We start from the raw sequence: 48,581 nt of genomic DNA on the forward strand, positions 1-48,581 counted from the left end.
GGACATTGCCGACGCGTGGCTGACCCGGGCGTTGGCCGAGTAAGAAAAACGAAATCAAGAATGAGAACGGGCGTGCCGGAAAGGGCGGCGCCCGTTTTTGCTTTTCGGAAAGACTGAACCCGCTACGGTCAAATTATATAGTTAATTAAGAAACTGTATTCATAAGCGCTTGAGTAAGATATGGAAATGGGAGATTTTGACCATAGCCTCAGCGGATGAGATGGAAATCTTATATTCTTTACTCTAAGACGTCTGGAATGATTGAGCTAAGAGAGGGTGCGTTCAACCACCTATCATCAAGGAAGTTTTTTTCATTGGTGGGACTTGATTTTCTCTGAAATATCAACACCAAGGTCAAGCTGCTGCTTTAAATCAGAAACGAAAGTATCCCGATACCCAGCATCTGCACAGAACTTTTGAATAGATGGATATTGCTCATACGCTCGTTTAGCGGTGGATATTCCGCCTTTTGTGTCATGAATATTGGCGGCATGAACCACAACAAACAGCAAACAACCCAACACATCAACTACGATGTGCCGTTTTCTGCCTTTCGCTTTTTCCCTCCGTCAATGCCCGTCTTACTCCATGTGCAGTTGCGCATCCTTGTATAGAGCGGGGCGATTTCTTCCCACTGCTCATCTGTCAAGTCGCTCGGGTACGACTCTCACACTTTTTCTTCCATATCTCCATTTTACCGCAGACTTTTCCTCTTGTGAATACAGGTTCTAAGTACCGGAATAGAGAGTTCTGGTGCCGAGGGTACTATGTAGACACAACGGGCAAGAATGCGAAAAAGATATAGGAGTACATCCGACACCAGTTGGACGAGGATAAAGCCGGAGAAGAGCTGACGATGGGGAACTTCTAAAGAGCCCGTTTACGGGCCGCAGATAAGAACCGCACGCAGATGCGTGCCAACGCGACGTGACGCGTGGCTTGAATCATAGGGCTTTGCCCGCATATGAAATACCCCCGACTTCGCCGGGGGATTTCTATTTTTGCCTTTCGGACGATCCTTTCCTTGTTTAACACAGAGTTTTAGGAGCATTCTATGCTGTGTCACCATGGAGCAGGGGCATCCGACCAGAAAGCCGGGTGGATAAACTACTTTGCCCCTTACAGAATAAATTCCATTGTCCTGCGGCCCCAATGCCACTATCTTTCGAACGGGCAACAGCTTACCGAAAGGCTGCTATATTATATAAGGAAAGCCCAATGGAGAGAAACTGCTGTGGGCCTTAAGCGACTGTGTTCACAGCCTGCAATCCCCGGGCTCTGTCAGAGTGGCTCCGCGTTAAATTTCTCTGCCATACCGTTAGAATCCGTGAAAATGGATCGTTCTTGATCCGCTCTGAGAATTCTCGCTCATCCGGCAAACTTCCCTTATGAATGCGGATTCTAGGCCATTTTATCCAGCAGATGGCTCTTCTTTAACGCCAGCCGTACCACCGCACACAGTGGCACTGAAACCACTACCGCGATCACCGCATTGATACTGGATGTCACCAGCTTGGTGGTTAGAGCGGTAAGCACCGTGCCCAGCTCGCTGCCCAACAGAATTCCCTGGATAAAGGCCTTGCCCAGATACAGAATCATATAGGCCACACTGCCCGCAGCGGCCGCCAGGATATTCTGGCCGTGGTTCTCGGCCTTGGCTCCGTGGGCGTAGGCGGCCCAGCCGCACACCGCCGCCAGCAGGAACTTGAAGGCGAAGGTGAAGGGGGCGCTGGCGATGTAGGCCGGGTTGGTCAGGTCGTAGAGGGCGGAGCCGATGCCCGCCGCCAGCCCCCCGCCCACGGGCCCCAGCACGAAGCCGGAGAGCAGGCAGAAGATGTTGCCGAAGTGGATCCGGCTCACGTCGCCAATAGCCACGGGCACGGGCACGCTCATGTAGTTGGACACGAACACCAGCGCCGCAAAAACCCCAATGGCCGCGATTCTGTAGATTTTCTTTTCCATCTGAAATCAGTCCTTTCTGTTCATGAAAATCTTTTTTGAGTGTTGACGGCCTCTGGCAGCTTAGGGGCGTTGAGTCTCAGCTGCCGCTTCGGTCGGCGACGGGAAATCGCCACTGGCGATTGTTGCCCCTAAGAACCCCACCACTTTTGAAAAAGTGGACAAAACTTTTACGGTTGTCAGGTTAGCTTGTCAAAACAATATGAAACGTTCACGACGAGCAAAGCGAGGAGTGGGTAAAAGTTTCGTCAACCTTTTCAAAGGTTGCAGGGTGTGGGACGGAGTCCCACGACCTTGCCGGAGGCTATACCCGTGCCACCCCGGTAGACCGTGCCGCCTGGGCCACCGCCGCCGCGATGGCCGGTGCGACCCGCTTATCGAAGGCGCTGGGGATGATATTGTCCTCCCGCAGCTCACTCTCGGGGATCAGCCCGGCCAGGGCCCTGGCCGCCGCCACCTTCATCTGGTCGTTGATCTCTCTGGCCCGCACGTCCAGGGCCCCTCGGAAAATGCCGGGGAAGGCCAGCACGTTGTTGATCTGGTTCATCCGGTCCGACCGGCCGGAACCCACCACACGGGCTCCCGCCTCCAGCGCCTCCTCGGGGAAGATCTCCGGGGTGGGGTTGGCGCAGGCGAACACTATGGCGTCTTTGGCCATGGAGGCCACCATCTCCTCCGTCACGCAGCCCGGGGCGGAGAAGCCCATGAACACGTCCGCCCCCCGGATCACTTCCCTGAGGGGGCCGGTTTTCCTCTGGGGGTTGGTAGCTTCCGCCAGCTCCGCCTGGGCGGGGGTCATCCAGCTTTCGCCGGGGCAGAGGGCGCCCTGCCTGTCGCAGACCACCACGTTCCGCAGGCCCAGGGCCATGAGCAGCCGGGTGCAGGCGCTGCCCGCCGCCCCCGCGCCGTTTACCACGGCGGAGACCTCCCCGATCTCCTTGCCCACCAGCTTCAGAGCGTTGATCATGGCAGCCACGGTGACCACGGCGGTGCCGTGCTGGTCGTCGTGGAACACGGGAATGTCCAGGCGCTCCTTGAGCTTTTGCTCAATTTCAAAACACCGGGGCGCGGCGATGTCCTCCAGGTTGATCCCCCCGAAGGATCCGGCGATGAGCTCCACCGTGCGCACAATCTCGTCCACATCCTTGGAGCGGACGCAGATGGGGAAGGCGTCCACCCCGGCGAAGGCCTGGAACAGGGCGCATTTGCCCTCCATCACAGGCATTCCCGCCTCAGGGCCGATATCTCCCAGGCCCAGAACCGCCGTGCCATCGGTGACAACCGCCACCAGGTTTCCCCGGCGGGTATAGGCGAAGGACAGCTCCGGATCCTTCTGGATCTCCAGGCAGGGAGCGGCCACGCCGGGGGTGTAGGCCACGGAGAGGTCGTCCCGGTTTTCCAGGGGGCAGGGGGTCTCCACCCGGATTTTCCCCCGCCACTTCTCGTGCATTTCCAGGGCTTTCTGCATATAGTCCATGATGATCCCTCATAATTCTCTCTATAAATATGCGGCAGACAATCCTTTGTAATTCCGATTATATCACTTTGCCCAGCTAAAATCAATCGGGCCAATCTGCCAAACATCTCTCCGCATCGCCTTTTTCTTTTGTTGTGATTCCGCGCACACGGCCCGGAGCATGGCGGCGGAATCGAGCTGGGAGCAAAGCTGGAACGACCCATTGATTTTTTCCGCCTGCGGATTTATAATATAATATGGATTTTGTGGCGCGCGCCGGGCGAAGCGTGTTCGGCGGGCTTTCGGCCCGCGGAGTACCGCTGGGTGCTGGACACATAGAGCTGGCTGGTTCCGGTTTCCAAGGGATTGTCCCGTCTGCTCCGCAGCCGGGATAGGGGATCTCGCCTGTCGGCTCGCGGCGTGTGTGCCACAGGCACACGCTCACCCCCCGACGAAGGGCAGCTGGTTCCGGGACTAGGGGTGCTTTTTATTCTTGCAAAAAGCACCCCTCTTGGCGGACTCCGTCCGCCAATTCACCCCGCAAAAATTGCGCTTCTCAGGAGTAAAGGTCAAAAGATAAGACCTTGGGGCGTTGCCCCAAACCCCACAAGGGGCCTAATGCCCCTTGACCGCGCAATGTGTTGTGGCTTTGCGAAAAACGCAAAACGTTCACGTGAGCAAAGCGAGGAGTGGGTAAAAGTTTCGTCAACCTTTTCAAAGGTTGCAGGGATTTGGGGACAGCGTCCCCAAGGTCTTAAAGAATCGAGGTAACTGACATGGAACACAAGTCCTACCGTGCCTGCATTTTTGATCTGGACGGCACCCTGGCCGACACTCTCCACTCCATTGCCCACTTTGGCAACCGCACCCTTGAGGCCTTCGGCCTGCCCTCCATTGACATCATGGAATACCGGCTGCTGGTGGGCAACGGCGCGGACCTACTCATGCGCCGTATGCTGAAACGGGTGGGGGCGGACCTCCCGGAAGAGGAGATCCGCCGCTTCCGTGCTGAATACGACCGCCGCTATGCTGCGGACCCGCTGGACTTAGTGGGCGCCTATCCTGGCGTTCCCGAAGGCCTGGTGCGCCAACATGACCGGGGAGTCCGGATGGCGGTGCTCTCAAACAAACCAGACGATATGACCCGGGCCATTGTGGCGGGGCTGTACCCAGGCATTTTTGACGCTGTCCATGGCCAGCGGAAAGGCATTCCCACCAAGCCGGACCCCACCGCCCTTCTCGCCCTGGCCGCTGAGCTGGGCGTTCCTCCCCGGGAGACTCTCTATGTGGGCGACAGTGGGGTGGATATGGATGCGGGCCGCAACGCTGGGATGGACACCTGTGGAGTGCTCTGGGGATTCCGTACCCAAGAAGAGCTGATTGCGCATGGAGCAAAATATTTGGCGGGGGATCCCGGACGACTAATGAAAATTATCGAAAAACAATAAAAATATATTGAAAAACGATATATCCTGCGGTATAGATAGAGACACAGAAATTTACCGGAGGTGTATCTGTTATGACAAACCCAGAGAAAAATGAAGCCCGCATGAACGCCCTGACCAAGGCCGCCACATTCCTCTCCAAATTCATTGAAATCGCCTACACCATCGGGGCGGTGTCCATGGCGGTCTGCCTGATCCTCTTCCTGGTGGACCGTGAGCTGGTCTCCGGGTCCGGGGACCCCGGCCAAGAGCTGGCCGTCCACGGTTTTTCCCTTGTGTGCGTCAACCCGGACGGGACCCTGAATTCTGCTGCCTGCGTGATCTTTTTTGTGACCGCCGGGCTGATTCTGGAGCTAATGGCCTGGGTGTTCCGCAATGTGAACCTGATCCTGCGCACCACCCAGGGGCTGACGAAATTCTCCAGGGGAAAAACCCCCTTCCAGAAGGACAATGTGCGGATGCTCCGGGAGATCGGGATTTTCTTCCTCTCTGTCACGGTGGTGGAGTTCGCGGCCAGTTCCCTGGTGTTTCTGCTGGTGGGACCGGAAAATGCGGAGGTCAGCGCGGGAGTGCAGAGCGCGGCCACAGGCATCCTCATGCTCTGCCTGTCCCAGGTGTTCGCTTTGGGGGTGTGGATGCAGGCGGATGTGGATGGATTGGTATAAGGAGGCTGCATGGGACGCATCATATTACGCCTGGACCGGATCATGCTGGAACAGAAAATATCGTTGAACCAGCTGGCGGAGCAGGTGGGAATTACAAACGCGAACCTTTCCAAGATCAAGAACAATCGGGTGAACGCCGTCCGGTTTTCCACCCTGGCGGCGTTGTGCGAGACGCTTCATTGCCAGCCAGGGGATATTCTGGAGTATGAGGAGTAACGATTCCGGCGGAAAAGGCCCGGGACCTTCTCCCGCAAGGCTGAAGAAGAACGGCGTTCATCACTCGGAATTCAATCTGGTTCCGGAACCGGCACGGTCTGTAGGCTATGCCGGTGTTCTGCTTAAATAAAGTATGCTTTCTAAGCGCATAATTTCCCGTTTTCCAGAGAAACTAATCGAAAAAGAAAACGGGAAGTGTGCGCGATGAAAAGAGATAGAAGGCCCTTCTGGCTGGGGTTTGGGCTGGGACTGTTCGTGTTTCTCACCGGGGCGGGATTTCTGGCCGTGGATTATCAAGGCCGGAAGCTCAGCTTTGGAGACAGCGATCCTCTGGCAAAGGTGGACAGGCTGGGCCCCCACACAGAACTGACGGTAAAGGCCTTTGGCAGGGAGAAGAGCTGGGATATTACCAGATTGGACAAGGCCTGGGAGTTCCTCTGTGATTTTGGCTGCATTCCCCATGAAAGAAGCAGGAGGTAGGCAGATGAAACGAGGGTTCTTCCACTGCATGCGGCTTCTGGGAATTCTGGCCGTGGCCATGGTCCTGGCTGCCGCCGGTCCCTGTCGGGAGGTAGAAGCGGGCGCGCCGGTTTCTAGAGGGGGCGCGCCGGATTTCCATCAGGTGGGAGTGGCTTGCTGGAGCCTGGTGGGAGCCGGAGCTATGGGGGTGGCGGCCGCTGCCTTGGCTGGAGGCAGGCCCAAAAGCGGAAAGCTACTGGTGCCGGCCTCTGTGGAGGGCCAGAATCCGGTAAAGCTGGACCATTCTACGCGATATGTTCCCCCGCCTCACCGGTGGAATTACCGCAGCAGCCAGCGGAGATGGTGAGAAGATCCAGCCTCATTCACGATTTGTTTACACGATATTTCCAAAAGGGAAAAAACCGGACAGGCTTTTCCGGTATAATAAAGCGAGAGCTTAGGACTTATTTAAGAATTGAGAAAATGATGGATTTTGTTCAAGGGCAGTTCATTTTCGGGTTAAAAAGGGGCTGCTTTTGATCTTCACTTCGGGAAATCGGGCAAAGGACAGCATTTTCGACCTTTTAAACAAGCCCTCATGTCTATTGAATTTTCCCTTTTTGGAAAGGAAGGATAAATATGAAGTCGCATTTCCGGTTCAGGCTACCCAAACGGATTGCCAGCGGGCTGATGGCCCTTCTCATGGTGGCGGCGGTTCCCGTTTCCGTCATGGCCCGCACAGCGGAAGAAGTGGAGGCCGAGCAGAAGCAGCTGGAGCAGGAACGCCTGGAATTGCAGGCCAAGCTGGAACAGCTGCGGGAAGATGAGGCCCAGAAACAGGAATATCAGGAGACGCTGGAGAAGAAAATTGAGGTGCTGGAAACACAGATTTCCACGGCCAACCGGGACATCGAAGAGCTGAACGGCAACATCAATGAGCTGACGCTAAAACTGGACAAGTCGAAAGATGAAATGTCTGATACCATTGAGCAGTTCCGTCAGCGGGTGGCGGCGATTTATCGGGCTGGTTCGGTAAGCACTCTGGAGGTTTTGCTGAACTCTAACAGCTTCAGCGACTTTTCCATGCGCTCTGAGCTGCTGAACAGCGTAAGCCATCACGACCAGGAGCTCATTGACAAGATTTCCCAATATATGGACGATACCCGGGACGAACGAGAGGAACGGGAGAAGCAGAAGGCCACGGTGGCGGACCTGAAAAAGGGCCTGGAGGCAAAGCAGAAGGAACTGGACGAGCTGTACGCAGAGAACGCCCAGGCCATTGCGGACCTGCAAGGCGCCCAAGGGGCCACGGCGGAAGAGCTTGATCGGAACGAGGCCGAGATGGATGCCAATGTGGCGGAAATGCAAGCCATTATAGAGGAGCAGAAGCGAAGGGAAGAGGAAGAGCGCAAGCGCCGGGAAGAGGAGGAGCGCCGCCGTCAGGAGGAGGCCGCTGCCAATGGCGGTTCCGGCGGAGGGGGAGCTACCACCGCGCCCTGGACGCCCAATACCAGCGGCGGCGTGGAGGGCTTCCGGCCCTGCTGGCCCATGCCCGGTGTCACCTATATTTCCGACGAGTATGGCGGAGCCCGAGGCCACGGCGGCATGGACATTGCCGGTCCTTATTATACCCCGATTGTGGCGGCGGAATCCGGCACGGTCATCGACACCAATACCAGCGGCTGGGGCGGCGGCTGGGGCCACTATGTGCTCATCTACCACAACGATACTTATAGCACCCGCTATGCCCATATGAGCGACCTGAACGTCTCCACCGGCCAGTATGTGAACCAGGGGGATGTGATCGGTTGGGAGGGCAACACCGGCGACTCCACCGGCCCCCACCTGCACTTTGAGGTATATCAGAATGGCGTGCGGGTAAACCCGAGGAATTTCCTGTTCTGATGATGAACGCCCCTGCCAGACCCAGGCTGATTTGTTGTCGGCCATAGGGGTTTGGCAGGGATGTTTTTTGCTTGAAACTTAGAGATGTCTAGGTTTCAAGCATTTTTGTTTATATACCCGGTGAGTTTGATAAGGCATTCTTCAAGTGGAAGATAAAGCCAAAAAGTTTGTAAATTTGATGCTCTGGGAGCTTTCTGATTATAGACAGCCAGTTGGCTTTTACAATTTGGATAGAAAGGGCCGGGAAAAAGCCGGGGGGGCTGTAAAGGAAGGATGGCTAACGGGTTTGACCCTACAGGGCGATTTGGAGGATTTGTTACAGAATGGGAAAACGGCATAGCCCGTAAGGCCACGCCGTTTTGATGCTGAATTTTGGCAGTTTTGAGCGTTGCCCGGAAAAAACCGTCTGGGAGCCTTTGTGGTTTGCCTAATATGGCTGAAAGCACAGGTCCAAGTCCACGGTCGTCTCAATGCCCGGCACCGTGCCGGACTCGCTATACTGCCACATGCGAAAGTGATAACATACTGCGGGCAGGGGGTTATAGTCCGCGTACCAGAAATCGAAATCCTTCAACATCTCCAGATCATAAAAATTGTAGGCTTGATTCTTATTAAAATAGACGCAGGGTATGTAACCGGCTTTTTTTATTCTCTGGCAAAAGGCTTGGGCGCATTTGCTCACCGTGTCTCCAGAGCAGTCCAAAGCCCGCAGGGTGTTGGCCGGAAGGTCCTCGCTGGGCACAGGATCTTCCCAGTCGAACACAATAGGGTACTCCAGTTTCGCCCCGTCCAGCTTTTCCAACACATATTCGGCCTCTTCTTCCGCCTCGTCCTCGGTCACCGCCTGGGAGAAGAAATAGACCCCCCGCTTGATTTCCGCCGCTTCCGCCTGCTGGAAATTCTCCTGGAATTTGCTGTCCTCGGTGAGCAGCCCCTGGGTCATGCCCCGATAGCCAACCCGGATAATGGCAAAGTCGATACCCGCCGCCTTTACCGCATACCAGTCAATATCCCGCTGGAACTCAGAAATATCAATGCCGATGCTGGCTTCTTTGTACCGTTTGAGGCCGTCCTCTCCAGTGGAAAATCCTTTTGGGTCATATTTGTTTTCGGGCACATCGAAATCCGGCACGATCATTTCGCCGTTATAGATATCTTCAATCAGCCGCATCCCCTCCGGGATGACGCGGGTGTTCTCGCCCTGGGGCTGATTGGGCTCTTCGTGGCTTTCCCGGGTAGCGAACACAATAATCAGTACAATCAGCACCACAGCCAGGGCCACTGCTGCGCAGATCAGAGCCAGTCGCCGGATTTGAGCTTTGCTTAAACCGTTCATCCATTCCTCCTAGGGTTTATAGGTTTTAAAGGAAATATTGACAGGCACTTTCTCGGAAATGCCCGGCACTTCCCCCTCTTTTGTGTACTGCCAGATTTTGAAATCATAGAAAAAGCTGGGGGCGGGCCTGTACTCCGCATACCAAAGATCATAGTTGGAGAGCCGGGAGAGGTCCAGCCGATTATAGGCCATGCTTTTGTCTGCGTAATAACAGGGAGTGTATCCCGCGCTTTTGATTTTTCCACAGAAAGCGTCGATAAACCCTGTTACCTGGTCGCCGTTGCACCGTACTGTGCGGGAATTCTCATCCTGACTGCCGTCGTCTTTGAGCTTGTACTCCCAATAAAAGGCCACGGGATACGTCATGGAATAGTCCCGGATATGTTCCAGAACAAAGCTGGCCTCCGCCTCTGCCTCTGCGTCGGACACAGCCTGAGAGTAGAAGTAAACCCCCACAGGCAGCCCGGCGTCTATGGCGCCCTGGATGTTCTGTTCAAATTTGGAGTCCGCGATAATCCTGCCCCGCATATACTCCCGATGGCCTACCCGGATCATGGCGTAGTCCACCGTGTCTTTCACCTGCTGCCAGTCGATATCGCCCTTCTTCTCGTTCACGTTGATGCCCACATAGGTCTTTTCCGGACCCACATACTCGATCACGCCCTTGTCCTCGGTAAAATCGTCGGGCATGTAGGTGTTCTGGGGGATCCCGTCATAAAACGGGATGGTGGTGTTGCCCTCGTACAGGTCGTTGACCTCCGCCGACGAGCCCGAGCGATGGATGAGCTCCACCGCGCTGTTCCGGGGCCCCTGGGCCAGGGTTACGGCGGAAATGGCGATGATAACCACCACCAGAAGGGCGGTTACAGCCACAAAAAGATTTCTTCCCATTTTCATGGCGGCCATCCTTTCCTTTGGAAAATTTCAGGAAAAATAAAGTTTTCCAGTATTATTATATACGATATTCCCGAAAAAGGCAAGCAGGGGAATAAAATCCCCCAAATTTCCACTTTTTTTAGTCCTTGCCCTTCGGGGAAAAGTCTGGTAAAATAGAGTTATATTTTATAGTAAAATCCACTTAAATCGGTAAATATCGTTTTTAGGCTGGACGGCTACGCCGCCTGTTCAAAATATCTTTTTGGACTTGATTAGTTATAATTATACGTATTGCAATTCGAAAGGACTTTTCTCTATGGACCTTCGCCCTCTTAGCCTTGACCAACTCCGCGCTATATACCGTTCCTCCCTCGCAAGAGATTTTCCCCCCGACGAGCTCATGCCCTGGAAGCGTATGGAAGCCTTGACCTGGGAGGGAGCCCAAACGGCCCTGGGCTTCTTTGACGGTCAGGACCTTGCCGCCTACGCCGTTTTCATCCGGAATTCTGCCGCCGCTCTTCTGAATTACTTTGCTGTGGAGCCCTCCCGGAGAAACCAGGGAACCGGCTCCCAGTTCCTCCAGATGCTGAAGGGATATGCTGTGAAAGAGGGACTGGGCTATGTGATTTTCGAGGTGGAAGCGCCGGAAGCCGCCGCCACACCCCAGGAGGCTGGCCTGCGCCGCAGAAGGATCGACTTCTATCTGCGGGCGGGGGCCCAGCCTACAGGGGTAAGCTCCTGGCTTTACGGCGTGGACTACCGGATCATGATTCTGCCTGCCCATGGCCAGGAGGGATCTTCTATACGGGACCAGGAAGTGGCCGCTTCTCTGGAAGCGCTCTATCATATTGTCGTGCCCAAGAATCTAGGCCGGGGCAGGGTGTTCGCGGATGTGTGCCGGGTCCGCTCCGCAGCGAAAGAGCACGGGCAGTTCTCCCGGGAGTTGGGCAGGGCGCTGACGTTTCTCTACCGGGGCCGGCGGAAATTTATGGGGGAGAGCCTGAAGGAGTATGATTTTGTCGGGGCCATGTACATGATCCTACTCCATGTGGACCGCCATCCCGGAGCCAGCCAGGACAGCATTGCCAGCCACATGTATCTGGAAAAATGCAACGTGACCCGGCGCACAAAAAAGCTGGAGGAATTGGGCTATCTCTACCGAGAAACGGACCAGAGCGATCGCCGGCAGAACAAGCTGTATCTTACGGAAAAGGGCAAGGCCTTGGCGCCGGTGATCCGTAGCCGTCTGGGCAGCTGGGGGGACCAGGTGAGCGCGGAGCTGACAGAGGAGGAGAAACGCACGCTGCTGGCTCTGCTTACCAAGATGACCGGACAGGACAAACGGTGAGAATCCCAGAAGGTATGCCTTTTGAGTGAAAGCGGGTTTACGCGCTTGTCTTTCGGAAACATAAAATGCAGAAAACAAGGAAAGGATTGAAATCCATGAAAGATGGTTTTTTCCGGGTGGCGGCGGCTACCCCAGAGATTGTAGTAGCCAGTCCGGAAGAGAACGCCCAGCGAATCGGGGAGCTCATCCGGGAGGCGGCGGAACAGGGGTGCGGGACGGTATGCCTGCCGGAACTGTGCCTGACCGCGTATACCTGCGGAGATCTATTCCATAACCAGGCGCTGCTGAAAGGGGCGGAGCGGGCCCTTGAGAAATTGATGGAAGAGACAAAAGACCTGGACATTCTGTGTGTGGTAGGGATTCCGGTGGCTTCCCAAGGCTCCCTCTATAACTGCGCGGCAGTGTTCCATAAGGGCAGGCTGCTGGGCCTGCCGGCTAAGAGCTTCATCCCCAATTACGGGGAGTTCTACGAGGCCCGCTACTTTTCTCCCGCCCGTCCGCCCAAGGAGATCGTCTTTTGTGGGCAAAAAACCTGGCTGGGCGAGGGCTTGCTCTTCCCCTGCGAAAATGTGGAGGGATTCACCGCCGGGGTGGAGATCTGCGAGGATCTGTGGGACGCGGAGCCTCCCAGCATTGGTCTGGCAAAGGCCGGGGCTACCGTGATATTCAACCCCTCGTGCAGCAATGAAGTGGCAGGGAAAGCCCAATACCGCCGGGATCTGGTGCGCATGTGGTCCGGGCATATCCTGGCCGCTTATGTGTATGCGGATGGGGGATCGGGCGAGTCCACCGGAGATATGGTATTCGCCGGGCACAATATCATCGCGGAAAACGCCGCTGTGCTGGGGGAGAGCCAATTGTTTTCCACCGGCCTGACCGTAGCCGAGGTAGATCTGGAAGAGCTCCTTTTCGAGCGCCGCCGGACCAATACCTGGACGGACGGGGAGATCATGGGACAGATACGAATCCCCTTCCGGTATGACAGGACGACGCTGGAGCGGTTCTCCCCCCGGCGGCGGTTCTCCCGGCAGCCCTTCGTGCCCCAGGACCCGGCCACACGGGAGGAGCGCTGCCAACTGATCCTCACCATGCAGGCCCAGGGCCTCGCCACCCGCCTGAAGCATATTAGCTGCAAAAACGCGGTGGTCGCCTTCTCCGGCGGGCTGGATTCCACCCTGGCGGCGCTGGTCACAGTGCGGGCCTTTGATATCCTGGGCCTGCCCCGCAAGGGCATCCTCACCATCTCCATGCCCTGTTTCGGCACCACGGAGCGGACCCGGCGCAACGCGGAGACCATGGCCCGGGAGCTGGGGGTGGAGTTCCGGGAGCAGTCCATCGCAAAGACAGTGCTCAGTCATTTTGAGGACATCGGCCAGGACCCCGCAAACTACGACGTGACCTTTGAGAACGCCCAGGCCCGAGAGAGAATGCAGGTAGCCATGGATCTGGCCAACCAGCGGGGCGGGATCGTGGTGGGCACCGGGGACCTGTCGGAGCTGGCTTTGGGCTGGGCCACCTACAACGGGGACCATATGTCCATGTACGCGGTGAATGCCGATGTGCCCAAGACCCTGGTGCGCCATCTGGTGAGCTTCGAGGCCCAGCGGCTGGGGGGGGCTCTGGACGAGGCTCTGCGAGACGTGCTGGACACCCCGGTGAGCCCGGAGCTACTGCCACCCAAGGACGGGGAGATCGCCCAGAAAACCGAGGAGCTGGTGGGACCCTATGAGCTCCATGACTTCTTCCTCTACCACATGTTGCGTCACGGTTTCGGGCCGGGGAAGATCTACCGTATGGCTTGCCGCACTTTCTCGGAAGACTATACTCCGGAGGTGATCAAGGGCTGGCTGCGAGTGTTTACCCGGCGGTTTTTCACCCAGCAGTTCAAGCGCTCTTGCCTGCCGGACGGGCCCAAGGTGGGTACCGTGGCGGTGTCTCCTAGAGGGGACCTGCGGATGCCCAGCGACGCCAGCGCGGCGCTGTGGCTCAAAGAGATCGACGAGTTGTAAGGCTGGGTGCTGTGTTTTAAGACCTTGGAGGCTCTGCCTCCAAACCACCGCCACTTTTGAAAAAGTGGACAAAACTTTTGCCCTGCCTCCTCACTTCGTTCGTCGCAGACAATTAGCGTTTTTAGCTCAGCTGACCAACGTAAAAGTTTTGCTCGAGCTTTTTCAAAAGCTCGCAGGGTGTGGGACGGAGTCCCACGACCTTTAGAAAGGAGCAATCAATCGTGAATATTCTAGTGACCATGCCGGTAAGCGAGAGACAGACAGAGGCCTTAAGGCAGGCGGGAGCCGGGGCAGAGCTGCGGTTCCGCCTGGGCGAGGACCTGCCCTCCGGTCGGGGCGGGGCCCTGCCCTTCGACCAGCTGGTTCCGGTCCCCAGGTTGGAGCCGGAGGACGTGGCCTGGGCGAACGCCGTTCTGGGCAACGTGGACCCACAGCTTTTGAAAACCGCCGGGGACCTTCAGTGGGTCCAGACCAGCAGCGCCGGGGTGGAGCCCTATATTCAGCCGGGGGTTCTGCGCCCGGGGACCCTCCTCACCAACGCCACCGGGGCTTATGGCCTGGCCATCTCCGAGCACATGCTGGGGATGCTGCTCTCGGTGATGAAGAAGTTGGAGCTCTACCGGGACGCCCAGCGCCGGGAGGACTGGGCCAGTCAGGGAAACGTGGCCTCGGTGTACGGGGCAAAGGTCCTGGTACTGGGCATGGGGGACATCGGCGGGGACTTCGGCCGGCTGTGCAAGGCCATGGGCGCGTACGTGGTGGGCGTGCGCCGCACGGAGGGCCCCAAGCTCGACTATGCCGACGAGGTCCGCCTTATTGGGGATCTGGACCGGCTTCTCTCAGAGGCGGACGTGGTGGCTGTGACCCTGCCCGGCACCCCGGCCACACGGGGCCTGCTGAACCGCCGGCGCATCGAGAGCATGAAGCCCGGCGCGGTGCTGCTGAACGTAGGCCGGGGGTACATCGTGGACACTGAGGCCCTGTGCGATGCCCTGGAGAGTGGCCGTCTGGGCGGGGCCGGTCTGGACGTCACCGAGCCGGAGCCCCTGCCCAAGGGTCATAGGCTGTGGCAGATTCCCACGGCGGTGGTGACTCCCCACGTATCCGGCGGTTATCATCTCTGGGAGACCCATGAGCGGATCGTGGGGATCTTCGAGGAGAATCTCCGGAAATTCCTGGCCGGAGAGCCTCTGCGCAATCAGGTGGACTTCTCCACCGGATATCGGAAGCGGTGAGGTCCATGGAAAAGGAGCACTATCTGGATAACTCCGCCACCACCCAGGTGCTGAAGGAGGCGGCGGAGGAGGCGGTCCGGCTGATGGTGGAGGACTACGGCAACCCCTCCTCCTTGCACAGCCGGGGATTTCTGGCGAAAAAAGAGCTGGAATCCGCCCGGGAGAGGGTTGCTGCCCGGCTGGGGGCCCGGCCCGAGGAGATCTTTTTCACGGGCGGGGGCACAGAGGCCAACAATCTGGCCCTGCTGGGAGCGGCGGAGGCCCGGAAGCGCCTGGGCCGGAAAATCGTCGTCACGGCGGTGGAGCACGACTCGGTGCTGAACGCCGCCCGGGAGCTGGAGCGCCAGGGCTTTCAGGTGGCGTATGTGGAGCCGGAGCCCGACGGGACCGTGGATCCCCAAAAGCTGGAGGAGGCCATCGATTGGGAGACCGTGCTGGTCAGCGTGATGCTCTGCAATAACGAGACGGGGGCCCTGCTGCCTGTGCGGGAGACGGCTCGGGCCATTAAGCGCAAGGGGGCCCCGGCGCTACTTCACACGGATTGCGTCCAGGCATTCTGTAAGGTGGACTTCTCTCTCCAGAAGTTGGGGGCGGATCTGTGCACCGTCAGTGGCCACAAGGTCCACGGGCCCAAGGGGGTAGGGGTGCTCTATGTGAAAAAGGGCGTGCGGATCCTCCCCCGAGCCTTCGGCGGAGGCCAGGAAAAGGGCCTGCGGTCCGGCACGGAGAGCCTGCCCCTCATCGGGGCCTTTGCCAGAGCCGTGGAGCTGGCCCCCAGGCCGGGAGAGCTCCAGGCCCGGATGGAGGGCCTTCAAAGCCTGCTCCGCCGGGAGCTGCTGTCCATCCCAGGGGTGGAGCTGAACTCCCCAGAGGGCGGCCTGCCCTATATCCTGAACTTCTCCCCGGTGGGCGTACGGGCGGAAACCATGCTCCATTTCCTGGCGGAGCGAGGGGTCTTTGTATCCGCCGGATCCGCCTGCGGAAAGGCCAAGCCCAGCCATGTGCTGGAGGCCATGGGTCTGCCCAGGGTGCGGGTATCCTCGGCCTTGCGGGCCAGCTTCTCTCGGTTCACCACAGAGGAGGACGTAAAGGCTCTGGGGTTGGGAATCCGGGCGGGACTGGAGAGTCTTGCGAAGGAATAGTGAAAAAATACCAGAAGGAGGAGCGGCGGAATGGGAAGATACAAAGCGGTGTTTTTTGACCGGGACGGCACGCTGGTCCGGGGGGATCCGGAGTGGACGCGCTTCCGGGATGAACACCTGGAGCAATGGAGCGGAAGGAAATTTGACAGCTCCTACGACTATTTCATGAAATTCTTTGAAAAGGTGGAGCGGGGGGGATTCCCCTTCGCGCCCTACAAAACCGTGGACCAGGAGATGGACTTCTTCCGCCAGTGGTATCTCTATGTGTTCGAGGACATGGGCATCACGGAGAAAACCGCAGAGCGGGCGGACATGCTGGTGGAAAAGCTCTGGTATCTGAAAAAGCACCCCTACCCGGAGACGGTGGAGGTGCTGGAATATTTTCGGGGAAAGGGCTACAAAATGGGAGTGATCAGCGACTCTACGCCCTCCCTGGAGATGACCCTGGAGGCCTGCGGGCTGCACCGGTATTTTACCAGCTTCACGGCCAGCTCTCTGGTGGGGGCCGAAAAGCCGGACCCGGCGATTTTCCGCGCGGCCCTGGAGGCCCAGGGCGTCACGGCGGAGGAGAGCATCTATGTGGACGACTATCCCCCCGAGGCGGAGGGCGCCCGGAAGCTGGGATTCGCCTCTTTTCTTTTGGACCGGCAGGGAATCCATCCGGAGGACCCCTTCACCATCAGCAACCTGCGGGGGCTGGTGAATTTTGTGGAGCGGCAGGGGGGGATCCTCAGACCCCTGACCAATCGGACCGGTCAAAACTATCCAGGGTAAAAATTTCGTCCACCTTTTTAAAGGTGGCGTGGTGTGGAGCGGAGCTCCACGGTCCTGCCGGAGAACGCGGGGAAGATTGCCAGTGGCAATCGTTCTGACCTGACCGAGTCGGCAGACGAGACCCTGTGCGTTCGGAGGTCACACCGTATCACTCTAGAAAAGTATGCTTTTTGAGAGATCGTGTGCGTAGCCACTTGTCTCTCAGAAAGTATAAGATCATGATAAGGCTGGGTGAACAATATGAGAGAGGTTATTTTGCTGAAGCTGGGAGAGATCGCCCTGAAGGGGTTGAATCGCCGGAGTTTTGAGGAAGTCATGATGAAGAACATCAAGCGGCGGCTGGGAGACGCGGGAGAGTTCTCCGTGACGTCCCGGCAGTCCACCATCTATGTGGAGCCCCTGGACGAGCTGGCCGATATGGATCTGGCGGAGGAGCGCTGCGCCAAGGTCTTTGGCGCGGTAGGCTACACCCGGGCTGGGGCCACAAAAAAGGACCTTCTCCACATCCAGGAAAAGGCGGTGGAGTATCTCAGAGAAGAGTTGGAGGACGCTCTAAGTTTTAAGGTGGAATGCAAGCGTAGCGATAAGAAATTTCCCTATAAATCCCCGGAGATTGCCATGGAGGTCGGAGCCTACGTGCTGGAGCGATTCCCTCATCTGCGGGTGGACGTGCATCATCCCGACGTCACTGTCTGGGTGGAGGTGCGGGAGGAAAATGCCTTTGTCCACGCGGACGCAAAGCCCGGAGCGGGAGGAATCCCCGTGGGTACTGGGGGCAAGGGGATGGTACTTATCAGTGGAGGACTGGACAGCCCTGTGGCCGCCTGGACCATGGCGAAGCGGGGCCTGGAGCTCACCGCCGTCCATTTTGCCAGCCCCCCCTATACCAGCGAGCTGGCCCACGACAAGGTGGTGCGGCTGCTGCGAAAGGTGAGCAAGTACGCCGGGCGGATCAAGCTGGTGACCGTGGAGCTCACCCATCTCCAGGAGGAGATCCGGGACCATTGCCCGGAAGAGCTGAGCACGGTAATTCTCCGCCGGTACATGCTGCGGGCGGCGGAGCGGGTCGCCCGAGAGGAGGGCTGTCAATGCCTGATTACCGGGGAAAGCCTTGGCCAGGTGGCCAGCCAGACCCTCCAGGCCATCGCCTGCACGGACGCCGTGGCGGAAATGCCGGTGTTCCGGCCCTTGATCGGCAGCGATAAGGCGGAGATCGTCCGGACCGCTCGGCACATCGACACCTACGACATCTCCATCGAGCCCTACGAGGACTGCTGCACCATCTTCACCCCAAAGCACCCCCGGACCAAGCCCACCCTGGAGATGGTGGAGCGGGGGGAGGCCGCCATCGACGGGGAGGCCCTGCTGGAGGAGGCCCTGGGGAGCCTGTGGACCACCCAGATCAGCGCCTATTGATTTTTGTAAGGAGGAAACGGGTATGGAAGGATTCATCACGCCGGAGGGGCACAGGAATTTTCTGGCAAAAAAGCTCTTTGACCATATGGGCGCCATCCAGTGGGGCGCTCTGGCCTATATTGAGAAGGACGGCGGCGGACCGGAGGGAAACCACACCCACCCGGAGGACCATATCTTTATTGTAGCCGAGGGACAGGTGGAGGTCCTGCTGGGGGAGCGGTCCCATACCGTGAAGAAGGACGAGATGTTTTATGTGGACGGAATGACACCCCACTCCATCTGGAACCGGGAGGAGGAGACGGCCAAAGTGGTCAAAATCTCGGTGAAGCAGGAGGAGCCGGGCCGGTAAGCCGGAATTCCGGCTGTCTACGCGGCGTAGAATCCGCAAAAATCCACCATATTCTACGCTCCGTGTGTGGAAAAACCTCCGGCCAGGGGGTACAATGCAGACAGCACAGGGGAAAAGAGCCCGGCCCTTTTCCCTGTGCCTGTGAGAATGGCGGAAAGGAGGGAGCCATGGATCAGATCAAGACCGGCCGGTTCATCGCGGAGGAGCGCAAGCGAAAGGGCTTTACCCAGCGGCGGCTGGCGGAGGCCCTGGGGATCAGTGACAAGACGGTGTCCAAGTGGGAGTGCGGCAACGGCTTCCCGGACGTCTCCCTGTTGCTGCCCCTGTGCGGCCAGCTGGACGTCTCCGTCAACGAGCTCCTGGCCGGAGAACGGGTTTCCACAGAAAACTATCGAAAGAAAGCGGAGGAAAATATGGTGGATTTAATCAGAGAGGCCCAAGAGAGCAAAAAGAAGATCATTCTGTCCGCGCTGGTGGCAGTGATGATGTTGCTGGCGGCCATTCCCCTGATTGTCATCTCAGGAATGTTGGAGATGGCGGTCTGGCTGCGGGTGGTGCTTGTTGGCGTTGGCGCGGTGGAGATTGTTCTGGGCATTGCCGTTGCCTGCGTGCTGGACCATGATGCCGGGGCCTTTGAGTGCCCGGTGTGCGGCGAGCGCTTTGTGCCTGGTATGTGGGACTATGTGATGGGCGCCCACACCATTACGAAGCGTCGGCTGCGCTGCCCCCAGTGCGGTGCGAAAAAGTACTGCAAAAAGGTGATGACCAAAACCAAGTAATCCGGAGAAAACGGAAGAAAACAGAGCGGCAGCCGCATGGGGGGACTCTCTGTGCGGCCTTGCCGTGCTTTGCAGGAGGTATTTATGAAAGAGATCACAACCAGACAGTTCAGCATTTTGCGGGACCACATGGCCGTCTACCGGTTCATGGTGGAGATCTACGAGAGGGACTGGCGCAACGGCGTGGCCGCGCCCTTCTGGGAATACGCCGTGGCGTCCGACTGGATGGACAAGTCCTATTTGCACCGGTGCCGCATGTGGCTGGACGGGGAGACAATCGTGGGGTTCTGCTTCTATGAGGCCCCGGCCACGGACGTGTATTTCAGCCTGCGCCCCGGCTACGAGGACCTTGCCCCCGAGATGGTGGAGTATGGGGGGACGCATATGCCCCAGGGGGACGGAGCCCGGCGGCTGGTCATTTTTGCGGGGCAGGCGGCGGTGCTGGAGGCGGCGAAAGCGGCCGGCTACACCCAGTGCGGCGGCTACGAGAGCTACGTCTGCGACTTGGGGAGCCCCCTTTGCTACCCCCTGCCGGAGGGCTTCCGGTTCACGGAGCCGGGCGGGGTGGACGTGGCCAAGGCGGTGGAGTGCTGCTGGAAAGGCTTCGACCACGAGGCCGAGGAGGGCCCCTGGAACGGGGAATTCGAGCACGGCCACGCTCTGATGAACGCCCCCCACGCCACCCCGGAGCACCATATCGCCGTGATGAACGAGGCCGGGGACTACGTGTGCTACGGAGGCATGTGGTGGACGCCGGAAAATCAGCTGGCCTATCTGGAGCCCCTGTGCACCGTACCGGAGTACCGGCATAGGGGGCTGGCTGCGGCGGCGCTTTCGGAGCTCTGCCGGCGGATGAAGCCCCTGGGGGCCACCCACATGACCGGCGGGGGGAACCCCTTCTACAAAAAAATCGGCTACGGGCCGGGGATCCCCTGGACCTACTGGAAGAAGTGACGCCCATGGACATCCGGCTATACTATCAAGAGAGGGGGGCGGGGGAGCCGATGGTCCTCCTCCACGGAAACGGCGAGGACGGCGGGTACTTCCGGCATCAGATAGAATACTTTTCCCGGCGGTACCGGGTGATCGCCGTGGACACCCGGGGGCACGGGAAGTCTCCCCGGGGGATCGCGCCCTTTACCATGGGCCAGTTTGCGGCGGACCTGAAGGGGCTTTTGGACGAACTGGGCATCGAGGCCCCCATCCTCCTGGGCTTTTCCGACGGGGCGAACATCGCCATGAAATTCGCCCTCCGGTATCCGGGGCGGCTGAAAGCCCTCATTCTCAACGGCGGCAACCTGAACCCCGGCGGGATCAAGAGGCATGTGCAGATCCCCATCGAGCTGGGCTACCGGATCGCCCGTCGCTTCGGGGGCAAATCCCCGGAAGCCCGGCGCAATGGGGAGATTCTGGGCCTGATGGTCCACGAGCCCAATATCAGCCCCCAGGCGCTGGGGGCCGTCCGGGTCCCCACAATAGTTATTGCCGGAACCCGGGACATGGTGAAGCGGGCTCACACCGAGGAGATCGCGGGGAGCATCCCTGGCGCGAAGCTGGCGATCCTTCCGGGGGACCATTTCATCGCCGGAAAGCGGCCGGAGGCCTTCAACCGCGCGGTGGAGGAGTTCCTGGAAAAAATCCAGAACATGACGGCGGACGAGTGAAAGGAGAAAAAAGGATGTTGAAAAAAGCAAAGAAACCTCTTCTGTTCGTGCTGGGGCTTCTCCCCTTCGCGGTCATAGGAGGCTTCTTTACAAGCATATATGCCTGGGAGGGGTATACCCCAGAGGCAAAAGCGGAGATTCTGGGGCAGATTGCAAGCCCCCAGACGCTGTATCTCATGGGAACCGTGCAGACGGTGTTATACGCAGCCGTTTTCGGCTTTTTCGGCTATCTTCTTTCAGATAAGATCGGTCTGATGAGGCCGATCCGGTTTGAAAAGAGAGCCGTAATTCTCACGGCGGCACTCACATTGGTTCTGGGCGTGCTGCTGAGCTCGGACAGCTGGATATTCGGGAAACTGATTCCGCAGATTGGGGAGCTCTATGGAAACAAGCCGTCCGTCAGCACCTGGATTGCCTCCATTACGTACGGCGGCGTGATCGAAGAGGTCATGATGCGGCTCTTTGTGATGTCCTTGACCGCCTTTGCCCTGTGGAAGCTGTTCTTCCGGAAAAAGGAGGAAGTTCCCACAGGCGTATTGATTTCTGCCAATGTGCTGTCGGCGCTTCTGTTCGCGGCGGGGCATCTCCCCTCCACCATCACAATGTTTGGGGCAATTACGCCGCTTTTGCTGTTCCGGTGCTTTTTATTGAACAGCGTTGGCGGGCTCTGCTTCGGGCATCTCTATCGGAAGTATGGAATTCAATACGCCATGCTGTCCCATATGGGGGCGCATATTGTCTGGAAGCTGATCTGGGCTCTGTTCATTTAGAGCTTGCTCCCAGGAGCGGGGCCGTGCTGGCTATGGCCGAAAATCCCGTAGACATTTTAGCGAAAGGGAGGGGGTTCTGTGACAAAGGCGCTTTTTCTGGACTTCTACGGCACGGTGGTCCACGAGGACGGCGCGGTAATCCGGGAGATCACGGAGATGATCGCGGACGCCGGCAATGCCGGGAGCGCGGCCGAGATCGGGCGGTTCTGGTGGAGCAGGTTCCAGGAGATGTGCGGGGCCGCCCATGGGGCGCGCTTCGAGACCCAGCGGGCGCTGGAGCTCAGGTCGCTGGAGGATACCATCCGGCGCTTCGGCTCCGCCGCGGACGCCGGGGAGCTGAGCGGACGCATGTTCGCGCATTGGAGGAGACCGGAAATTTTTGAGGATACGAAGCCGTTCTTTGAACGCTGCCCGGTCCCCATATACATCCTGTCAAATATAGATTCTCAGGATATCCAGGCGGCGCTGGACTGTCACGGGCTGACGCCCGCCGGGGTGTTCACCTCTGAGGACGTGCGGGCCTATAAACCCCGGCAGGAGCTATTCCGGCTGGCGCTGGAGAGCACTGGGCTAAAGCCGGAGGAGGCCGTCCACATCGGGGACTCCCTCTCCAGTGACGTGAAAGGGGCGGCGCAGGCGGGGATACCGGCGCTCTGGCTCAATCGAGCCGGGCGGGATGTGCCGGAAGATACGGTGAGCATTCGCACGTTATTGGATGGTATTAAATATCTACAGGAAAGGTGATTGCGATGAACGCAGAAATTATTTCCGTTGGCACCGAGCTGCTTTTGGGCGCGGTGGTCAACTCCGACACGGCCATTGTGGCCAAGGCCCTGTCCGGGCTGGGCATTGACCTGCTGCACACCTGTGTGGTGGGGGATAACCCCCAGCGTCTAAAAGAGGCGGTGGAGACGGCCATTGGCCGCAGCAACCTGTTGATTATGACAGGAGGCTTAGGCCCCACTGCCGACGACCTGACCAAGGAGACCACCGCCGCTGCCGCCGGGAAAAGGCTGTTTTTGCACCAGCCCAGCCTGGAACGGATTCAGAATTACTTTAACGAGAAGCATGTCAGCGAAAACCAGGCAAAGCAGGCCTGGCTTCCGGAGGGCTGCGCCGTACTCCAAAACGACAACGGTACCGCCCCGGGCTGTGCCTTCCAAGCGGAGAATGGCTGCACGATCATCATGCTTCCCGGCCCGCCCAGCGAGCTGGCGCCCATGCTCCACAACTATGCCGTGCCCTATCTGGCAAAGGCCCAGGAGTGCACCATTGTCTCCCATAACGTTCATATCTATGGCAGGGGAGAGGCTCCGGTTGCCCAGATGATGGATGACCTGATGGACGGCCGGAACCCTACCCTGGCCCCCTACGCCAACGAGGGCGAGTGCTACCTGCGGGTGACCGCCAAGGCCGAAACCACGGAGGAGGCGGACCGGCTGTGCCGGCCTCTCATTGATGAGATCAAAAGGCGGCTGGGAAATTTTGTATACAGCGTGGACGTGGAGAGTCTGGAAGAGCTGGTGGTGATGCTGCTCCGGGAACAGGGCAAGACCCTGGCCACGGCCGAGAGCTGCACCGGCGGCCTGCTCAGCAAGCGGATTACGGATGTCTCCGGTTCCTCCGCAGTGTTCCATATGGGTGTGGTCACTTATGCCAACGAGGCGAAGGAGCGGCTTTTGGGTGTGCCCCCTGAGGTCCTGGAGACCCATGGCGCGGTGAGTCCCGAAACTGCCCGAGCCATGGCAGAGGGGATTGTGCAGGCCAGCGGCAGCAGTCTGGGCGTAGGGATCACTGGAATTGCCGGGCCGGAGGGGGGCACCCCGGAAAAGCCGGTAGGCCTCATCTATATTGCCCTCAGCGACGGGGAGGAGACATGGGTCATGAAGCGGGCACCTATCGGCCGCACCAAGAGCCGGGCCTGGCACCGGCACTGCGCAGCTTCCCAGGCATTGGACATGGTCCGACGGTATCTCACAGGCCTGCCGGTGGTGGAGGAGCACGAATATGAGGGAGACAAGACCCGCCGGGGGTGAGGGCATGGGGAAAGTGGTAGGACGCTTCGCCCCCACTCCCAGCGGGCGGATGCATCTGGGAAATCTGTTCAGCTGCCTCTTGGCGTGGCTGTCGGCCAGGGCCCAGGGCGGGCGGATCATCCTGCGCATGGAGGATCTAGACACCCAGCGCACGAGCCGGGCCTATGGGGAACAGATTATGCGGGATCTGGAGCTTTTGGGCCTTGACTGGGACGAGGGCCCCTATTGGCAGTCAGAGCGGGGGGAGTACTACCAGGAACGCCTGAAAGAGCTGCAAAGCCTGGGCGTGGTATACAAATGCTTCTGCAGCAGGGCGGAGCTCCACGGGGCGGCCAACCCGGCCAACGCCCCCCACGTCGCTGACGGCGATTATATCTATTCCGGAAAGTGCCGGGGCCTGGACGAGGCCAGGATCGCGGAGCTGGAGCGCAGGCGTTCCCCGGCCCTGCGGCTGGCTGTCTATGGAATGGAGAGTTTTACGGACCGGCACTATGGATATATGGAACAGGATCTGCCCCGGGAGTGCGGGGATTTCATCCTCCGGCGGTCGGATGGCGTGTTCGCCTACCAGCTGGCCGTGGCGGCGGACGATGGCGCCATGGGGGTGACGGAGGTAGTCCGGGGCCGGGACCTGCTGAGCTCCACGCCCAGGCAGCTGCAGCTTTACCGGTTATGGGGGATTGACCCGCCGGAATTTGCCCATATCCCCCTGCTGCTGGCCTCTGACGGCCGCCGGCTCTCCAAGCGGGACGGGGACGTAAGCCTGGATGCCCTGGGGGAGCGCTTTTCCCCGGAGGAGATTACCGGAAGGCTGGCCTGCTTGGCCGGGCAGCTGGACCGCCCTGAGCCGGTGAGAGCGGGAGAGCTGGTGAAAGGCTTCTCCTGGGAGAAGGTGCCGAAGGAGGACATTCTTCTGCCGGAGGGGTTCCTGGGCTAAGGTCCCCGGGAGGGCGCGGTCCTCAGCTGAAAACCCGCTGTTCGTTCTGAACCCGGAGAAAGGCGGCAAGGACCAGCCCGGTCAAACAGAGCCCTGCCATACAGAGGTACATCGCCTGTATACCAAAGGCCTCCGCTGTCCAGCCGCCTAGATTCTGCAGGAGGATTCCAGCCAGATTGTTCACGGAGGCCACCACGGACAGGCCCGTGGTGGTGAGCTCCTTGGGCGCCAGAGCCCGGACCATCTTCAGAGAGAGCATCATGTATAGGGAGGAGGCCACGGCTTTTACCAGTACCATCACGCCTACCACGGTCCAGGGAGAAGAGGCCAACCCATAGGCCAGGTATTGCCCGACCGCCAGCAGAAAGCAGATGGCGGCGAGGAGCCTGCCCGATAGCCTGTCCATGAATTTATGGGAGAAGAGGATCAGGGGAATCTCCGTCAGGGTGCTGAGAAAGAGAACCGTGCCCACAGAAACGGCGGGAATTCCCAGGCTTCCCAAAAGCACAGGGGAATAGTTGATGTTCACGCCGGAGCAGCCGGCAAAGAGGAAGGCCGCCAGGAGAAACAGCAGGAACGGGGGATTCCCCAGAAGGGATCCCAGCAAGAGCCTGCCTCCGGCCTTCTTTTTTATGGGGAGGCCCCTTTCCTGGGCAGGGGCCCCGGCCATGGCGGGCTGAATCACAACGCCCCAAAGCCCCAAAAGGCAGAGGCCGCAAGCCCCGGCCACCAATAGAAAAAGGGCGCCGGGGGGGAGCCATTCCAAAACCAGGCCCGCCCCCTGGGCCCCGGCGGCATAACCCAAAGTCCCCCACACCCGCAGCACGCCATAGCGATACTTGCCGCTGCCGGCCACCCGCTCGCACACGGGAGTAATGCTGTTGATAAACGCCATGGTGACGCCGTTCAGGAGAAACAGGGTCCAGAGCCCCCGGCAGGCGGAAAAAACCAGACCCAAACCTCCTACGCTCACCAGCAGCGCCGCGGGGACGGCCTTGGGGTTCCGGGCCCTGTCATTGAGATAGCCTGTTACAGGGGCAATGAAAAAGGAGAAGATCCCGGCAGCGGAAAGAATCAGGGACATCTCCCGGTCTGTCATGCCAATGCCGGAAAGATACACGGAGAGCACGGAGCTATAGGAGGCAAAGGCCAGATAATAGCCGGTATAGAGAAAGATATAGCTTATATAGCTGTCCCTGTATCGGGAGAGTATGGAACCGGCTCTCATACCCAGGCCATGGCGCATGCCAGGGCCAGCACAAGGCCCAGGCGGATCAGGTGATGGGACAGGTGGAGGTTTCCCGCCCGCTTTCCGTTGCACAGGGCGGCAGTGCAGACGATGGTCCCGCCCAAGAGCATCAAAAGCCAGTCCAGGCCGCCGCCCACCAGGCAGTCGATTCCGGCGGCCAGCACCCCCAGAGAGCCTCCCAGCATCAGCAGGGCAGGGGCGGAACCGGTCTTTTTGTATAGCTGGCTTCCGGCGGCGATCCCGTGCAGAAGGGCAAAAAGCCACGCCAGAACGCACACCGCCAGAGTGAAAATCACATGAAATTGATGGTCCATAGGATTCTCTCCTTATGTAAAATGATTTGTAGAGTGATACGGAGTTTATAGAGTAATACGGAGTGGCCTCCGGCACACCGCGCCAAGCGAGGCGAAATGATCTGGCAGGGTTTCGCGGTAGTTTCAGAAAGATGAACACTCGCGCGGCTCGGTTTATCTTTCTGTTTTGCTTCGTAAAACTCTGCCAAGCTGGGTGCGGATGCTCTCAACTGGCCAGGGGCCTGTCTCACCTGCCGGTTCGGTCGGGTCAGAGCAAGAGTTCATGCCTGCATGAACTCTTCGCCACTGGCGATTTTCTCCGCCGCTTGACCGCGCAATGTGGTTAACTTTAGCATTCAAAGCTAACCAGGGTAAAAGTTTCGTAGACTTCGTTTTACGAAGTCTTACCTTTCTCAAAGGTTGCGGGGGACGGGAGCAGAGTTTGTAAGACGAAGTCTAACCAACTCTCAGTCGCCGGAGGCCTTCCAATACTCAAAAAAGCGCTTCCAAAAGTCTTGTTTTCACGCATGCCGGCCGCTCTTTCGCCGCCGCATCCTCTGCCGGAGCTTCACGGGATACACTGGGCTCTGGGAATTGGCGATCACATGGTCCACCAGATGGAGCGCCGCCAGCATGAACACAATGGCGAACAGCAGTAACGGCATCAGGGCGATGAGCATGGGCAGGGTTACGCTTACCAGCGAGAAGAACCATCCGAAGAACAGGAACGCCAGCAGGAACGCCGAGAGCAGTCCGGAAAACAGCAGCCCTCGCAGGGTGTTGAAGGGCGCGCTTACCTTAAACAGCATGAAGAATCCGGTCATAGCCGTCATGATTACCGCCATGGTAGAGACTTCCTCCGCCGCCAGGGCCAGGGGTTCCGCCAGGGCGCAGAGGGCCACGATGTTAGCGGTCATGGTCAGGGAGGCCGGGATGCACATTCGGATCACATTGCTGATGAATTTTCCTCGCAGACGATCGTTGTTGGGCTCTAGAGCCAGAATAAACGAGGGCACACCGATTGTCAGGGAACTGATGAGGGTCTGCTGGATGGGCACAAAGGGGTAGGGATAATTGATAAAGATGAACAGCACCCCGATCAGCGCGGAAAAAATTGTCTTTACCAGAAACAGCGAGCTGGACCGCTGGAGATTGTTGATGGACCGCCGCCCCTCCTGGACCACCAAGGGCATGGAGGCGAAGTTGGAATCCAGCAGTACAAGATTGGAGACCGTGCGGGCCGCGTCGCTGCCCGAGGCCATGGCGATGGAGCAGTCGGCCTCCTTTAGGGCCAGCACGTCGTTGACACCATCCCCAGTCATGGCTACGGTGTGGCCGTCCTCCCGCAAGGCCTTCACAAAGGCCAGCTTTTGCTGGGGCGTGACCCGGCCGAATACCGCGTACTCCTTCACTGCCCGGCGGATGTCCTCGTCCGTGCGCAGAGTGGTGGCGTCCACATATTTATCGGCGTTGTCCAGCCCGGCCTTCCGGGCGATATTCGCCACGGTTACCGCGTTGTCTCCGGAGATTACCTTCAGATCAACCCCCTGATCCGCGAAATACCGCAGGGTGCTGGGGGCCTCCTTGCGGATCTTGTCGCTGATGAGCACCAGGCCCATGCTTTGCAGGCCTCCGGGCAGATCCTTGTCTGCGAAGGGCTCTGGGGATTTGCACAGCAGCAGCACCCGCTGGCCGTTCTGGGAATATTGTTCTGCCAGGGCCTTGATGGAGGAGAACCTCTGTCCCAGGATGAATTCTCCCGCGCCCATCACATAGCAGCCTCTGCCAGGGAAAAAAGCCCCGCTCCATTTTCGGGCGGAGGAGAAGGGCACGATTTCCCCGGCCTTCCAGGCGGTGCTCTGGGGCAGGAAATCCTTCAGGGCAAGGAAAGTGGGGTTGTTGTCCGGCAGGGAGTTCACCAGGGCGGTAAGGGCCTCCCGCATATTTTCCTCTGTGAATCCGGCGAAAGGCTTCAGCCCGTCTACCTGCATGCTCCCCTCTGTGATGGTGCCGGTTTTGTCCAGACAGAGGGTATCCACCCGGGCCAGGGTTTCCACACAGTACATGTCCTGGACCAAAGTTTTTCGGGCGGAGAGCTTGATCACGCTCACCGCAAAGGCCAGACTGATCAGCAGCACCAGCCCCTCCGGAATCATGCCTACCATAGCGGCGACAGTGCTCTCCACGCTACTTTGGAAGGTGTTTTCCAAAACAAAGTACTGCTTCCAAAACAGCAGTCCGCCAATGGGCAGAATGGCGAAGCCAATAATCTTTACAATAAAGTCGATGGAATTCATGATCTCGGAATTCCGCTTTTTTACATAGCTGGCGTTTCCGGCGATCTGGTTGGCATAGCTTTCCGCGCCCACATGCTCTACCTGGGCGGTGCATGTGCCGCTTACCAGGAAACTCCCTGAAAGCAAAGGATCTCCCGGCTGTTTCAAAATCGGGTCCGCCTCGCCGGTGAGCAGAGATTCGTTTACCTCACATTCTCCCCCTACCACAGTGGCGTCGGCGCAGATCTGATTGCCGGAGGAGAACACCAGGATATCGTCCAAGACCACATCCTCCACCTGGATGGTGAACTGTTTCCCGTCCCGAAGAACCGTGGCTTTGGGGGAGGAAATCAGAGAGAGCTTGTCGATGGTGCGCTTGGCCCGGATGCCCTGGAAGGAGCCAATGACGATGTTGGAGAAGATCACCCCCATAAACAGGGCACTGCGGGGGGAGCCCACCAGGATGACAGCCAAAGCTAAGGCAAAGTTCAACAGGTTAAAGAAGGTGAGCACATTCTCACGGATAATCTGCCCTTCGGTTTTGCTCTTAATTCCCGAATCCCCGTTGTGCAGGCCTTGGGCCATGCGTTGCTCCACCTGCTGGGGCAGAAGCCCTTCGCTGGGATCGGGATAAAATCTTTGGACAGCCACCTTGGTCTGCTGGGTAGCTGGGGCATGTTGTTTTCTCATTGGCACGGCGACTCCTCTCTCCAGGGATGGGTGTAGGATTCTGCTTCTGTCAGGCAGCACTGTTTCATCTAAGTATACACCTAAAAGACTTTGTTTCCAAGAGCATTGGCAGGAAAAATTGTGAATTATTTTTTGCCGAATTTCACGGGGCGATTTTGGAAAGAACTGCCAATTATCCCTAAAAATCTGGGGGTAAACTCCAAGAAACCCCGGAAAAGCCCGGTGTTTCGGGAAAAAACGGGAGCTTCTCCTCCGCATTTTGATTTGACAACGCATCTCAAAATCGGTATAATACACTAAGAAAACGAAATTTCAAAACAAACAATACCGCAATTTGCGACCGAAAGGAAGAGTATGTAGTATGGCAGCGAAGGAGAAGCTGGAGGCAATGATGATTATGAACCGCAGAACGGGCAAAGTTCTGCAGAGCACCGGACTGGACAACGGCCAGGTAGTAGAGCAGGCAGAGCCCACCGGCGCAGATGTCCAGCTGTGGACGCAGGTAAAGGCTGGCGATGGAATCAAGCTGTTCAACAAAGCCAGCGGCAAAGTGCTGGACGTGATGCACGGCGGCACAGAGGCCGGCACATGGGCGCAGACCTGGGAGGATGTTGGCGGAGACAGCCAGCTGTGGCAGTTTGTGAAGGTGACGCCTACCTATAAAAAGCTGCTGAACATACAGTCTGGCAAGGTGTTGGATATTGTGGACATGCGGGAGGACGACGGCGCGCCCGCCCAGCTTTGGGATGATGTGGAGGGTATAGGCCAGCAGTGGAAGCTGGTTGCTCCGGAAGCCAAGGCCGTCCAGGGCGAGGTCTCTCAGAAAGAGGAGGTCCCAGAGGAGAAGCCCGCCCCGAAAAAGACCAGCCGGAAGCCTGCCGCTACGGAAACTGTCGTAAAAACCGCCCCAAAGGCCAAGGCTCCCGCGAAACGGGGTCGGAAGGCTAAGAGTGGAGAGAATCAATAAAAATTAGAAAAGCGCGGAGGATTTGCCCCGCGCTTTTTGTCTTTCTCGAAAAAAATTCCCGCCGCCGATAGCTCGTCAGCCCTGCTTTTTCTCTTTCGTCAGGTGCTCCTCCACCCGGTACCGGGGTCGGGCCTTTACTTCGCTGTAGATCTTGCCGATATAGCCCCCCACAACCCCCAGGCACAGCATTTGTAGCCCGCCCAGAAGCCAGATGGAGCACACGATAGCCGTCCAGCCGGACACCGCCCAGCCCGCAAAATAGGAGATCAGAGCGTAGAGCAGTCCAAACACGCTGAGGACGGAAACGATGATGCCGAAGTTGGAGATGAGCTTCAGGGGCTTCACGCTGAAGCTGGAGATGCCGTCCAACGCCAGGGCAATCATCTTCTTCAGGGGGTACTTGGACTCCCCTGCGATGCGTTCGTGGCGGTCGTAATAGACATAGTCGCTGCGGTAGCCGATGAGGGGCACCATGCCCCGCAGGAAAAGATTCACTTCCCTGTATTCGGAGAGCCCCTCCAGGGCCCGGCGGCTCATCAACCGGTAGTCCGCGTGGTTGAATACCACGTCCACGCCCAGGAGCTTCATTACTTTATAAAAGCCTTCGGCAGTGGTGCGCTTGAACCAGGTGTCTGTGTCCCGCTTGTTCCGCACGCCGTACACCACGTCGCAGCCCTCCTTATACTTCGCCACGAACTGGTCCAGGGCGTCCACATCGTCTTGCAAATCCGCATCCAGGCTGATGGCGCAGTCACAGCTCTCCATGGCCGTCATCAGCCCGCAGAGCAGGGCGTTCTGGTGGCCCCGGTTGTGGGCCAGCTTTACCCCTTCCACATAGGGATTGTCCTGGTTCAGCCGGGAGATCAGCTCCCAGGTGCCGTCCTTGCTGCCGTCGTCTACCAGAAGCATCCGGCTCTTTTCGTTGGCAAGGCCCGCAGCCTCCATAGCATGGAGCTTGTCCGTCAGCCGCCGGACGGTTTCCGGCAGAGCTTCCTCCTCGTTATAACAGGGGATTACCAAATATACAGTGGGATTTCCAGGGTTCATTTTGATTCCTCCTTGATTTCAGATGTGCCGGGCTCCGGGCCCGGGGCGGGCGGCTCCTCCATCTTCTCCGGCTCTTCCGGCGCTTGGGGAGATTTCTGGGGCCAGGGCCTGGGCTGCAGCCTCTGGGGCGGCGGGGCCTTCCGGCTTTTTTCTTTGGGGGCGGCATCCGCCGCCGGTGCGCCGGGGCTTTCCGGCTCCTCCGGGGCCAGCGGGGCCGGAAGCTGGCCGCCCTTGGGCCGCAGGGGCTGAGGCATCCGGAAGCTGGCCCTGCGCTGTTTGGCGTAAGCGGCGAATTTTCCCGCCCGCATCAGCCGGGGAGGCTTGGGCCCCTGGGGCGCGGGCTTTTCCAGCCGTTTTGCCAGCACCAGATAGCCCACCAACGCCATAAGGGAGCTTAAGCTGATAAGAACGCCGGTTCCCAGGCCAGGGGTGGCATAGGTAAAGTCAATCCGCACGCTGTCCCCCGCCGGCACGGCCACCGCCATAAAGCCCACGTTAACCCGGAAGATCTCGGCGGGCTGGCCGTTGACCTCCGCGCGCCATCCAGGCTCATAGGGCACGCTGAAAAACACCAGCCTGTCCCCAGGGGCGTCTATCTCCGCCGAGAAGCCCTCCCGGGTATAGGCGAAGCTCTTGCAGGCCCCCTGGGCCCGAGCCTCGCAGTCCCTGAAGTACCCGTCCTCGTTAAAGTGCCGGTCGTCCTCTGGCAGATGCTCCAACAGGCCCTCCATTTTGAAGAGATCCCCGTCCTCTACCACCACGGCCCGGAGCATACTCAGCTCTCGGGAGCCTGCGGAGGTGTCGCTGCCTTTGGACAGATCTTCATATTCGCTGCGGGGCAAATAATACTCATAGGTGAAGCCCATGGGAATGTAGGCCTCGTTTTCCCAAATGTCGTAGCCATTGGCATTGCCGTAGTAGGCCCAGCCTGGCATAAGGGGTTCGCTGGAATCCTGGCCGGCAAAGAAGTCCGTGTCCCGGTCGTCGTCAAAGAGCCAGTGGACCGAGAGCAACCCCCGAATGGCATAATGGCTGGTTTTGGGCCGGGACCCCACATCCCGCTGCACCCCGATGGAATCATAGAAATCCATCACAGACCCAGGCACAATGCTGTGAAAGGCCTGGATGGAGGGAATCTGCCAGAACATGGCGGCGTTGTCCATGGATTCATAGAAATCTGACCGGCATTCCTGCAAATCTGTCAGGGGCACATTGACCCCGCCGTTCAGCTGATAGGGGATGATGCTCTTCCAGGTATAGTCCGACTGAGTCTTGCCCAGAGAGATAAAGAAGATGGCATAAACCACCGATACCGAGCAGAGGCACCACATAACGGCCCGCTTGAACACCCGGCGGCTTCTGCGGCAGAACAGAAACAGGTACACCACCAGCCCCAGACTGATCAGAGCAATGGCCGTGTAGGACCAGAATCGGGTGGGATACTCCATCAGGCCGAAGCTCCACACCTCTTCTTCCTCCACCATCTCCTTATAGGGCATGAAGCCGATTACTGCGGCCATGGCTGTGGTGATCGTCACGCACCAGGTCACAGAGCGCCGCCAGTCCACCCGCTCATTTTCTAGGGCGAGAATGGTGGCCAGGGACATCATCAGGGTGAGCATGTAGAACCACCGGGCATAATAGGAGGCGTTCAGCATCTGGAAGGAGGAGTTGAGGAAAGGAACCATGGCCATGGCGAACAGAATCCAGAGCATTTTTTTCAGCCAGTGCTTCCGCCGCAGCTGAAGCCAGCCCACCACGCCGGTCATGCCGAACAGGGGAAGCCACGCACCCAGAGAGGACCATTTGGATTCGGAATCCGGGGTGAAATTGGGCCGGGCAGGCAGGTCCGGCGGGAAGAACAGGCACTGGAGGATGTGCAGGTAGCGCTGGTTTCGGTTATAGAGGACAGCGTTCCAGCCGTTTACCATATTATCCACCCGGTTGTTCTGGAGTACGGCCAGCACGGAAGGCGCCAGCAGCAGATAGGAAAGTCCCACCCCAATGAGGGCCTCCAGGGCGAGAAGCAGAAAATCCTTGAAGGAGATCCGAAAGCTCCCGCAGAAAAGCCGCAGGAAGAAATAGATCAGGGCAAAGGTTACCTGGCCCACAAAGAAGTAGTAGTTCACGAAACAGCAGGCAAACACCGCGAGAGCAAAGATTCCCCGGCGACGGTTGGCGATGTATTCGTCTATGGCGGCCAGGAGCAGAGGGAAGAAGATAATGGCCTCATGGAAATGGTTAAAAAAGATATTATAAATGGAAAACCCGGAAAAAGCATAGAGCACTGCGCCGATCAGGGCGGTGTCCGGAGATTTTGTGTATCGGTGCAGGTATACATAGCCAGTAAAGCTGGCACAGGCGAATTTCAGAATGAGCAGGGGGCCCATTAAAAATTGCAGCCATTCCGAGGGGAAAGGGATGGTAAGCCAGAAAAAGGGACTTCCCAGCAGATAGAAAGAGTAGGAGCCGATGAAGTTGGCCCCCAGATCGGTCAGATGGTTCCAGCCCCAGCGCCCAGAGCGGATGGCGTCATGGGCCAAGCGGTAAAACGGCACCTGCTGTACATTGAAATCCCCGTAAAACAGGAACCGCCCGCCATCCACCAGGATGAAAGGCAGGAATACAAGAAAGGAAAGCCCCAGGCCCAGGGCAAAGGATTTTAGAAAGTAATTGTCCCGGAAGGACAATTTTATCTGTTTTTTCGCTGTCATCCAGACACCTCCGGAGAAGCCCGCCCGAAGGGGGCCCTCGATGTGAAATCCCGAACTGAAAAGAGCTGCGGAGGATACTTGGAACCTCCCCAAAAGCTCTCTGAAAAAGACGCCGGCCTTCCAGGCTTCCCTGTAGCTTGGCAAAGTCAACGCCGGGCACACTCTTTAAAGATAAATGCTGTTCCCAAAGAGATAAAAACCCTCTTTTGTGAACCAAATGCAGAAAAACAAGCTCGAAAATCGGTGAATAGCGATTTTCAAGTATGTCTACAGATAGTATAGCACAAAAGTCGCTGGGAATAAAGGGGTTTTTCCCGGATTTTTCCTTTCCCGATTTCCCGCGCGGTATCCGCTGTATAACGCGGGAGTTCTTTTTGGCAGAATAGCCTCCGAAACATGAAAACGGCGCGGCATGAAAAGCTGCGCCTGGATAGGCGTTTGGGCTCAGCTTATGGGAACATGTTCAAAAAAAACTTGACAAATGCGAACGCACGTTCTAAAATAGTAGAGAACAAAGATTTGGGGGCAGTTATGGAAAACGGAATCCTGCATGTGGACATGAATAATTTCTACGCCTCGGTGGAGACTCTTTACGCGCCGGAGTACCGGGATGTGCCCATGGCCGTGGCCGGGGACCGGGAGAGCCGCCACGGGATTATCCTGGCGAAGAACATGCTTGCCAAGGAAAAGGGCGTGAAAACTGCCGAGCCCATCTGGCAGGCTATGCGGAAGTGCCCGGACCTGCGGCTGCTGCCTCCCCACCACGACCGCTACGCCCGGTTCTCCCGGCTGGCAAAGGAGCTGTACTGCCGGTATACCGACCAGGTGGAATCTTTCAGCCTGGACGAATGCTGGCTGGACGTGTATGGCAGCGAAAGGCTGTTCGGTTCCGGACGGGATATCGCGGAGGACATCCGCCGGCGGGTGAAAAGCGAGCTGGGGTTGACAGTGTCGGTAGGCGTGTCTTTTAACAAGGTTTTTGCCAAGCTGGGCAGCGACTACAAAAAGCCCGACGCGGTCACGGAGTTCGGCAGGAAGGAAATGGAGTCCATCATCTGGAAGATGCCCTGCGAGGAGCTGCTTTTTGTGGGCCCCAAGGCGGCAAAGACCTTGCACCAGTACGGGATGCACACCATCGGGGACATCGCCAGGGTGGAGCTGCTTGTGATGCGCCAGCTCATGGGCCGCAGGGGGGAGACCTTGTGGCTTTACGCCAACGGCCTGGACGACTCCCCGGTACAGGGCCCCGGAGAGCAGGAGGACCCCAAATCCATCGGCAGCAGCACCACCCTGCCCAGGGACATCACCCGGGAGGAGGACGTGAAGGCCACACTGCTGGCGCTGTCCGAGTCGGTGGCCGCCCAGCTGCGCAGGCACGGGCTGAAAACCCGGGAGGTGCAGCTCACGGTGCGCAACGGGGACTTTCAGGAGATCCAGCGGCAGACCCAGCTGGCCGCGCCGGTATGCGATTCTCAGTCCCTGTACCAGGCGGCGCTGGAGCTATACCGCCGGGAGAACAAGAAATGGGAGGTCCGGCTGCTGGGGGTCCGGGCCGGGCACCTGAGCCCGGCCGAGGAGAGCCAGCTGAGCTTTTTTGAGAACACGGACGGCCTCCAGCGCCGGGAGCGTCTGGAAAACGCGGTGGACCGGGTGCGGGAGAAGTACGGGGACGGGAGCATCCGCCGGGCCTTTATGATGGAGAAAACGCGCGGGGAGGGCGATTAGCCCGGAATCCGCAGGAGCTCTTGCCGGAAGATGAAAAACTAACCCTTTCACAGAACAGATAATAAGGAATGACGCGGTCCAGGGGCGTTAGGCCCCTGGTAGGGTTCTTAGGGGCAACGCCCCTAAGTCGCCGGAGGCCTTTTATTACTCAAAAAATATTTTCGCAAGAAGTCTATTGTGGAGTATTCAGGGGCCTCCGGGGGCAAAAAACGCCCCCTACGGCAAGACCTTGAGGGCTCTGCCCTCAAACTCCTGCGGCCTTTGAAAAGGCCGGCGAAACTTTTACGGCCCTCACCGAAAGATGGGAGAGAGATATGGACATTTTTGAAAAACTGGAAATCCTCACGGACGCGGCCAAGTACGACGTGGCCTGCACCTCCAGCGGCGTGGACCGCCCCGCCCAGAAGGGCAAGCTGGGCAATGCCGTCAAGGCCGGAATCTGCCACAGCTTCGCCGCGGACGGCCGGTGCATCTCCCTTCTGAAGGTGCTTATGAGCAACGACTGCGCCTTCGACTGCACCTACTGCGTGAACCGCCGGTCCCAGGACTGCCGCCGGACCACCTTCACCCCCCAGGAGCTGTGCCGGCTCACCATGGAGTTCTACCGCCGCAACTACATCGAGGGGCTCTTCCTCTCCTCCGCCGTGGTGAAAAACCCGGACTACACCTGCGAGCTCATGCTCACCGCCCTGAAGGCCCTGCGGGAGGACTACGGCTTCTGGGGCTACGTCCACGTGAAGGCCATCCCCGGGGCCAGCCCCCGGCTCACCGAAAAGCTGGGCCTCTACGCCGACCGGATGAGCGTGAACATCGAGCTGCCCTCCGGCCAGAGCCTGAAAACCCTGGCCCCCCAGAAGAGCAAGGAGAAGATTCTGGCCCCCATGGGGCAGATCCGGGACGGCATCGCCCAGAACAGCAAGGAGATCGTCCGCTATAAGGCCGCGCCCCGGTTCGTCCCGGCGGGGCAGTCCACCCAGATGATCATCGGCGCCAGCCCGGAGACCGACCGGCAGATTCTGGCTCTCACGGAAGGCCTCTACAAGATCTACCGGCTGAAGCGGGTGTTCTTCTCCGCCTACATGCCCGTGGTGGCGGACCGGGCCCTCCCCGCCCTGAACACGCCCCCGCCCCTGCTGCGGGAGCACAGGCTCTATCAGGCGGACTGGCTCCTGCGGTTCTACGGCTTCTCCGCCGGGGAGATTCTGGACGACGAGAACCCGGACTTCAACCCCCTGCTGGATCCCAAGTGCAACTGGGCCGTGCGCCACATGGAGCATTTCCCGGTGGAGGTGAACACCGCCCCCTACGAGATGCTGCTGCGGGTGCCGGGGATCGGGGTGAAGAGTGCCATGCGGATCCGGGCCGCCCGGCGGCAGGGCCGGTTGGACTTCGACGGTCTGAAAAAGCTGGGCGTGGTGCTCAAGCGGGCCCGGTATTTCATTGTGTGCGGCGGAAAGAGCGCCTCGCCCCTGCCCATGGACAACCCCGCCGTGATCGCCGGAGCTATCAGCGAGCGGGGGCTGGGTCAGCAAAAAATGGAGCCGCCGGAGCAGCTCTCGCTCTTCAGCCCCACAAGGGAGGATGGTGTAAAATGCTTGACAGGACAAATCTAGTCTACCGCTACGACGGAAGCTACCAGGGCTTCCTCTGCTGCGTGGCGGAGTGCTTTGCGGACAAGCGCCTGCCCCAGGGTGTCCAGCCTTTGGACGAGCCCCAGGCCACCCTGTTCAGCATCAAGGTGGTAGAAACCCGGCCGGAGCTGGCCCGGCGGGTGGAGAAGTCTCTTGTCCAGAGAATCTCCCCGGAGGCCCACCGGATGGTACGGGACGGCTTTCTCACCTGCATGGAGGACAAGGAGCTGCGGCTGATCCGCTTCATCCTGCTGGGCTACCAACATGGAGCCAAAGTGACGGGAATGACCGTGAACGACGACGTCCACGCGGTAAACAAAGCCCTGCTTTACCTGAAAAATGAAGCCCACTACCATGTGGAGTTCATCCGCTTCGCGGACTGCGGGGGCTTTCTGGCGGCTATGATCACGCCCAATAATATGGTGCTGCCTCTTATTGTGGGCCATTTTTGCGAACGGTTTAATACGGAGAACTTCGTGATCTTCGATAAAAGCCACGGCATGGGATTTGTCTATCAGACAGGAGAGCGGCCCTGCCGGGAGTTTTTCTATGCGGACAGCCTGGAGCTGCCAGAGCCCAGCGAAGAGGAAGAAAAATTCCGGAACCTATGGCGGCTCTTTTATGATACCATTGCCGTAGAGGGGCGGATCAACCACAAGCTCCGCCGGGGAAACATGCCCATGCGCTATTGGCCCAACATGACGGAGTTCCAGAGAGATCCTGACTAAAAGAACCGTATTCACAGCCTGTAATTACAGGCTGTGTGGCTTTTTCAGACCTGCCACAGCTGATTTTATTATGACGGCTGGAGTGAAACTCTGCGGTCCCGCAATATGCTATAGGCTTTGATAGTGTATTGAGTCCCGCCTGCCGGAGGCCTGCCCAGCAAGAAAGGCCTTCTCCGGAGCATCCGGAGCATATAGTAAACGCACTTTATGGGGTTCAAGCCACGTTTTACTTGCGGTTTTGCGGATTAAGTGGTATAATAGCAATGATTACCTCGATAGTGGGAAAAAGGGGCTGAGATGCGCGGGCATGTATATTTCCCGCCAGGTATACCCAATCTGAAAAATAAAAATCCCAAAAGGGGATGTTTCTTTTGGAAAACCGTGAAAAAGTCTATGGGGAAGGAATCATTGCCGGGCGGAATCCGGTCGCCGAAGCCCTGCGTTCCGGGCGGGCGATTGATTCCCTCTACGTAGCCAAGGGCCAGCGCCAGGACGGAGGTCTGTCTGCCAAAGCTAGGAAGGCCGGGATTCCCATCAAAGAGGTTGACGCCCGCAAGCTGGACCATATGTGTAACGGCGCGAACCACCAGGGCGTTCTGGCGGTAGCCGCCGCCAAAGAGTACGCCACTGTGGAGGATATGCTGGCTTTGGCTGAAGCCCGGGGAGAGCCCCCGCTGCTTCTGGTCTGCGACGGCCTGGAGGACCCCCACAACCTGGGCGCTGTACTCCGGGGCGCGGAATGCGCCGGGGCCCATGGGGTGATTATCCCCAAGCGGCGGAGCGTAGGCCTGACCTATGCGGTGGCAAAGGCCTCCGCGGGAGCGGTGGAATACGTTCCCGTAGCCCGGGCGCAAAATCTGGCTGTTCTGGCAGAGGAATTAAAAAAGCGCGGACTTTGGATCTTCGCGGCGGACATGGACGGCCAGCCCTGGTGCCAGGCGGACTTTACAGGCCCCACAGCCATTGTAATCGGGTCAGAGGGAAAGGGCGTCAGCCGGCTGGTCAAAGAAAAGGCGGACTTTGTGGTTTCGCTGCCGGTTCGGGGCAGGGTGAACTCCCTGAACGCCTCGGTGGCGGCAGGAATTCTGTGCTATGAAGCCGTCCGCCAGCGCGGGTTGCGCTGAGTTTGGCTCCATACGGCGCGCGGCGCGGCTTTTGCCACCTTTGCGGCCACAAGCAAGCCGTGTTCAAGAAAGTTTCGGCCATACCCAGAAAGGAAAGTGGTCATCAACATGAAAGATGATTTTACCTTGGAAGATATCCTGGAGGAACAGCGTCTGGAGCGGGAAAAGGCCCAGGCTGCCGGTCGAGAAAGACCGCTGCCGGAAGGCGTGGAATATGTAGAAGTAGAACCCGATCTGGAGGAGGCTTCTTTTTCCTATCCTCAGGCGGCGGCCACTGGCACACGGGAGGAACAGCCCGCGCCAGTCTATGAGGAGCCGTCCGTTCCTTCCCCGCCCATCCAGGACCAAACTCCTCCCCAGCGAGAGGACGAGCCCGCCCCGGAAGAGCCGGAAGGGAAGAAAAAGAAGAAAAAGCGCTGGGGCCTGTTCGGCCGGAAGAAAAAGGTCCCGGATTTCGATGAGAACGAGGACGACATGTACTATGGCATCCAGCTGAAGCCTATTGACGAATACCGGCTGGATGGAGACACCCCTCCTTTGGGGGAAGAGGGCTACAAGGCTTTGTTCGACGATTCCCAGGCCATTGACGACGAGGTAGAGGAGAATTTCCAGCGGCTGCAGAAGGAGCGCCGCCGTCGGGTGGCAGAGGCGGTACAGAGCGCCGGGATGGACGAGCAGCAGGTGGCGGACGAGTTCGGCGTGGTGGCTCCCATGCCGGTGACGCCCTTTGCCGCCGATCCCTACGCCAGGCAGCACGGATTGGACCCGGAAGGCGCTCAGACCCAGGCCGGGCTCTCCGACCTGCAAAAGGCCATGTTGGAAACCTCTGACCAGACCATGGAGATCAAGCTGAACGTGCTGAACAGCACCATGGAGCTGCAAAGCCTGCGGGACGCCCAGCCGGTCAGCGATGAAACAGTGGACCGGATCCTCGCTTCCGCTCCTGCTGAGCCCCCGGTCTATCAGGAACAACCCCAGGTTCAGCGTGAGGAGCCATACGTGCCGGAGGAGATCTATCAGGAGCTGCTGCCGGAGAAGCCGGCCCAGTCGGAATACGGAGAGTATCCAGAGCCTATTTATGAAGAGGACGATCAAGCCTCCTATGCGGAGCCTCAGGCCTATACCCCCGCCCCGCTGGAAGAATATCCGGAATATGAGGAATACCGGGAGGAGCCCGGCTATCCGGCCGAAGGGCAATCCCTTCCCGCTTATCCCCAGGAAGGGCCCCAGTATGAGCGGCAGGAGCCTGAACTTCCCATGGGCAGCGGGACGATACCCGTATACCAAGAGGCCTCTTCCTCAGAGTCTCCGCCGGTTCAGGCCGCCGGGCCCGGAAGGGAATACCCCCGTGTCCAGGAGTATCAGGAGCAGCCCACAGTTCGCCCGTCCCAAGAGCCTGTTCCCGCCCGCACCATCGAGATGCCCAAATCTGCCATCGAAAAAGAGCTGGAGGCCGCGCAGGCTTCAAAAGGTCCGACGGCAGAGCCGCCAAAACCCGCGCCCCCGCCCAGACCGGTCCATGAGGTGCCTTATGTAGAGGACATCTTCCAGTACCGCTCCCGGAATATCTCCACCCATATCATCAACGCGGATGTGCTGCAAAGCGCCCTGCTTTCTGAGTCGGAGAGCCTACAGCGGCACCGGGACGCCATGCAGGCAAAACAGGCCCCCCGCAAACGGGTAAAAAGGCCCCGGCCCGAGGAAGCGGCCGAGACGGCGGCTCAGGAGCAGAGCCCCAGAAAGGGCGCGGAAGAGTCCATCGAGGATTACACTGGTCCAGAGGATGCCCGCTCTATCTCCAACGAGCTGCGGGGAGAAATGCGGGAGCTGTCCCTGCGGCTGATGATTACCGGGGTGTGCACCGTGCTGCTGGCCCTAGTGAGCCTGATCTGCCGCAGCCGGTTCTCTCTCAAGGAGAGCGGAGGCAGCTGGCCTTTAGCCTATGTAATCCTCACGCTGGTATTCCTCATCGTGGCTGCCGGAGTGTGCTACAAAACGGTTGGAAACGGCTTGAAAGCGCTGTTTTCCGCCAAGGCCAATTCCGACAGCGGCGTCGCGGTGGCTGTGCTGGCGGTACTGGTACAGACCGTGACTTCCCTGTTTTTCCGGGACCAGCTGGTGGAGGCCGGCCTTCATCTCTATGCCGCCGTGGCGTCGGCGCTGCTCTTTGTGAACGCGGCGGGCAAGCTCACTATGATCCGGCGGATTCACAGCAATTTCCGGTTTGTCACTTCCCGAGAGCAGAAATACGGCGTCCAGCTCTATGATGACTATAACACCTCCTTGAAAATGACCAAGGACTGCGTAGCAGAGAAACCCCTCGTCGCTTACCAGTGCAGGGCAGGGTTTTTAAAACGCTTCTTGGAACTCTCCTACACACCGGACCCCTCGGAGGCCTCCTCTCAGCTTATGGCTCCTCTTGGGCTGATTTCCTCTCTGGTGTTATGCATCGCCACGCTGTTAATTACCCGGAACGTGCCCACCGCTATCGGGGCTTTCTCGGCAGCCTGCTGCGCCTGTGTGGCAGCGGGAAATATGCTCTCGGTGAACCTCCCCATTAGCAATATGTGCAAGACAGTGCGCCGGGCCGGCGGCATGGCCGTGGGGTATGAGGCGGTGGACAAGCTGGGCGACGTAAACGCTGTGATTGCCGACGCTGGGGAACTCTTTCCCACAGGCACGGTGGTGCTCGCGGGCATCAAAACCTTTGGCAGCAAGGTAATGGCCGAAGATGGAATTATGGCTGCCTCCGCCCTGATGAAGGAAGTGGGCGGTCCACTCTCTGGGGTATTCGACCAGGTGATCAGCGAGAACGAGGACGCGCTGCCCCAGGTGGAAAAGTACGCCTATGAGGCAGGAGGCGGCGTTGTGGGCCGGGTAGACGGCCAGACCATATATATCGGCGGGCGGGGGCTGCTGATCAACCACCGGCTGGAAGCTCCCAGCCGGGAGGAAGAAACCCAGTATGCCTCCGGCAACAAAAACATCATCTATATCGCGGTGGACGCGGACGTGGTGGCCATGCTGGTCTTGACCTATGCCGCAGACCGCCGCCGGAAGAACGAGCTTCAGCGCCTGGAGGACAGCGGAATCAGCGTGCTGGTCCGCACCACAGACCCCAACGTGACGGTGGGGCTGGTTTCCCGGCTGTTTGGGATCGACTCCGCCAGTGTGGGCATTCTGGACGGCCAGCTGGGCGAGATTGCCCGACAGCTGACTCAGGAGACGGCTCCTAGAGCCGACGCCGTCGCGGCCACAAAGGGCCGGATGGAGTCCATGATGAGCCTGATCGCCGCCTGTGTGGAGCAGAAGCGCATGGCGGGCGTCTTGGTGGCGATCCAGACCGCCGCACTGATTTTAGGCTTTGTGCTGGTGGCTTTCCTGTCCTGCTTTGGGTTTATCCGGCAGCTTTCCGCTTTTCTGCTGTTCGGCTTTGAGATGTTCTGGGTGGCGGTTTTGGTGCTGCTGCCCAAGCTCCGGCGGTAAATAGCAGCGTTTCAATAAGAAAGGCTTTCTCCTGAGATATCGTTAACGCAGTTCAAAAGAGGTACTTTACCTCTTTTGAACCAGGCGGCGTAGCCGCCCAGCTTGAAATCGGGAAATACCGATTTCAAGTGCGTTTACTATTGCAAGCATTAAAAATAGGTTACACAAGGTCAAACGGCCTGTGTAACCTATTTTTTTGCAAAGAAATGAGAGAACGACGGAACCGGGGGTGAGAAATCATGTGGAAATACAGATACTTGACATTCGCGGACCGCAAGCAGATTTCCGCATGGTATCAGTCAAACGACCGTGCGGCAGACGTAGCGGTTCGGCTGGGTATGAGCGTAAAAACGATATACCTTGAATTGAAGCGCGGGGAAGAAACGGACGAAAGCGGGGCCGTTATGAAAGTATGTTTCCGCCAGCGGAATTTACCTGGACTCACAATCCCCCAATTTCTCAGGACCATTCCGGGCTTTGATGCGCCGGAGTTGCTCCAACGGCTCCACATCCACAGACTGCGGTACAATGCCAGCAGGAGCTTCCACCTGGAGAGGGAGCGCCCGGCCACCAGGCTGTAGGTCATCTGCTCAAAGGCCATGCCGGTCACGGCGGGGAAGAACACCGACATACGAAACATGGGCGGAATTAGGTCGATTGCAATGCTTTATTGAATTTCCCCAGTACCTCTGGTATGGCGATGCTCTGGGGGCACAGCTTCTCACAGGCCCCACAGCCCAGGCAGGCCGAGGGAAGTTCCTTTTCTTCCATGGCGTTGAGGGTGAAGCTGAGGGAGCCCAGGCCCTTGTTATAATTTATCTCATTATACATAGAAATCAGCTTTGGAATGTCCAGCCCCTGTGGGCAGGCTTCGCAGCAGTAGCGGCAGACGGTGCAGGGCACCAGGTCGGCCAGATCGGCCACCACTTTTTGCAGCAGGGCCTTTTCATCGTCCGTAAGTGGGTCATCCTGAGAGAAGAGCCGCAGGTTTTCCTCCAACTGCTCCATGGTGGTCATGCCGGAGAGTACCACCTGCACTCCGGGCAGGCTCTGCAGGAATCGGAAGGCCCACGCCGCCATGGAATCCTCCGGACGGGCGGCTTCCAAGAGCTGTTGACAGTCAGGCCGCAGGTTGGCAAGGCTGCCGCCCCGCACCGGCTCCATGACGATCACCGGGATGCCCCTGCCCTCTAAAAGCCGGTACTTGCTCTTGGCGTCCTGCAGCTCCCAGTCCAGGTAGTTGAGCTGGATCTGCACGAACTCGAAGGTGTCCGGGTAGTGATCCAAAAACTTCCCGATGGTGTCGGCCCGTCCGTGGGCGGAGAAGCCCAGATGGCGGATCTTCCCGGCTTCTTTCTGCTCCAACAGGTAGCGCACCACGCCCAATTCCTCGTTGGTGTAGAAGTCATAGGAGGTCTCGCACAGGTTGTGCAGGAGGTAAAAATCGAAGTAGTCCACGCCGCACTTTTCCAGCTGCTCCTCAAAAATGGAGGCAATGGACTTCACTTCCTCCCCGGCAAGGTACCCCTGGAACCCCAGCTTGCCGTCCTTGTAATTCATCATGTGCCCCGGCATTTTCGAGGCCAAGTACCAGGTGCCCCGGGGGAACTGGCTGAGCACCTTCCCCACAAAGCCCTCGGATTCGCCCCCATGGTAGCGGTAGGCGGTGTCGAAGTAGTTGACTCCCTGGTGGTAGGCGTGTTCGATGATGGCACGGGCTTTTTCCTGGTCGATGGGCCCGCGCTCGCCTACAGTGGGCAGGCGCATGTTGCCCATGCCCAGGGTGGAGAGTTTTAGGTCTTGGAATGGTTTGTACAGCATGATGGTTCCTCCTCGTGGTTTTTATCCATTTTAACATTTAGGGTGCGATCTAGGTCAATAGGCATAGGAAAATTCCGAAACATAAACCGCATGTCGTTCCAGTAAGACTGCCTGCTCCGGGACTACAACAAGAATCCGCTCTGGTTTCTCAATATTGTTCAAAAGCACCAGCGGGTCGGCGTTAAATGGCGTAGAGTCCGGCGCGTCCACTGTACCCCAATGGGTGCATAGGAGTTTGGTGCTGGGGGAAGCGTCTGTCAGCTTTATAGCCCCGTCCAAGCCGATATGCCAGTCATTGTCGGAGAATCAAACAGTATCACATTCGGCTGGAGCATTTCCAGATGCTCGGGCAGCAGGCGGGAATCCCCCGGCAGCCGTACCGTCGGTGTGTCCAGCCAGTAGCCGCAATAGTCCTCACGTTTCCACTCTCGATACTGGTGGTCGGGGAAATCATTCTGCCAGTTGTGCCAGGCCGGGGTGGTCGTCAGCTCTACCGGCCCGATGGAGATTTTCTCCCCAATACCATGGCAAGTGCCGGGCAGGCCGTTCTCCCTCATGGCCTCAGCCACATAACCGGGGGCGTGGTAAGATTTGCACACACCCTTAAGGTGTTGGCAAGTGGGGATGCTGGCGTGATTTCGTAAATATCCGCCTCCATGCAGTCCGCCAGCCGCCGGGCGACGCCTTCTATGTTGTTGGTGCAGGAGAAGTAGGCCACCAGCACCTTGCTCTGGTCAGGGTCAGGAGAGGGAGCAGGTGTTTTGTTGGTCAGCTTAGCAGGACGCTGGCAGATGTGGTTGCGTCCACGTCTACCGAATCCGGGTCGTCCACATGGGTGTTTTCCGCCCAGGTGAAGTAGGCAATCAGGATGTGTTCTTTCTTTGACGCTGGAGGAAGGCTTTCAGCCGGTTTACTGGAATAAACAGGTTCAGGCTCACTGCTCTCTGGAGAAGGGCTGGTCGTTGGCAACGAGCTTTTCTGTGACACCGTAAGGGTAGGCGCAGGCAGTTGGATCTCCGGGGCAGAGGAACAGGCGGTGAGAGTCAAAAGAATTGCGACCAATAGTGCGCCAATATACCCTTCAGATTCATTCTGCTTCCTCCCTTCTGTGCGGCCTGCGCAGCAGTCTTTGTCCATAATACCCCAAGGCCGCAAACAGCCCCATGATGGCAAGATAGTCCAGATAGAACAGCAACGCCGGTTCGCTGAAATCAAAGAACACAAACTGGTTTTGTAGGAACATATAGGTCAAAAATCCCCGGCGGATAAAGGCCCACAGGCCATACGCTGCCGTAAGCCCCGCGCAAACACGCAAGAAAATTTTCGCAGCAGGCGCCGGTTTCGCGGCTTTCCGGGCCAGGCTCATCACCACGCCCCAATGCAGCCCGATATGCATGGACATGAGCACATATCCCCAATAGGAGCCTGCCAAGTGCATAGAGCGGGCCATGACCATACCGCCCAGGTGCAAAAAGCCAAAGACGTGACGGGACATGGTAACTCCGCTGACCATCAGGCACAACATATCAACGAACAGCAGTCCATCTATAGCTGTCTGGGCAATGCGGCCTCCTGTCCACTTTCCTCGGAACAGGGAGCCGTACCACCCGGCGTTCAGTCCATGGTGCAGCAGGAACAAAAGGAACATCCCCGCCCCGGCCCACTCATGGACCGCATCGCCCCACAGGTGGTAGCCCATCAGCAAGAGCAGGGCGGCAGTCATCGCCAGGTCTGCTGCCCTCCGGCATACTCTTTTCACTCTCATCTATTCTGCGCCATGACGCCCACCAGCTTGTGGGGAACATAGGGCTCTTCCAGGTAGGCGATTTCCTCCGCAGTCAGTTCCAAGTCAACCGCCCTAGCCGCCCTCTCGATGTGGTGCAACTTTGTCGCCCCCACCACCGGCGACGTGACCCTCGTCAGCAGCCAGGCCAAAGATACTTCCGTCATGCTCACCTCATGCTTATCTGCCAACTCCGCGACCCGGGCGATGATCTCCCCGTCCTGCTCCGCCATAGCGTCATACTTGCCTTTGGCATAAGTGTCTTGCTCCAAGCGCTTGGAGGTCTCGCCGGGCCGCCGGGAGAGCCGTCCCGATGCCAGAGCGCTGTAGGGTGTCATGGCGATATTGTCCTCCTGGCACAGCCTTGCCATCTCCCGCTCCTCCTCCCGGAAGATGAGGTTATAGTGGCCCTGGATGGACACGAACTTGGCAAAGCAGTTCGCTTCTGCCAGAGCGTTGGCTTTTGCCAGCTGGTAGGCGTAACAGTTGGAGATGCCGATGGCCCGGACCTTGCCTGCTTTTACGGCGTTATTCAGTCCCTCCATGATCTCAAATGTTGGGGTGTTATAGTCCCAGGAGTGGACAATGTACAGGTCCACATAGTCCATGCTTAGGTGCCGAAGGCTGGCGTCCAGCATATTCTGCACGTGCCGCTGGCCGGTAATCCCGGCGCCGATCTCGGCCTGACTGCGGGGCGGGAATTTGGTAGCAACCACCACGTCCTCCCGCTTTGCGAGGCTGCGAAGGATGCGGCCCAGGTATTCCTCGCCGGTGCCGCCCTGGTAGGCGATGGCCGTGTCAAAGAAATTCACGCCCAGCTCAAGCCCCCGCTTGACGATCTCTTTGGAGCTCTGCTCGTCCAGCGTCCAGGAGTGCATCCCCTTCTGGGAGTCGCCGAAGCCCATGCAGCCCATGCAGATGCGGGAGACGTTCAGTTCCGAATTGCCTAATTTTGTGTACTTCATGATGGTTCCTCCAATTTATATACCTGGCTTAACAAATAGGGTTTCTTCCGGGAACTGTTCCATATTTTTCTCCCAGCTTTCAGGTGGGACATCCTCAATGGACACAGACACAAACTTGCTTTCTATTCCCAGCTCATTTGCGATAAAAGATTGTGTTTCATCGGCTAACGCTTGTTTGGCTTCCTTGTTTCTGCCAGGGAACATTGAGATAGCAATGTGTGGCATCTTTTTCTCCCTTCATTCGGCGGCCAGAATCGTGATGGTTCCAGACATTTTCGAAATAATATCCGCTCTTTCTGTCGCGGTTCCCAGTTCAAACAAGTCGGGATTTTCACGAAAATCGCCATAGAACATCACCGCATCTCCCCAGGGTGCATAGTAGGCCAGAGTACCTGCCCCTCCCTTTGCCAAAGGGGAATCCGTTGTATCCAGCGCTTGGGTTGGATAGAATATCTTTTCGTTTGTGCTGAAATCCTCAACCGCCAGGGAGAGGGGGAGCTGCCCACGCAGAGAGGATGCCGCCGCGCTGCCGTTCAGCTCATAGGTCACCTGACCTTGTTCGGATTGAACGATGATTTTTGCGGCCATTTTTTCATCTCCTTTGTCATAGTTTGTCATTACTTTTATACCACTTTCCCCAGACTCCAGACCCTGGAGCCAATCCGCTACAGCCTGTTCCGGCTCTCGTGCCTCAGAACTGCCCAGCGACAGCCCCCCCGTTATTGCCGCGTCTGGCTCAGCGCTTTCTATGGCGTTGATGGTGCCGGAAAACCCGCTGCCGCCGCTGGTGACAAAGGGCGCTATGGTCTTTCCGGACAGGTCGTACTCATCCAGGAACGTGTAGAGGATCATGGGCATATCGCCCCACCAGTTGGGGAAACCCAGGAACACCACGTCGTACTGCTCCAAGTTCTCAAGCCTGCCGGAGATGGCCGGGCGGGCACCCTCGGCCTGCTCTTCTTTAGCGATATCCAGCAGAGCGTCGTAATCGTCCGTATAGGGCGTTTCCGGCTGGATTCTGAACACATCCGCCCCGGTCTGCTGAACAATGGCTTCAGCCACCGCCTCCGTGTTGCCAGACCAGGAGAAGTAGACCACCACAGCGTTGGTTCCCGCAGGCTCCGGCTGGGGAGAGGGTGTTTCCCTCGCCGCCGGGGTTTCCGTAGGAGCGAGAGTTTCCGTGGGGGTAGGCGTTTGCGCCGAGGTGTCAGCGCCAGTGATAAAATGTAAAAAAACGCCGAGGAAAAAATGTAGTTTTGTGGCGGAGGTGAAGGGAAAAAGATAGACTCCCAATCAGGGCGAGAAA

At 58.4% G+C, this 48,581-nt stretch carries 47 protein-coding genes and 2 pseudogenes (1 of these 49 cut by a window edge); 30 read left to right on the forward strand and 19 right to left on the reverse strand.

Going from position 1 to position 48,581, the window contains the following annotated elements:
* On the forward strand, positions 1–43 hold the final stretch of the coding sequence (locus D7X94_RS10085) for a hypothetical protein (RefSeq protein ID WP_120427594.1). Its footprint begins 260 nt before the window's first position; only the last 43 of its 303 coding nucleotides appear in the window; its start codon lies off the left edge, out of view; the stop codon is at positions 41–43.
* Positions 44–311: 268 nt separating this feature from the next.
* On the opposite strand, the pseudogene D7X94_RS10090 reads toward D7X94_RS10085, so the two are convergent.
* Positions 312–548: pseudogene (locus D7X94_RS10090) on the reverse strand (transposase); the annotation flags it as partial.
* 182 nt (positions 549–730) lie between these two features.
* On the opposite strand from D7X94_RS10090, the pseudogene D7X94_RS10095 reads away from it, so the two are divergent.
* Positions 731–897: pseudogene (locus tag D7X94_RS10095) on the forward strand (IS200/IS605 family transposase); the annotation flags it as partial.
* A gap of 504 nt (positions 898–1,401) precedes the next feature.
* Here the strand turns inward: D7X94_RS10095 and D7X94_RS10100 are convergent.
* Together D7X94_RS10100 and D7X94_RS10105 are read right to left on the reverse strand one after the other, a co-directional pair.
* Positions 1,402–1,962, reverse strand: coding sequence for an ECF transporter S component (locus D7X94_RS10100; RefSeq protein WP_120427596.1), 561 nt, complete (start codon positions 1,960–1,962; stop codon positions 1,402–1,404).
* A gap of 301 nt (positions 1,963–2,263) precedes the next feature.
* The gene (locus tag D7X94_RS10105) at positions 2,264–3,436 is read right to left on the reverse strand and encodes an NAD(P)-dependent malic enzyme (protein ID WP_120427597.1); all 1,173 of its coding nucleotides are present in this window, start codon (positions 3,434–3,436) and stop codon (positions 2,264–2,266) included.
* Positions 3,437–4,191: 755 nt separating this feature from the next.
* On the opposite strand from D7X94_RS10105, the gene D7X94_RS10110 reads away from it, so the two are divergent.
* The 6 genes from D7X94_RS10110 to D7X94_RS10135 all read left to right on the forward strand — a co-directional run bounded on the left by D7X94_RS10110 (position 4,192) and on the right by D7X94_RS10135 (position 8,105).
* Positions 4,192–4,863: an HAD family hydrolase gene (locus D7X94_RS10110; protein ID WP_120427598.1), complete on the forward strand. Its 672-nt coding sequence runs from the start codon at positions 4,192–4,194 to the stop codon at positions 4,861–4,863.
* A gap of 71 nt (positions 4,864–4,934) precedes the next feature.
* A complete protein-coding gene (locus D7X94_RS10115) occupies positions 4,935–5,525 on the forward strand; it encodes a hypothetical protein (RefSeq protein WP_120427599.1) in 591 nt (196 codons plus the stop codon).
* Positions 5,526–5,534: 9 nt separating this feature from the next.
* On the forward strand, positions 5,535–5,741 hold the full coding sequence (locus D7X94_RS10120; protein WP_120427600.1) for a helix-turn-helix domain-containing protein: 207 nt from the start codon (positions 5,535–5,537) through the stop codon (positions 5,739–5,741).
* 204 nt (positions 5,742–5,945) lie between these two features.
* Positions 5,946–6,221: a hypothetical protein gene (locus tag D7X94_RS10125; RefSeq protein WP_120427601.1), complete on the forward strand. Its 276-nt coding sequence runs from the start codon at positions 5,946–5,948 to the stop codon at positions 6,219–6,221.
* Between the two features lie 4 nt (positions 6,222–6,225).
* Complete coding sequence (locus D7X94_RS10130; RefSeq protein WP_120427602.1) at positions 6,226–6,567, forward strand: hypothetical protein; 342 nt, start codon at positions 6,226–6,228, stop codon at positions 6,565–6,567.
* 272 nt (positions 6,568–6,839) lie between these two features.
* On the forward strand, positions 6,840–8,105 hold the full coding sequence (locus D7X94_RS10135; protein ID WP_120427603.1) for a murein hydrolase activator EnvC family protein: 1,266 nt from the start codon (positions 6,840–6,842) through the stop codon (positions 8,103–8,105).
* A gap of 427 nt (positions 8,106–8,532) precedes the next feature.
* On the opposite strand, the gene D7X94_RS10145 is transcribed toward D7X94_RS10135, so the two are convergent.
* Positions 8,533–9,441 carry a glycoside hydrolase family 25 protein gene (locus D7X94_RS10145; protein WP_120427605.1) on the reverse strand — a complete coding sequence of 303 codons (909 nt, stop codon included), beginning with the start codon at positions 9,439–9,441 and terminating at the stop codon, positions 8,533–8,535.
* A 9-nt stretch (positions 9,442–9,450) separates the two neighbouring features.
* Positions 9,451–10,338, reverse strand: a complete 888-nt coding sequence (locus D7X94_RS10150) for a glycoside hydrolase family 25 protein (RefSeq protein ID WP_158590987.1) — start codon at positions 10,336–10,338, stop codon at positions 9,451–9,453.
* A gap of 295 nt (positions 10,339–10,633) precedes the next feature.
* On the opposite strand from D7X94_RS10150, the gene D7X94_RS10155 reads away from it, so the two are divergent.
* The 15 genes from D7X94_RS10155 to gluQRS all read left to right on the forward strand — a co-directional run bounded on the left by D7X94_RS10155 (position 10,634) and on the right by gluQRS (position 24,776).
* Positions 10,634–11,665 (forward strand): GNAT family N-acetyltransferase, encoded by a 1,032-nt coding sequence (locus D7X94_RS10155; protein WP_120427607.1) that lies wholly within the window; start codon positions 10,634–10,636, stop codon positions 11,663–11,665.
* A gap of 95 nt (positions 11,666–11,760) precedes the next feature.
* Positions 11,761–13,674, forward strand: a complete 1,914-nt coding sequence (locus D7X94_RS10160) for an NAD(+) synthase (protein ID WP_120427608.1) — start codon at positions 11,761–11,763, stop codon at positions 13,672–13,674.
* A gap of 221 nt (positions 13,675–13,895) precedes the next feature.
* The gene (locus tag D7X94_RS10165) at positions 13,896–14,909 is read left to right on the forward strand and encodes a D-2-hydroxyacid dehydrogenase (protein WP_243111254.1); all 1,014 of its coding nucleotides are present in this window, start codon (positions 13,896–13,898) and stop codon (positions 14,907–14,909) included.
* A 5-nt stretch (positions 14,910–14,914) separates the two neighbouring features.
* Positions 14,915–16,051, forward strand: coding sequence for a cysteine desulfurase family protein (locus tag D7X94_RS10170; RefSeq protein WP_120427609.1), 1,137 nt, complete (start codon positions 14,915–14,917; stop codon positions 16,049–16,051).
* A gap of 30 nt (positions 16,052–16,081) precedes the next feature.
* Positions 16,082–16,825, forward strand: a complete 744-nt coding sequence (locus tag D7X94_RS10175) for an HAD family hydrolase (RefSeq protein ID WP_120427610.1) — start codon at positions 16,082–16,084, stop codon at positions 16,823–16,825.
* Between the two features lie 33 nt (positions 16,826–16,858).
* Positions 16,859–16,999 (forward strand): hypothetical protein, encoded by a 141-nt coding sequence (locus tag D7X94_RS18465; protein ID WP_158590989.1) that lies wholly within the window; start codon positions 16,859–16,861, stop codon positions 16,997–16,999.
* 66 nt (positions 17,000–17,065) lie between these two features.
* On the forward strand, positions 17,066–18,241 hold the full coding sequence (gene thiI / locus D7X94_RS10180; protein ID WP_120427611.1) for a tRNA uracil 4-sulfurtransferase ThiI: 1,176 nt from the start codon (positions 17,066–17,068) through the stop codon (positions 18,239–18,241).
* Positions 18,242–18,263: 22 nt separating this feature from the next.
* On the forward strand, positions 18,264–18,590 hold the full coding sequence (locus D7X94_RS10185) for a cupin domain-containing protein (RefSeq protein WP_243111255.1): 327 nt from the start codon (positions 18,264–18,266) through the stop codon (positions 18,588–18,590).
* 167 nt (positions 18,591–18,757) lie between these two features.
* Positions 18,758–19,369, forward strand: a complete 612-nt coding sequence (locus D7X94_RS10190; RefSeq protein WP_120427612.1) for a helix-turn-helix domain-containing protein — start codon at positions 18,758–18,760, stop codon at positions 19,367–19,369.
* A gap of 84 nt (positions 19,370–19,453) precedes the next feature.
* Entirely contained in the window at positions 19,454–20,323 is an 870-nt protein-coding gene (locus tag D7X94_RS10195; RefSeq protein WP_158590990.1) for a GNAT family N-acetyltransferase, read from the forward strand.
* A 5-nt stretch (positions 20,324–20,328) separates the two neighbouring features.
* The gene (locus D7X94_RS10200) at positions 20,329–21,033 is read left to right on the forward strand and encodes an alpha/beta fold hydrolase (RefSeq protein WP_120427614.1); all 705 of its coding nucleotides are present in this window, start codon (positions 20,329–20,331) and stop codon (positions 21,031–21,033) included.
* Positions 21,034–21,047: 14 nt separating this feature from the next.
* Entirely contained in the window at positions 21,048–21,803 is a 756-nt protein-coding gene (locus D7X94_RS10205; RefSeq protein WP_199715064.1) for a CPBP family glutamic-type intramembrane protease, read from the forward strand.
* Between the two features lie 78 nt (positions 21,804–21,881).
* On the forward strand, positions 21,882–22,547 hold the full coding sequence (locus tag D7X94_RS10210) for an HAD family hydrolase (RefSeq protein ID WP_120427615.1): 666 nt from the start codon (positions 21,882–21,884) through the stop codon (positions 22,545–22,547).
* A 5-nt stretch (positions 22,548–22,552) separates the two neighbouring features.
* The gene (locus D7X94_RS10215) at positions 22,553–23,839 is read left to right on the forward strand and encodes a competence/damage-inducible protein A (protein WP_120427616.1); all 1,287 of its coding nucleotides are present in this window, start codon (positions 22,553–22,555) and stop codon (positions 23,837–23,839) included.
* Complete coding sequence (gluQRS, locus tag D7X94_RS10220; RefSeq protein ID WP_243111256.1) at positions 23,811–24,776, forward strand: tRNA glutamyl-Q(34) synthetase GluQRS; 966 nt, start codon at positions 23,811–23,813, stop codon at positions 24,774–24,776. Before D7X94_RS10215 ends, gluQRS begins: the two co-directional genes overlap by 29 nt.
* A 22-nt stretch (positions 24,777–24,798) precedes the next feature.
* Here gluQRS and D7X94_RS10225 read toward each other — a convergent pair whose 3' ends face one another.
* From D7X94_RS10225 to D7X94_RS10235, 3 genes are all read right to left on the reverse strand, one after another.
* On the reverse strand, positions 24,799–26,004 hold the full coding sequence (locus D7X94_RS10225; RefSeq protein WP_158590991.1) for an MFS transporter: 1,206 nt from the start codon (positions 26,002–26,004) through the stop codon (positions 24,799–24,801).
* The gene (locus D7X94_RS10230; RefSeq protein WP_120427618.1) at positions 26,001–26,339 is read right to left on the reverse strand and encodes a hypothetical protein; all 339 of its coding nucleotides are present in this window, start codon (positions 26,337–26,339) and stop codon (positions 26,001–26,003) included. The genes D7X94_RS10225 and D7X94_RS10230 overlap by 4 nt, the downstream gene beginning before the upstream one ends.
* A gap of 500 nt (positions 26,340–26,839) precedes the next feature.
* A complete protein-coding gene (locus D7X94_RS10235; RefSeq protein ID WP_243111257.1) occupies positions 26,840–29,284 on the reverse strand; it encodes a cation-translocating P-type ATPase in 2,445 nt (814 codons plus the stop codon).
* A gap of 361 nt (positions 29,285–29,645) precedes the next feature.
* On the opposite strand from D7X94_RS10235, the gene D7X94_RS10240 reads away from it, so the two are divergent.
* The gene (locus D7X94_RS10240; protein ID WP_120427619.1) at positions 29,646–30,251 is read left to right on the forward strand and encodes an RICIN domain-containing protein; all 606 of its coding nucleotides are present in this window, start codon (positions 29,646–29,648) and stop codon (positions 30,249–30,251) included.
* A 75-nt stretch (positions 30,252–30,326) separates the two neighbouring features.
* Here the strand turns inward: D7X94_RS10240 and D7X94_RS10245 are convergent, their stop codons facing one another.
* Together D7X94_RS10245 and D7X94_RS10250 are read right to left on the reverse strand one after the other, a co-directional pair.
* Entirely contained in the window at positions 30,327–31,298 is a 972-nt protein-coding gene (locus tag D7X94_RS10245) for a glycosyltransferase family 2 protein (protein ID WP_120427620.1), read from the reverse strand.
* The gene (locus D7X94_RS10250; protein ID WP_199715066.1) at positions 31,295–34,012 is read right to left on the reverse strand and encodes a YfhO family protein; all 2,718 of its coding nucleotides are present in this window, start codon (positions 34,010–34,012) and stop codon (positions 31,295–31,297) included. The genes D7X94_RS10245 and D7X94_RS10250 overlap by 4 nt, the downstream gene beginning before the upstream one ends.
* 531 nt (positions 34,013–34,543) lie before the next feature.
* Here D7X94_RS10250 and dinB point away from each other — a divergent pair.
* The 6 genes from dinB (at position 34,544) to D7X94_RS10280 (ending at position 43,287) form a co-directional block, all read left to right on the forward strand.
* Complete coding sequence (dinB, locus tag D7X94_RS10255; RefSeq protein WP_120427621.1) at positions 34,544–35,737, forward strand: DNA polymerase IV; 1,194 nt, start codon at positions 34,544–34,546, stop codon at positions 35,735–35,737.
* Positions 35,738–36,051: 314 nt separating this feature from the next.
* Positions 36,052–37,350 (forward strand): putative DNA modification/repair radical SAM protein, encoded by a 1,299-nt coding sequence (locus D7X94_RS10260; protein ID WP_120427622.1) that lies wholly within the window; start codon positions 36,052–36,054, stop codon positions 37,348–37,350.
* Positions 37,329–38,096 carry a TIGR03915 family putative DNA repair protein gene (locus D7X94_RS10265; protein WP_120427623.1) on the forward strand — a complete coding sequence of 256 codons (768 nt, stop codon included), beginning with the start codon at positions 37,329–37,331 and terminating at the stop codon, positions 38,094–38,096. Before D7X94_RS10260 ends, D7X94_RS10265 begins: the two co-directional genes overlap by 22 nt.
* A gap of 362 nt (positions 38,097–38,458) precedes the next feature.
* On the forward strand, positions 38,459–39,220 hold the full coding sequence (rlmB, locus tag D7X94_RS10270; protein ID WP_120427624.1) for a 23S rRNA (guanosine(2251)-2'-O)-methyltransferase RlmB: 762 nt from the start codon (positions 38,459–38,461) through the stop codon (positions 39,218–39,220).
* Between the two features lie 108 nt (positions 39,221–39,328).
* Positions 39,329–42,706, forward strand: a complete 3,378-nt coding sequence (locus D7X94_RS10275) for a hypothetical protein (protein ID WP_120427625.1) — start codon at positions 39,329–39,331, stop codon at positions 42,704–42,706.
* A 239-nt stretch (positions 42,707–42,945) separates the two neighbouring features.
* On the forward strand, positions 42,946–43,287 hold the full coding sequence (locus tag D7X94_RS10280) for a helix-turn-helix domain-containing protein (RefSeq protein WP_120427626.1): 342 nt from the start codon (positions 42,946–42,948) through the stop codon (positions 43,285–43,287).
* A gap of 67 nt (positions 43,288–43,354) precedes the next feature.
* Here the strand turns inward: D7X94_RS10280 and D7X94_RS10285 are convergent, their stop codons facing one another.
* The 9 genes from D7X94_RS10285 to D7X94_RS19165 all read right to left on the reverse strand — a co-directional run bounded on the left by D7X94_RS10285 (position 43,355) and on the right by D7X94_RS19165 (position 48,376).
* Positions 43,355–44,527, reverse strand: a complete 1,173-nt coding sequence (locus D7X94_RS10285) for an aldo/keto reductase (RefSeq protein ID WP_120427627.1) — start codon at positions 44,525–44,527, stop codon at positions 43,355–43,357.
* A gap of 54 nt (positions 44,528–44,581) precedes the next feature.
* The gene (locus D7X94_RS18165) at positions 44,582–44,806 is read right to left on the reverse strand and encodes a hypothetical protein (RefSeq protein ID WP_147401703.1); all 225 of its coding nucleotides are present in this window, start codon (positions 44,804–44,806) and stop codon (positions 44,582–44,584) included.
* A complete protein-coding gene (locus D7X94_RS10290) occupies positions 44,791–45,084 on the reverse strand; it encodes a hypothetical protein (RefSeq protein ID WP_120427628.1) in 294 nt (97 codons plus the stop codon). Before D7X94_RS10290 ends, D7X94_RS18165 begins: the two co-directional genes overlap by 16 nt.
* On the reverse strand, positions 45,081–45,251 hold the full coding sequence (locus tag D7X94_RS19515; RefSeq protein ID WP_330558197.1) for a flavodoxin: 171 nt from the start codon (positions 45,249–45,251) through the stop codon (positions 45,081–45,083). Before D7X94_RS19515 ends, D7X94_RS10290 begins: the two co-directional genes overlap by 4 nt.
* 44 nt (positions 45,252–45,295) lie before the next feature.
* Positions 45,296–45,496 carry a hypothetical protein gene (locus D7X94_RS10300; RefSeq protein ID WP_147401704.1) on the reverse strand — a complete coding sequence of 67 codons (201 nt, stop codon included), beginning with the start codon at positions 45,494–45,496 and terminating at the stop codon, positions 45,296–45,298.
* Positions 45,497–45,614: 118 nt separating this feature from the next.
* Positions 45,615–46,292, reverse strand: coding sequence for a DUF4405 domain-containing protein (locus D7X94_RS10305; RefSeq protein ID WP_120427631.1), 678 nt, complete (start codon positions 46,290–46,292; stop codon positions 45,615–45,617).
* A complete protein-coding gene (locus tag D7X94_RS10310; protein ID WP_120427632.1) occupies positions 46,289–47,275 on the reverse strand; it encodes an aldo/keto reductase in 987 nt (328 codons plus the stop codon). The genes D7X94_RS10305 and D7X94_RS10310 overlap by 4 nt, the downstream gene beginning before the upstream one ends.
* Positions 47,276–47,290: 15 nt before the next feature.
* On the reverse strand, positions 47,291–47,500 hold the full coding sequence (locus D7X94_RS10315) for a tautomerase family protein (protein WP_120427633.1): 210 nt from the start codon (positions 47,498–47,500) through the stop codon (positions 47,291–47,293).
* Between the two features lie 12 nt (positions 47,501–47,512).
* Positions 47,513–48,376 (reverse strand): flavodoxin, encoded by an 864-nt coding sequence (locus tag D7X94_RS19165; RefSeq protein ID WP_243111259.1) that lies wholly within the window; start codon positions 48,374–48,376, stop codon positions 47,513–47,515.
* Positions 48,377–48,581 lie beyond the last annotated feature (205 nt).

It is taken from the genome of Acutalibacter sp. 1XD8-33, assembly GCF_003612555.1.
Lineage (GTDB): Bacteria > Bacillota > Clostridia > Oscillospirales > Acutalibacteraceae > Acutalibacter.

Coding starts and splice junctions, on each gene's coding strand:
- D7X94_RS10205 (WP_199715064.1), top strand. CDS start 21,048: ATGTTGAAAAAAGCAAAGAAACCTCTTCTGTTCGTGCTGGGGCTTCTC.
- D7X94_RS10115 (WP_120427599.1), top strand. CDS start 4,935: ATGACAAACCCAGAGAAAAATGAAGCCCGCATGAACGCCCTGACCAAG.
- D7X94_RS10145 (WP_120427605.1), bottom strand. CDS start 9,441: ATGAACGGTTTAAGCAAAGCTCAAATCCGGCGACTGGCTCTGATCTGC.
- D7X94_RS10215 (WP_120427616.1), top strand. CDS start 22,553: ATGAACGCAGAAATTATTTCCGTTGGCACCGAGCTGCTTTTGGGCGCG.
- D7X94_RS10170 (WP_120427609.1), top strand. CDS start 14,915: ATGGAAAAGGAGCACTATCTGGATAACTCCGCCACCACCCAGGTGCTG.
- D7X94_RS10250 (WP_199715066.1), bottom strand. CDS start 34,012: ATGACAGCGAAAAAACAGATAAAATTGTCCTTCCGGGACAATTACTTT.
- D7X94_RS10245 (WP_120427620.1), bottom strand. CDS start 31,298: ATGAACCCTGGAAATCCCACTGTATATTTGGTAATCCCCTGTTATAAC.
- D7X94_RS10230 (WP_120427618.1), bottom strand. CDS start 26,339: ATGGACCATCAATTTCATGTGATTTTCACTCTGGCGGTGTGCGTTCTG.
- D7X94_RS10135 (WP_120427603.1), top strand. CDS start 6,840: ATGAAGTCGCATTTCCGGTTCAGGCTACCCAAACGGATTGCCAGCGGG.
- D7X94_RS10100 (WP_120427596.1), bottom strand. CDS start 1,962: ATGGAAAAGAAAATCTACAGAATCGCGGCCATTGGGGTTTTTGCGGCG.
- D7X94_RS10290 (WP_120427628.1), bottom strand. CDS start 45,084: ATGAGGGAGAACGGCCTGCCCGGCACTTGCCATGGTATTGGGGAGAAA.
- D7X94_RS10280 (WP_120427626.1), top strand. CDS start 42,946: ATGTGGAAATACAGATACTTGACATTCGCGGACCGCAAGCAGATTTCC.
- D7X94_RS10150 (WP_158590987.1), bottom strand. CDS start 10,338: ATGAAAATGGGAAGAAATCTTTTTGTGGCTGTAACCGCCCTTCTGGTG.
- D7X94_RS10105 (WP_120427597.1), bottom strand. CDS start 3,436: ATGGACTATATGCAGAAAGCCCTGGAAATGCACGAGAAGTGGCGGGGG.
- D7X94_RS10120 (WP_120427600.1), top strand. CDS start 5,535: ATGGGACGCATCATATTACGCCTGGACCGGATCATGCTGGAACAGAAA.
- D7X94_RS10195 (WP_158590990.1), top strand. CDS start 19,454: ATGAAAGAGATCACAACCAGACAGTTCAGCATTTTGCGGGACCACATG.
- D7X94_RS10265 (WP_120427623.1), top strand. CDS start 37,329: ATGCTTGACAGGACAAATCTAGTCTACCGCTACGACGGAAGCTACCAG.
- D7X94_RS10240 (WP_120427619.1), top strand. CDS start 29,646: ATGGCAGCGAAGGAGAAGCTGGAGGCAATGATGATTATGAACCGCAGA.
- gluQRS (WP_243111256.1), top strand. CDS start 23,811: ATGAGGGAGACAAGACCCGCCGGGGGTGAGGGCATGGGGAAAGTGGTA.
- D7X94_RS10275 (WP_120427625.1), top strand. CDS start 39,329: ATGAAAGATGATTTTACCTTGGAAGATATCCTGGAGGAACAGCGTCTG.
- D7X94_RS10185 (WP_243111255.1), top strand. CDS start 18,264: ATGGAAGGATTCATCACGCCGGAGGGGCACAGGAATTTTCTGGCAAAA.
- D7X94_RS10125 (WP_120427601.1), top strand. CDS start 5,946: ATGAAAAGAGATAGAAGGCCCTTCTGGCTGGGGTTTGGGCTGGGACTG.
- thiI (WP_120427611.1), top strand. CDS start 17,066: ATGAGAGAGGTTATTTTGCTGAAGCTGGGAGAGATCGCCCTGAAGGGG.
- D7X94_RS10110 (WP_120427598.1), top strand. CDS start 4,192: ATGGAACACAAGTCCTACCGTGCCTGCATTTTTGATCTGGACGGCACC.
- D7X94_RS10260 (WP_120427622.1), top strand. CDS start 36,052: ATGGACATTTTTGAAAAACTGGAAATCCTCACGGACGCGGCCAAGTAC.
- D7X94_RS10225 (WP_158590991.1), bottom strand. CDS start 26,004: ATGAGAGCCGGTTCCATACTCTCCCGATACAGGGACAGCTATATAAGC.
- D7X94_RS10305 (WP_120427631.1), bottom strand. CDS start 46,292: ATGAGAGTGAAAAGAGTATGCCGGAGGGCAGCAGACCTGGCGATGACT.
- D7X94_RS10160 (WP_120427608.1), top strand. CDS start 11,761: ATGAAAGATGGTTTTTTCCGGGTGGCGGCGGCTACCCCAGAGATTGTA.
- D7X94_RS10235 (WP_243111257.1), bottom strand. CDS start 29,284: ATGAGAAAACAACATGCCCCAGCTACCCAGCAGACCAAGGTGGCTGTC.
- D7X94_RS10315 (WP_120427633.1), bottom strand. CDS start 47,500: ATGCCACACATTGCTATCTCAATGTTCCCTGGCAGAAACAAGGAAGCC.
- rlmB (WP_120427624.1), top strand. CDS start 38,459: ATGTTTCTTTTGGAAAACCGTGAAAAAGTCTATGGGGAAGGAATCATT.
- D7X94_RS10200 (WP_120427614.1), top strand. CDS start 20,329: ATGGACATCCGGCTATACTATCAAGAGAGGGGGGCGGGGGAGCCGATG.
- D7X94_RS10310 (WP_120427632.1), bottom strand. CDS start 47,275: ATGAAGTACACAAAATTAGGCAATTCGGAACTGAACGTCTCCCGCATC.
- D7X94_RS10175 (WP_120427610.1), top strand. CDS start 16,082: ATGGGAAGATACAAAGCGGTGTTTTTTGACCGGGACGGCACGCTGGTC.
- D7X94_RS10285 (WP_120427627.1), bottom strand. CDS start 44,527: ATGCTGTACAAACCATTCCAAGACCTAAAACTCTCCACCCTGGGCATG.
- D7X94_RS10130 (WP_120427602.1), top strand. CDS start 6,226: ATGAAACGAGGGTTCTTCCACTGCATGCGGCTTCTGGGAATTCTGGCC.
- dinB (WP_120427621.1), top strand. CDS start 34,544: ATGGAAAACGGAATCCTGCATGTGGACATGAATAATTTCTACGCCTCG.
- D7X94_RS10155 (WP_120427607.1), top strand. CDS start 10,634: ATGGACCTTCGCCCTCTTAGCCTTGACCAACTCCGCGCTATATACCGT.
- D7X94_RS10190 (WP_120427612.1), top strand. CDS start 18,758: ATGGATCAGATCAAGACCGGCCGGTTCATCGCGGAGGAGCGCAAGCGA.